This is a genomic window from Helicobacter japonicus, from assembly GCF_000762845.2.
Classification (GTDB): domain Bacteria; phylum Campylobacterota; class Campylobacteria; order Campylobacterales; family Helicobacteraceae; genus Helicobacter_C; species Helicobacter_C japonicus.
The window spans coordinates 1-57,671 of record NZ_JRMQ02000009.1 but is presented as its reverse complement, the minus strand read 5'-3'; the positions used below and the strand labels follow the sequence as shown (position 1 = coordinate 57,671).

The window sequence follows — 57,671 nt, the reverse complement described above, 5'->3', positions numbered from 1 at the left end:
ACATTGCCACATTTGGCTTAGCTTTTGTTTCTTTATAATATCGAGGTAATTCAGAATAACGCATAGGCATATAGAATCCTAAGCCTTGGTCAATTATCTTCCGCCCTATACCACTTGCGTGCCAAGTGTGCCAAGAAGCGTGCTTACCTTGCGTATCGACTTTAAATACTTCAGGGATTTGCACCAAAATACCCCCACGAAGCTTTATATCATTTAATTCTTGTATGCGCTTACTTAGGGCTATATCAAGTGCCACAGGTGCAGTAACAGCCCAACCATAATCTACCCAATCACCAGATTTAATCACCTTGACCGCATTGTCCGCACTTATCAATTTTTGCTTATAAAGTTGATATATATCCATTTATAACCCTTTCGTGTAAATTTTCTCAAACCCTAGCAATGCTTAAGCATTAAAACACACTGCTTATTTTAAGAATGAAATATTCTACATTGAATATCATTTTTTGTTTTGCACAAGTTTTGATATTTTGTTTCAATTTTTACACATAAATACATATTTATGCACAAAAAATATACATTCTTAAGTATTTTATTTCTGAAATTCATTAACATAAGTTTTACAGGGAATCTAAAAGTCAAAAATATTTTAGGCAAGGAAGCATTATGGCACTTAGTATTCTTGATAGATTATTAATTATTTATGAACGCTCAAATCTAAGTGTATCGAGGTTTGCGCAGATTATTGGCAAGGATAGACGCACACTTACCTCGTGGATTGATAAAAGTGTAATGAAAGAACCCTCACAAGATGTGCTTGAGCGCATTACACAATCTTTTCGTTATTCAGAACGTATTTGGGATAAAGAATGCGATGATGAAGAGTTTTTTACTCTACTTACACAGATTCCAAAAAGTGAAATAAGAATCATTGACAAAGGCTATGAAGGAGGATTAGAGTATATTTTAAGTAAAGAATCCAAACGGAGATTTGTTATTCATCCTCGTTTTCCTTCACCTGCGTATCGTGATAAAATTGTTACTTTTCCCTACAAATTTGGACATTCTCCACACGCAACACATTTGCGTAAAATGCGCTACGAATTAATGCTTGAACACGGATTTGAAAGCATAGAATGGTATAGCATAGAATCTTTATTGCGTTTTGCTTTCTCGCCTATAGGAAATATTTACAGCATTAAAGAGCGACTAGCCGTGCTTGACCTTATGATTGAGAGTTTTGAAGATAATTATAATAAAAGCCTCTATCTTTTTGATTCATATAGCACAAAAGTTTTTGGTGTAGATACAACTTATCTTTCTCTTATTCCGCAAGAAGAACTTATGTTTTTTAAACTTCCTATAGATTCAATGATTGTAGAAATTACAAACAAAACTCTAGTGCATAGAATCCACAAGCATTTCACTTCACCCTCACACGCACCAAAACATATCCCTAAAGATTACGCACCACAGATTCTAAAAATGTGTGCAAAATGCCTTGCCTCACAAAATGATATTTCTCACTTTTGCACACATATAGCACAAGATACACCATATGCTTCACTTTTTATGAGTAGTATTGCTACAGATTTACATCATTTGTTTCAAATATAATTTTTACTTAAAGCAATATCATACACTAAACTTTGATTTAAGCCATTGATCTAATCGTGCAATATAACTCCAAAAGAGTGGAATAAAAAATATCGCAATGAATGTAGCTGCCATCATACCACCAATAACACCTGTGCCAATAGCGTGCCTACTTGCACTTCCTGCTCCTGTGCTTAAAGCTAAGGGTAAAACACCTATGCTAAAGGCAAGAGAGGTCATAATAATTGGTCGGAATCTAAGTTTCGCTGCACCTATGGCAGATTCCATAATGCTTTTTCCCTCTTTTTCGTGTAAATGTTGAGCAAACTCCACAATCAAAATAGCATTTTTTGCCGATAGTGCAATAAGCATCACTAATCCTACTTGAAAATATATATCATTGCTTAGCCCACGCAATGCTGTTGCTGCAGTTGCACCAAAAACTGCAAAGGGCACAGCACTTAATACAGAAAGTGGCATAAGCCATCGCTCATATTGCGCACAAAGTATCAAAAATACAAAGATAAGCCCAAATATAAATGCAATCTTGCCTGTGCCACTTGCATTTTTTTCTTGATAACTTGTGCCTGAATAAGCAATAGTATAACCTTCAGGCAAGATTTCTTGAGCTAGTTCTTCGATAACTTTGAGGGCTACACCACTTGAATAACCTTTACTTTCATCAGGATTACCGATAATTTTTGCACTTGTGAAGAGATTAAACCTATCGACAATATCTGCACCTATAACGCGTTCAAAATGCACAAGCGCACTAATAGGGATTAAATCGCCATTGCCAGATTTAACAAAAATCCGACTTAAATCTTCTGGAGATTCTCTAAACTCACTTTGAGCCTGAATATTTACCTGATAGGTTTTGCCATAGAGATTAAAATCATTAACATAATACTGCCCAAGTGTGCTTTGTAAGGTCGTAAAAACATCATCAATATTGACATTCATAGCCTTTGCACGCTCTCTATCAAGACTTAAATGATATTGTGGGATATTTGCACTAAAAAGACTTCTTACACCTGTGAGCTCTTCTCTTTTATTTGCTTCTGCTGCAAAAAGATTTGCATATTTTTCTAATTCCTTAACACCTCTACCACCCCTATCTTGGATATAAAATTCAAAACCCCCAACTGTGGATAACCCCATAATTGCTGGTGGTGTTGTTGTTAAAACAAAAGCATCAAGATTTGCATTGAAAATACCCATCATTTTTTGCGCTATTTCAAATGCACTCTCCTTACGCTCATTCCAATTTTTGAGCGTAGTAAAAATTACCGCACCAGAAGAGCGTGCCGCACTTGCAAGCATATCAAATCCTGCGATAAGAAAATTCAACTCCACACCCTCTTCTTTTTCTAAAAACGCTAAAGCCTTTTTACCTTCCTCTATTGTGCGAGACAAAGAAGCTGCTGGTGGTAGCTGAATAAAGCTTATCACCACTCCCTTGTCTTCACTAGGCACAAGTCCTGTAGGCAATTTGACAAGCAATCCCCAAGTTACTACTAAAATACCCACAAAACACGCCAAAAGGGCTAAACTTCTCTTCAAAGCCTTGCCAATTTGTTCGCCAAATTTATGAGTAAGCCAATCAAAGAAATCATTGAATCTTTTAACAAGATAAAATGGCTTAGGTTCTTTTGCCTTAAGAATTGACACACAGAGCGCAGGAGTAAGAGTAAGCGCAACAAAACCAGAAATCACCACAGAAATGACAATGGTAATAGCAAACTGCTGATAAATTGCTCCACTAAATCCACCAATAAATGCCACAGGAATAAACACCGAACAAAGCACAAGCACGATAGCTACTACTGGTCCTTGAATCTCACCCATAGCTTTAAACGTGGCTTCTTTAACAGAATATTTTTCACCATTTTCTTTTGTTTGGGTATGCAAGATTCTCTCTACATTTTCTATCACAATAATCGCATCATCAACAACAATCCCAATAGCCAAAATAAGCCCAAAAAGCGTAAGGAGATTAATTGAGAACCCAAGTATATACATACCTGCAAATGTGCCGATAATCGACACAGGAATAGCAATTACAGGGATAATTGTAGCGCGAAGATTCTGTAAGAAAAAATACATAATAATCACAACAAGCACAATCGCTTCAATAAAAGTTTTCTTCACTTCCCCAATCGAGATTCTCACAAATTTTGTATTGTCATTTGCAATTCTGTATTGAATCCCACTAGGAAAATTTTTAGATAATTCCTTGATTTTTGCCTCCACCCTATCGGCAACATCGAGTGCATTAGCACCCGGTTGCAAAGCAATACCAAAAGCTTGAGCATTTTTCCCATCAAATAATGGACTGACACTATAATCTTTTGCGCCAAGCTCAATGTGTGCGACATCTCTAAGTCTTAAAGCCGAACCATCAGCATTTGAGCGCACAATAATATTACCAAATTCTTCTGCACTCACAAATCGTCCCTGTGTCGTTACAGAATAAGTAAAGGCTATCTCACTTCGCACAGGCTCTTTACCAAAGGAACCTATCGCAAATTGTGCATTTTGCTCCGAAATAACCTTTGCTACTTCAGAGGGCGTAAGATTATTTTGTGAAAGTTTATCAATATCAAGCCAGATTCTCATTGAATAATCTCGTGAGCCAAATACATTAATATCACCCACACCCGGAACGCGTTTAAGCTCATTGACAATATTTAAGATAGCATAATTTGCCACATAAGTAATATCGTGTGCGGGATTATCCGAATATATTGCATACACTTGCAAAAGAGTAGAAGAACGTTTTCTTACATTTACTCCTACTCTTTGAACTTCCATAGGTAGCTGTCTTAGCGCACTCTGAACACGATTATTGACATTGACTAATGCCATATCTGCATTTGCATCATTTGCAAAAAATACGCTCAAATTTAATGAACCACTTGAAGTTGAAGAAGATTTCATATAAAGCATTCCCTCAACACCATTAATACTATCTTCTAAAATACTTGCTACTGTATCTGCCACGACTTCAGCACTAGCTCCACTATAAGTTGTCTGCACCATAATTTCATTTGGCACAACTTGTGGATACTCCTCCACAGGCAAAATAAAAATACAAATACAACCAACGAGCGTAATGATGATTGAAATAACCATTGCAAAAATAGGACGATTAATACAGAATCTTGACATATAACTCTCCTTAATTTTGCTCTTGCTTTTATTTTGATTGTATTTGCGTGTTTTGTTTAGAATCTGCCTTTTGTGCTTCTTCTTTAGAGTTGGGAGTAATAGGGCTAAGTGGCAGCCCCTCTCTAACTTTTGAGAGTTGATTAAGCACGAGTTCATCGCCATTTGATAATCCACTCACGATAAGCACTTGATTATTGCGCAGATTCTGTCCGAGTGTTACACGCACAATTTTTGCCTTGCCATCTTTAACAATATATACATAGCTTCCTTGTGAATCTTGCAAAAGCGCACTTTGCGGTATAGCGATTGCATTTTGAGCTTCAAAACCCTTTAATCGCACACGCACAAACTCATTGGGTAAAAGCTTATATTCCTCATTATCCACAATGGAACGCGCCTTGATAGTGGCAGTTTGAGGGTCAAGCACACTATCAACAAAATCAAGTTTGCCAAGCTTCTCATACGCCTTTCCATTGCCTAAAATATACTCCACTTGAATACGACTATTTTCTAAATCACGCATAAAATAATAATCCGTATTTGGGATAGAAAATTCTGCATAAATAGGGCTTAGTTGCGTAATAGTTGTAAGCACTTCTTGTCCATTTGCACCCACAAGATTCCCTACATCATAACTTCGCATACCAATTCTACCGCTAATAGTCGCCACTACATCAGTATAACCCAAATCAATTTGGACATCATCAAGCACAGCTTGAGTACTTGCGACATTTGCTTGAGCAGAGAGAAAATTTGAACGCGAAGTATCATATTGGTCAATTGTATAAACACCTTGCTTATAGAGTTTTTCTACACGTTGCCAATCACGATTTGCTTTAATAAAATTTGCTTCTGCTGATTGTCGTTGCGCTTTAGCTTGTTTAACTTTTGCAACATAACGAGCAGGGTCAATCTTAAAAAGGAGTTGTCCCTCTTGAACAATATCACCTTCTTTAAAATTTTTTGAAAGCAACACACCTTGCACTCGTGCATATACGCCTACACTCTGAATACTTTTTAAGCGCGCGGCATATTCAAAACTTAAGCTTACATTTTGATGCGCAATTTTTAAAGTTTCTACCTTAAGACTTGATTTTTCTTTGCCCTGTGTTTCAGAATCTGAACAAGCTACAAAGCTTAACATAAGGCTAAAAACTACGCTTCCAAAAATGACATTTTTACAAAAATGCATTAAAATTCCTTTCTTTTGTAAATATTGGATAGTTGTATCGTTTTTTTTTTGCAATATGCAATAATAAACCTTGTTTGTGAAATTAAAATGAAATATAAAAGTAAAATCTCCTATCAGCATTTTAAACAAACCTAATATGAGGAGATTCAAAAATATATGTAATAATTTACACTCTAAATATTTTAAGAATATTCCTTAATATTCTTGTCATTAAAAATTACGCAAAATCTTTTAAAAGCAATTCTTGTGTATTCATTACACCTACACCCTTATCTAACACTGCTTGTGCAATATCTTGTGCCTCTTTGAGAGAGTGCATCTTAGCAGTGCCACATTGATAAATATTAAGCTCGGGAATCGCTTTCTCATCACGGATTCTTAACACATCGCGCATACTCGCTTCCCACGCCTCTTTTACATCATATTCATTTGGCGCACCTATCACACTCATATAGAATCCTGTGCGACAACCCATTGGCGAAATATCAATAATCTCCACACGCGTATTATTTAAATGCTCTCGCATAAAGCCTGCAATCAAGTGTTCCATTGTATGAATACCTTTCTCGCTTAGAATCTCACAATTTGGGCGAGAAAAACGCAAATCAAACACACTAATCACATCACCTTTTGGTGTTTGCATAGTCTTTGCAAGACGCACTGCAGGGGCTGGCATTTTTGTATGATCAACCTTAAAGCTATCAAGTAATGGCATAAAAACTCCTTAATATAATTTTTGTGAATCTTTGCTTTTTAAACTATTCACTTTTTCGCATAGCATTATACAAGTTTAAACCTAGTTTTTGTCAAATGTAAATACAAAACATACTCTAAGTTTCTACACTTCACTCCATAAATGGCACGAGAATCAAAGCATATCGCAGCATTTTACCAAGTGCAATACCTACAATACTAAGCATTTGATTGTAACGAACAATACCAAGTGCTAAAGCAAAAATATCGCCCACAAATGGAGCAAAAACAAAAAATGCATAGATAAAACCAAATCGCTTGATTTTTGGTGCAAGGGCATTGATTTTATTTTTTGTTTTTCTTAAAAATCGCTCTATAAACGCGTATCCACCATAATAGGCAAGATAATAAGTGCTTAGGCTTCCTAAGATATTTCCTGCACTCGCAACAATCCACACAGCCAAAGGCTCAAACCCAAAGCCTACAAATCCTATCACAAAAGCCTCAGAACCAAGTGGATAAAGTGTGCTTGCTATAAAGCAAATCACAAAAAGTCCGAGTAACCCATATTCATAATATTCAAGCATTGCTATATTTTATGTATATCCCTAGATTCCCATAAGCCCTACACATTTACACAATGGCTCTCCAAAGTTTGAAGGCTTTATATCAAACTTCTATGAATAAATCCACAAAACCTTACACAATAAAATCTGCATAGAATTTTACAAGTTTTCAAGGGCTTAAGCACTATGCTCTTTATACTCCTCACTCTGCTCTTGTAGATTGCTTTTTTCTTTCCACACATCGACAAGTTTTTCAAATTCCCTAAAAAGAGTATCAGTTGTTTCTTCCATTGTTTTAAATGATTCAATGACTTTTGGATGACACATATTCTCATTACAAGAAAGCGCATCGTTTAGACCATTTTTGGCAGATTCTACAATACTTTTATGAGCATTAACAATCTTTTCTAATGTCTTTGTCCCAGCATAATGCACATTGCCACGTTTCTGTAGCCAATTATCAAAAACCGATTCAACCTTGTCTGTAAGATTTTCATTGTGTGCTTCTTTGAGGACATCATCATACACATCATTCTTAAAAATAAGATAATCTGTCTTTATAATATCACCATTTAAGCGCACATTGACAGCAGTCATATAGTCTTTTATTTCAGAAGAAGAAGTATTAATTTCTTTAAAAACTGATTCGAAACTATCCATTATAGTGCCAAAATTATTCATCTGTTCAAGCATTTTTGAGAGTTTTCATAAATTTCGCTCGTAGCCTGTTGGAAGAGATTAATTTGTGTCCAAATATCTTTTGTAGAATGCTGTGTTTTTTCAGCAAGCTTCCTTACCTCATCTGCAACAACAGCAAATCCTCTTCCGTGTTCTCCAGCTCTTGCTGCTTCAATAGCTGCATTTAATGCTAAAAGATTTGTTTGGTCAGCAATATCATTAATCATATTGATAATTGAATTAATCTCTCCAGAACGTTCGCTCAATCCACTCACCGACTCATTATTAACCGCAACAATCTCTCGTGCTTGCTCAAGTATATGCATAGAATCGAGAATCTTGGCACAATTCTCTTGAGAATAGGTTGCCATTAATGACACTTTTTGCAAAACATCATTGAGCGTTACTAAAATTTTATGAAAATCATTTTGTATAATTTTTTGTTGTTGAGGATTCTTGTTGATATTTTTTAGGGCAAAATTAAGCTCCCTCTTTGCACTCATTTTTGCCACCTCTTTAATAGCATTTACATTATTATTAACATATGTGCCCACTACTTGTAAATTTGGCAATATCCCATCGGTCAAAAATGGTCTAAACTCCCTAGTTTCCGAAGATTTACGAATCACAATATTATTTTCTCGAATGAAAGTTTCCAAATTGTTGAGCAATTCATTCAAACCTCGCGCAATATAACAAACTTCAGTATTACCAATATTTGTTATTCTTGGCTCAAAATTACCCTTTAGCACTTCATCGATTAAATATCTAACTTTCTTCACTGCTTGCTTGTCTTGCTTCATTTTTGCTGTGAGATAAAGAATATATCCAATTAAAAGAATACATAAAACGCCTAAAATCGCAATAATCATTTCCCACCTCCTTTATTGCTCTACTTGTGTATGCAAAATGAAATTCTCATAGCTTTCGCCTAATTCTTGAAAATATTTGTGAAAAAATGCCAAACCAGATTCTATACCGCCATTTTTTTCCGCTTCTCTAATTTTAGCATAAAGTTCAGTGGCAATTTTTACTCCTTTAGCATTTGGTTTTCTTCGCACAGAATAGTATCCGATAATATTATCATTCATATCAAAAGATGGTGTAACATTGGCAAACACCCAATAATAACTCCCATCTTTAGAGAGGTTTTTAACATAAACATTGACTTCTTCTTTGCTTTGGATTTTTTTCCACAAATATGCAAAAATACTTCGTGGCATATCAGTGTGCCGCACAATATTATGAGGTTTGCCCAAAAGCTCTTGCTCGGTGAAACCAGAAATATCAATAAATGCTTGATTACAATAAGTTATTTTGCCTTTTGGGTCAGTTTTTGATACTAAAAAACCGCTAACAATTTTCTCCTCACTCATTGAAAACTCCTCCTTTTTAAAACCTCTCTTTCAAATTAATAATTAATATTTAAAGATATTTAATATTAATTGAAAAAAGCTAAACCTTTATTAAATATTCAACAAATATTGAATAAATCAGCTTGAATGCTCTATAATTTTATACTCAAACAATCTCAAATAGTAAGTTTTAGCCTACCAACGCCACATCAAGACTTTGTAACATTATGAAGCAATGCGTGAGATTTATTACTTACTTTTATCAATAAAGTTTTGGATATTTTGTGCAGTAAGTGCAATTAACCTCTCTCTTGCTTTATCATACGCCCACGCAACGTGAGGAGTGAGAAGCAATTTATGTGCAATGGATTTATCCAAAAATGGGTGATTTGCTTTCATAGGCTCATTTTCTAATACATCTGCCCCAAAATATAAATCCTTAGTTTTTAAAATTTCAGCAATATCTTCTTCATTAACAATCCCACCACGCCCTACATTAATAAGTAATGCTCCATCTTTCATAAGCCCCAAATTCGTGCGATTTAAAAGATTTTTTGTTTGTGGATTAAGTGGCGCGTGAATAGAGACAATATCACTACTTGAAAGCAGAGATTCTAAATCCTTACGCGTATAACCACTTTGTGTATTTTTCCCACTTGTTGAATAATAGCTTACCTCTGCACCAAAACTTTGAGCAAGTCCTGCTACCCTCTGTCCTATACTCCCAAAACCAATAATGCCCCATTGTAGATTCTTAATTTCTCTCAATCCACCATTAATATGCACAAAAATCTTGCTTTTACACCAATCACCACTTTTACAATATTCATCATAATAACTAAGTCTTGATAAAAGGTGTAATACAATACTTAATGTATGCTGTGCGACAGAATCTGTAGAATATCCTGCGACATTTTTTACCTCAATGCCTCTTTTTGCCGCATAATCCAAATCAACATTATTCATACCTGTAGCGGTAATACAAATAAGTTTTACATTAGGTAATTGTGCCAAAATAGCCTCATCAAGCACAACCTTATTTGTAAGAATAATCTCCGCATCAGCACAACGAGACACTACCTCACTTGGCGCACTAAATCCATAACTCACTACATTGCCCAACGCATTAATTGCACTTAAATCACACTCACCCAAAGTATCCGCATCAAGGATAACTATATCCATCTTGAATCCTTTCATATGAAATTTAAGATATAATAGCATTTCAAATTTTTAATAGAGGTTATTTTATGCAAAAAAATACGAGGGTTGTGAAAATATTGCTAGATTCTCTCCCATTTATTAGAATCTTTCGTGGCAAAATCATTGTGATTAAATATGGTGGTGCAGCCCAAAGTAGCTTAGAACTAAAAGAAAAATTCGCCCTTGATATTGTTATAATGTATATGTTGGGGCTAAAACCTGTTATTATTCACGGCGGAGGCAAACGCATCAATGAAGTGCTTGATAATATGGGAATAGAAAGCTCATTTAAAGATGGTTATCGTATTACTTGTGCAGATTCTATGCGTGTCGTGGAAATGGTGCTAAGTGGTGAAATCAATAAGGAATTGACTGCATTTTTAAACTTTCACGGCGCAAAAGCTGTGGGTATGAGTGGTAAAGATGCTCACTTACTTCAAGCAAAAGCAAAGGATAATGGTGCGCTTGGCTACACTGGAGAAATCACACAAGTTAATCCTGAATTTTTGCTTCAAGTGATTGATAATGGCTTTGTGCCAGTTATCGCACCCATTGCAACTGGGGAAAGCGCAGGACATTTAGGTTATAATATCAATGCTGATATTGCTGCGTGTCATATTGCAAAAGCACTCAAAGCGCAAAAGATTATTTTCTTAAGTGATATTGTTGGGGTGCTTGATTCTAATAAAGAGCTTATTTCTTCACTCACACCAAAAAGTATTCAAACCCTTGAAAAAGAAGGGGTAATTAGCGGTGGTATGATACCTAAACTTGAGGCGTGTGTAGATTGTGTGCAAAATGGTGTAGAAAAAGCCCACATTATTGATGGGCGAGTAGAGCATTCACTCCTTTTAGAGCTTTTTACAACACAAGGCATTGGCACAGAAATTTGCAATGAGTAGATGAAATAAAGCATACATTAATTAAAATTAAAGGAAAAATATGACTTTGCAGTCTTATCAATACGGCTTTTTAGAACGACTATGGTTAAAACTTGAAGCACGTTCGGCTGATAAAAATACCGAAAATATTATTACAATTTTACCTGTAGTTTTATTTATGCAAAAAGAGCAACTTGATACTCTCCTTGAAAAACTACCAACAATTCTTACACATTATCTTAAACCTCACCTAATCCAACGCGTCTTTAGTCATATTGTTATTAAGCTTAAAAGTTATGCTAAAAATGAACAACTTTTTATGCAAGAAAGAGGCGATGCTTTAGAGCTTATTGCTACAAATATTCAACTCTATGCACTCGTGCTTGATTTATTTGAAGATAAAGAAGACCACGAACTTGCAATAATTGAGCAAATTGTGCGTAAAAAATTTGATAAAGATTATCAACTCAATAAAGAGAATCTCCGCCTACTTACCTACCAAGAAAAATATTGTGTGGATAAAACTTTAAATAAAACCCGCGCAAAGCCCAATAGCACAAAGTTATAATATTTCAATATAGGGAGCTTAAAACAATGGATAAAGCCCAGATACTTGAGCGACTAACGCAACATCTTCAAAAGATAGAATCCACCTATACTACCCCTCGATGCAGTGTAGATAATGAATGGTTAAGTCAAATTTGTATGCTTATAGGCATACCCAAAGAAGGTGTAGAATTATGCGCACGTATTCTCTCACTCAAACCACCTACACATCTTGTTTGGCTACATATGGCAGAATGCACAGGTTGCAGTAGTAGTTTTTTACGCCTTGATAAACCCGGTGTGGAATCGCTCATTCTTGAATACATTTCTTTGGATTATCACGAAACTATTATGGGTGCAGTAGGATTTGAAGCAAAGACATCACTCCATAATACACTTGATAAAGAATTTATCCTTGTTATTGAGGGTGGTGTATCTCTTGATGAAAATGCGTATTTTTTAACTTCAGGAGCTGATAGCATAAATGGAGAAGAAGAAACAAAAGAAGTAGCCAAACACGCACAGGCAATTTTTGCTGTTGGCACTTGTAGTAGCTTTGGCGGAGTGCAAGCAGCTTTGCCTAATCCTACGCATTCTGTAGGTATAGATACTTTCCTTAAACAAAGGGTTGTTAATATCCCGGGTTGTCCGCCAAGCGAAGCAAATATTATAGGTTCTTTAATGTATTATATTCTTTTACAAGAATTACCCGAGATTGATAATCTCAATCGCCCCATTTGGAGCTACGGAAAAAATCTTCACGATTTATGTGAGAGAAAGGCAAAATTTGAATCTGGTGATTTTGTGCAAAGCTTTGATGACCCACATTTACAAGATGGATATTGTCTTTATAAGATTGGCTGCAAAGGTCCTTATGTCTCAAATAATTGCCCTAAAACTAAATTTAATGCTAAAACAAGTTGGCCTGTGCGTGCAGGACACGGCTGTATAGGCTGCAGTGAGCCAGATTTTTGGGATAGTTTTGGCTGCATTGAAGAGCCTCTTAATAATGAAAATGCTTATATCAAAGGAGTGCAATCTCTCTCACCGCTTCCCTTTGTGCATAACCTTGATGACAAGATACAAGCAGATACATTATGCCTTGTGTTGCAAAGTGATATGCCAACAATGATTTATATAGAATCTACTTCTTCGCAATCACCACAGAATCTCCTTACTTGCAATTTTCAAGCACATCTTCCTACACTTTTATCACTTCTTAGCGGTAAAAATAAGCTTGGGGCAAGACTTGTAGAAAACTATACCAAATGGCGTGCAAATGAGAATCTCACAGACCTTACAATACAACAAGAAAATCAAAGTGTAATATCAAATAATATAAGTGATATTCTGCCTCTTATCGCACAAATGTTTGGCAAAAATATGAGTGCCTTAGATGTATTACGACACGCGCAAGATTATCTTTTTCCGCATATTAGCCGACTTGATATGAAGATTAATGGCACACAAACTTGCCAAATTGATATTGAAAAATCATTACGTTTGCCATTGTGTTATTTACTTGGTGGTTTGCATTTACAAGGTGTAGCCTATGGTGCGACAAGCTCAATGTGCGAGATACTCTCATCTGCTCTAAGCACACTTGCCAAAACACACGAAATAGGACGCATAGCACTAAAAGGAGATATAGCAACGCACACGCTTATACAAGATAAATTCAATACCTATCTCCCCAAATGGCTTGAAGTTGTTTAAGTTTAGCTTAAGCGAGAGAAATGTTCAATCGCTTGAGCGAGCTCGCCTAAAGTTTTGTTAATATCATTTGTTTCATCTTGTATGCTATCACGCACACAATGATTAATATGTCCTTCAAGCACAATTTGCCCTATTTTGTGCAAAGCACTTTTAGCAGCATTAATCTGAATAAGCACATCTGTGCAATTCGCATTTTCACTTATCATTTTATCAATACCATTGAGTTGTCCTATAATGCGCTGTAGTCTTTTATGAATGTTGTGTGCGGATTCTTCATACATATTTTCTCCTTTTTGGGCTAGATTCTACGATAGCTTAGTGCCTCAAGAATATGCGGTTTCTGAATATGTGTCTCATTTGCCAAATCTGCAATTGTGCGCGCTACCTTTTTGACTTTGTTCTGTGCGCGATAAGAGAGTGAAAAACGCTCACTTGCTTGTTGTAATAATGCTTCACATTCATCATTGAGCATACAAAACAAAGCAATTTCCCGCTCATCAAGCTTACCATTAAAGATTGTTTGTCCTCGTGATTTCTGTAAGGCAAAAGCATCAAAAACCATTTTTTGCATATGAGCAGAATCTAGATTTATAGGCGATAAAAGAGCATCTTCTTCATATTCACTCATCTGCACAAAAAGGTCGATTCTATCAAGGAGTGGTTCAGAAATCCGTGTGCGATATGCATTAATCTCGCGTTCTTGGCAACGACACTCTTTGCTTTTACTAAGTAGATTCCCACAAGGGCAAGGATTGAGGGCAGCAACAAATAAAAAACTTGTATCATATTCAAGTTTAGAATGCACACGTGATACAACAAGCTTATTGTTCTCCAATGGCTCACGCAAAGATTCTAAAATATCTTTCTTAAAGTGTGGGAGTTCATCAAAAAATAAAATGCCATTATGCGCTAAGGCAATTTCACCGGGCTTTGCTTCAAATTGTGTAGCGGAGCCCAAAATGCTTGACTTACTCGCACTTTGGTGAGGATTCCGAAATGGTCGAAGTGGTGTATAAGCCACACTTTGTTTATTCAGTGATTGATGCTTGACATTTTCTATCATTTCCTGCAAAGAGCTTGGAGGTAAAATATACAAAAGTCGCTTTGCAATCATACTTTTGCCACAACCAGGTGAGCCTTCCATCATAAAATTATGGAATCCTGCAGCAGCTATAAGTGCAGCGCGTTTAGCAATATGCTGTCCTTTGACTTCTGCAAAATCTTGCATAAAATTATCATCATAAAAATATTGCTCTCCAGCAATTTCTATACTTTTAAAACCAAGTGTTTGTGAGTTAGATTCTAAATCTTGAGAAATTGTAGAAATATGAGAATCTAATAATGGATTATTTAAAATATCAATAGCTTCTTTTAAATGTGATACAAAATAAAAACACACATTAGGAATAAGACTTAATAAATCTTTTGCACCTAAAGGAACAAAAACCTTTGCTTGAGGATATAAAAGCGCGATATCAAGCAAAAGCGGATAAATAGAATCAAGATATTTAATACTCCCATCAAGCCCAAGTTCTCCAAAGGCAAACCATTGTCCATCATCTTGCGTATTTTTTTGTAAAGCAAGAGCGATAGGCAAATCAAAATGTCCGCCACTTTTAGGCAAATCCGAAGGAGAGAGATTGATATTGACCTTAAGCGGTGGAAGAGTAATATCACTATTTGCAAGAGCTGATAAAACGCGTTGCTTAGATTCTAAAATAGAGCTATGGGCTAAACCCGTAATATTAAATTGTGGCATACCTTTTGTAAAAGCTGCTTCCACCTCAATAATCTTTGCACTTGTGCCAAAGCTTGTAGCAGTAAAAATTGTATGCGTCATATAAAAACTTTAATCTTTTGTATTTCTAAGCTTTTTGAGTTCTTTTTCAAATTTTTTACGCCTTAAAATAGGAAGCTTATCGACAAAAAGCACACCATTTAGATGATCTATCTCGTGTTGAATTGCCACTGCTAAAAAACCTTCTGCTTGTAGAATCTTATCATTCCCATAACGATCTTTGTAAGCAATAGAAACTTTATTAAACCTTTTTATGCTTTCATAAAAATTTGGCACAGAAAGGCAACCTTCCTCCCAATCAATACTTTCTTCTTGTGTCAAAAATGTAGGATTAATGATTTCAAGCAAATCTTCTTTATGTTGGATATTGTCCTCTGGGCGTGGGATATTAATGATGAGAATCCTTTTTGATTCTCCCACTTGAATAGCTGCTAAACCTACTCCTCCACGTTCCATCATCGTCTCATACATAGAATCAAGCAAATTGTGTAAATTATCATCAAAATGCTCTACTGGAGTGGATTTTTGTCTAAGCTTGGGATTAGGATAAGTCAAAATCGGCAAGATCATCAAAACCATCTCCGGGTAATTCAAAACTATCTTCTTCACTATCATCACTTGAATGTGTGTTACCTGCTTGCCCTTGAGCAAATTTAAGCGGTACTCCTTCCTTTTGAGCAAGTTCTAGCTGCTCTTTTGCTTCTTTTAAAGTCATCTCTGGTGTCTTATTCACATCAAGAACAACACCACCCATAACAATACACAAATGCAACTCTACATCATCAATAAAAAGATTGGTTACTTTGCATTTTTGTATTACCTCTTGGCATAGGGTAATTGCCGCATCAGGTTGCACATTTTTAAGCAACATACCAAAATATCCACTACCAAGATATGAAACAATATCCTTTGTGCCAATATTTTTTGAAACAATTCGAGCAATACTTTTAAAAATTGTTATAAGCTTACTTTGCTCATTAATCTGTGATGCAAGCTCTTTAGATGGGGCAAAAACAACTACTGCGCAATGCCTAGGAAAATCTTTACCATTTTCACACTCAAGATCAAGGGCGTGAGTCAAAAATGAATGCGTATAAATACCAAGCTTTGAATCATATATTGCCCCAGACTTAATGGTGGAAGATTGAGCATACATATTACGATAAGCCCGTGATATGAGGTCAGCTTGCACAACAAAATCCTTATGGAATCCTTTCATTTCATTCACAAGCACTTTAATTGCATTTTGTGCTCCTAGTGGATTCGTAATACTCGCAATCTCAAGCAAACGCTTATCAGTATTGCGCTCCATTGCAGACATACGTTTGCAAAGCGTCAATAAATGCTCAAGAATAGTTTTTAGTGTTGCAAAATTATCGTTAAAAACTTTTTCAAGCGCAATAAGTCGTGAATCGTGATTAGCACTCTCGACAATTGCCTTAATTTTTTCACGCACTCTCTCATCTTCCTCTTGAGAAAGTGTTTTTTCAAAATATGCTTCAAAGTTTTCAGGCAAAGGCAAAATAGCATCTTTTTCAAGAGCCTGAAGTGTTTGCTTAGAGATAGAGTTGAGTTTTTGGGCTGCTTCCGATGCTCCTAGAGTAGGAGTTACTTTTTGGGTTTTTTTATTCCTTTTCCCTTCTTCTAAGCCCGCTTCATCAAGATTTCCAAAAAAATCGTTATTTCCAATATCATCTAAGTTTAAATCATCTAAGTCCATACTACACCTCTAATAGCAGTTATGCTACTTCTCACTTTTAATGAGAATCTTATCAATTAATCCATACACCTTGGCTTCCTCTCCACTCATAAAAAAATCTCTCTCAGTATCAAAACTTATCTTTTTCACGCTCTGCCCAGTGTTTTTTGCCATAATTTCATTAAGTGTTTTTTTCAAACGCAAAATTTCCTTTGCTTGAATCTCAATATCTGTAGCTTGTCCTTGTGCTCCACCAAGTGGCTGATGAATCATAATACGCGAATTAGGAAGAGAGAATCGCTTTCCCTTTGTGCCAGAACTTAATAAAAACGCTCCTGCGGAAGCAGCCTGCCCAATACAAATAGTGCTAATATCGGGGCTGATGTAATTCATCGTATCATAAATACTAAAAGCACTTGTAATCACACCACCGGGAGAATTAATATAAAAATTAATGTCTTTTTCAGGATCTTCTGCCTCTAAAAAAAGAAGTTGTGCTACGATTGAAGAAGCTATATGGTCGTTAATTTCGCCACTTAGTAAGATAATACGATCTTTTAAAAGTCTTGAATAAATGTCATAACTTCTCTCACCACGACCTGTGCGTTCAATCACATAAGGGATATAGCTACTCATTTACACCTTCCTCTTTTGTTATCTTAGGCTTTGAATCCTTCTCCTGCTTAGGCTTTTTAGAAGATTCAAACTTTTTGTCAAGCAAATAATGCAAAACTCTATCTTCAATCATTGTCATTTTAATGGCAGGAAGAAGATTATTGTTTTGATAATAATCCAAAGTCGAACGCGGATCTTGTCCCATCATCATTGCCTCATAATAAATTGTTTGCATCACCTCATTATCATTAATCACAATATTATATTTCTTTGCCAAAGCGTCCATAATAAAAGTAATTTGCACACTTTTTTGTGCTTCATCACGTTGCAACTCGCGTTGTTTTTTTGCTTCATCTTGATTCCCTTTAAGCTTTTCAAATTCTTCAGGTGCAACCTTAGAAAGTGCATTTCTAAACAAAATATCCATTTCTTGTTCAACAATCAATTCAGGCAAATCAAAGCGCACATTTTTAAGAAGTGTCTCTACAAGCTTATTTTTAAGCTCATCACGATAAAGATTATTTTTTTGCTCCATCTCAAGCTGTTCTTTTACCATATCTTTAAGTGTAGAGAGAGTAGCTTCTTCTCCTGCTACGCTTTTTGCAAAGTTATCATCAATTTTTGGTGTATCTTTTTGCAAAATCTTATGCAAACTCACATCAAAATATGCTTCTTTACCTGCCAAATGTGAAGCTTGATAATTTTCAGGGAAAGTTACCTTGATTCTTCTTTTTTCTCCCTTTTTCATACCAACAAGTGCATCTTCAAAGCCCGGAATAAATTGATTTGAGCCAATAAGAAGATTAAAGTTTTCCCCCTTACCCCCCTCAAATGCCTTATCATCGACAAATCCCTCAAAATCAATATTTGCAGTATCATCTTTTTGCAATGCCCTATCTTCTGCTATTTCACTTAATGGCGCGCGATTTGCAGCAATCTCTTGTATGCGCTCATCAATCTGTGCTTTTGTAACCGCTTTAAGCTTCACTTCTGGCACATATTCTTCAATTTTTTCAATATCAAATGAAGGCGTGATACCTATCTTGATTTCAAGCTCAATCTTATCATCTTGCTTGTCAAATTTTGCAATCACAGGATTGCCAATAAGCTCATTTGGCGCAACTCCAAGCTCTTTAAGCGCAGATTCTAATAAATCTTGTATCGCTTCTTGCTGTGCATCTTGCTCAACCTGCTCTTTGTAACGTGTCTTAATCACTTGAGCTGGAACTTTACCCTTTCTAAAACCATCAATCTTTACACTCTTGGCAATCTTTTTGATTACTTTATCAAATTTCTCTTCAAGTGTTTGTAATGCGATGTTGCCATTAATGGTGGCATTAGCATTGTTTATGCGTTTTGTTGTGAAATTCATAGGCTTCCTTAATGATAAAAAAAGTATAATTTGGTATTCTAACAAAAAAATCTTAAAAGTAGGTTTTGTATATGCCATTGTCTCAAATAAAACAAAAACTTCAAAACAATATTAATCTCTCACCAAATTATGGACATCTTGTCAAAGTAATGCAAAATATACTAGTGGCTAATGGTGTAAAACCATCAGTAGGCGATATAGTAAAGATTATACCCTCTCACGATGCCACTTTTCGCGCTTTTCAGGAGGATTTATCCACGATACACAATGATAATCATTTGGCAAAACATTGCTCACATAACTTAGGTATGGTCATAGGAATTGAGGGCGATCATTTTTTTATTAGTCCTTTTTCATTTGTCGAGGGACATAAATCTGGCGATAAGGTAGAAATTCTAAACCACGGATTGCAAATCCCTGTTGGAGAAAAAATACTCGGGCGCGTTATTAACCCGCTAGGTGAGCCTATTGATAATAAAGGTGCGATTGAAACAGATACAAGCACTTCGCTTATGCGCGCACCTATAAGCGCACTTAAACGAGGATTAATCAATGAAGTCTTTGAAGTAGGCGTAAAATCCATTGATGGAATCCTCACTTGTGGTAAAGGGCAAAAAATGGGTATTTTTGCTGGTTCTGGTGTAGGAAAATCTACTCTTATGGGAATGATCGTGCGTGGCTCAAATGCACCAATCAAAGTCATTGCTCTCATTGGTGAGCGTGGAAGAGAAGTCCCAGAATTTATACATAAGAATCTTAATAATGACTTGACAAACACTATTCTTGTAGTAGCCACAAGCGATGATTCGCCGCTTATGCGCAAATATGGTGCATTTAGTGCAATGGCTATTGCGGAATATTTCAAATCTCTTGGCAATGATGTGCTTTTTATTATGGATTCTGTTACGCGTTTTGCTATGGCACAGCGAGAAATAGGCTTAGCCTTAGGAGAACCGCCAACGAGTAAAGGATATCCACCTTCTACACTCACGCTCCTTCCACAACTTATGGAACGTGCAGGAAAAGAAGATGGTGTAGGTTCAATTACTGCATTTTTTACCGTGCTCGTAGAGGGTGATGATTTAAGCGACCCTATTGCTGACCAAAGTCGCTCTATTCTTGATGGACATATCGTGCTTAATCGTGATTTGACTGATATGGGGATATATCCACCAATCAATATTCTTAACTCTGCTTCACGACTTATTAATGACATCATAACTCCTGAACATTTACAGGCTGTGCGTAAATTTAGACGATTGTATTCACTCATTAAAGAAAATGAAGTTATTATCCGCATAGGTGCGTATCAAAAAGGGACAGATTCAGAACTTGATGAAGCAATGAACAAACGTCCTCTTATGGAGGCATTTCTCAAGCAAGAAATAGATGAAAAATGGGATTTTCAATCCTCACTGCAAGAACTTTTACGCATTATGACAGAATAGAGCAAGAATAACTTGAAAAAACATTACATAATGTAATATTTATACATTTTACAAATTGATATTTTTCTTTGTCGCACACCATCAATTAATTATAAAATGATAAAATCTAGCGTTTTTTTAAAAAGGTAAAAACAAAATTTACTTTTTATTAAACTTAAAGCATAAAAACAATGGAATTTAGAACAACAAGGAAGGAGCCAAACTATGAAAAAAGTCTATTTAGACAATAATGCGACAACGATGCTTGACCCGAGTATATTGCCGCTTATGGAGCCTTATTTTTGCGAGAAATTTGGGAATCCAAATAGTCTTCATAAATATGGCACAGAAACTCACCCTGCAATAGCACAAGCTATTGAGTATCTCTATAAGGGCATTAATGCGAACGATGATGATGATATTATCATCACTGGTTGCGCAACAGAATCTAATAATTGGGTAATAAAGGGTGTATATTTTGATGAGATACTTAAAAAAGGCAAAAAACATATCGTTACCACAGAAGTAGAACACCCAGCTGTGCGTGCTACCTGTGGTTTTTTAGAATCTCTTGGAGTGGAGGTTACTTATCTTCCTATCAATCAACAAGGCACAATCACTGCTAAACAAGTGCGTGAAGCCCTAAGAGATGATACAGCACTTGTAAGCGTAATGTGGGCAAATAATGAGACAGGACTTATTTTTCCTATTGAAGAAATAGGCACACTTTGCAAAGAACGTAATGTGCTTTTCCATACAGATGCAGTGCAGGCTATTGGCAAGATTCCTGTTGATGTGCAAAAAGCACAAGTGGATTTTTTAAGCTTTAGTGCGCACAAATTCCACGGACCAAAAGGCATTGGTGGATTGTATATTCGCAAAGGTGTAGAACTTACCCCCCTTTTTCACGGAGGAGAACATATGCGTGGCAGACGCAGCGGCACACTCAATGTCCCATATATTGTAGGTATGGGTGAGGCTATGAAACTCGCATACCAATATCTTGATTATGAATTGACAGAAGTAAGACGCTTACGCGATAAACTTGAGGATTCACTACTACAAATCCCTGATGTGTTTGTAGTTGGCACAAGAGAAAATCGTGTGCCAAATACTACACTCATTAGTGTGCGAGGTATTGAGGGAGAGGCTATGCTATGGGATTTAAATAAAGCTGGGATTGCTGCCTCCACAGGAAGTGCTTGTGCAAGCGAAGATTTAGAAGCAAATCCTGTTATGGTAGCTATTGGTGCAGACAAAGAACTCGCCCACACAGCGATTAGAATCTCACTTAGCAGATTCAATACAAGCGAAGAAATTGATTATACAATTAATGTATTTAAACAAGCTGTTGAAAGATTACGAGCAATTTCTAGCTCATACAACGCATAAAACAAACAATATAAAGGAAAAAAAATGGCAAAAAATGATTTAATCGGTGGCGCACTTTGGGACGCCTATTCAAATAAAGTAAGTGAAAGAATGGATAATCCTACACATTTAGGAGTTCTTACACAAAAAGATGCTGATGAAAAAGGAGCAAAGCTTATTGTAGCAGATTATGGTGCAGAATCTTGCGGTGATGCAGTGAGATTGTATTGGCTCGTGGATAAAGATGATAGAATTATTGATGCGAAATTTAAAAGCTTTGGCTGTGGGACAGCGATTGCAAGTAGCGATATGATGGTAGAACTCTGTCTTGGAAAAAAGGTGCAAGAAGCTGTAAAAATTACAAACCTTGATGTGGAACACGCTTTGCGTGATGATCCTGATACTCCCGCAGTGCCCGGACAAAAAATGCACTGCTCTGTAATGGCGTATGATGTGATTAAAAAAGCAGCAGGTATTTATCTAGGTAAGAATGCGGAAGATTTTGAAGATGAAATTATTGTGTGTGAATGTGCGCGTGTAAGCCTTTCTACCATTAAAGAAGTAATTAGATTAAATGATTTAAAAAGTGTTGAAGAAATCACAAACTACACAAAAGCAGGAGCATTTTGTAAAAGCTGCGTTAAACCTGGAGGACACGAAAAAAGAGAATATTATCTCGAAGATATTTTGCGCGATGTGCGTGCTGAAATGGATAAAGAATCTGTCCAAAAAGTCGCTGATAAAGGCGAGGACATAAACTTTAAAGAAATGACAATGGTGCAAAAAGTAAAAGCCATTGACAAAGCCATTGATGAAAATATCCGCCCTATGCTTATGATGGACGGGGGTGATATGGAGATTTTAGATATTAAGGATACAAGTGATGGATTTATTGATGTATATATCCGCTATCTTGGTGCTTGTAGCGGCTGTGCAAGTGGGGCTACTGGCACACTCTATGCGATAGAATCTATCCTCCAAGAACGACTAGATTCTCATATTAGAGTGCTCCCTATTTAATGATATACACGAAATAACGCATTCAATGTCGGGAGATTTTATCCCGACAATTTGTAAGGAAAACATTAATGCCATTACTTAAATCTAGTCAAAAAAAGGCTATTTTAGAATCTGCTAAAAATATTATCATCATCGGCTTAAGCCCAGATACACAAAAACCAAGCTATAAGGTAGCACAATATCTGCTTGAAAATGGATACAATATTATCCCTATTTATCCAAGAGGTGGGGAGATTCTAGGCAAAAAGGTATTTACCTCATTAAAAGAAGCACTTAATCATTTAGCACAAAATGGTGAGATATGCGATATTGTTAATATATTTAGAAAAAGTGAGGCATTGCCTGAAGTAATGAATGAGATTTGCGAAATCAAGTGCAATAATACTTATGGCGCGACTTTTGCCCCTAATCTTTGTGTATGGGTGCAGCTAGGGCTTAGAAATGAAAAATCTCAAGAGATAGCACAAGAATGTGGTATTTTATACGAAGAGGATAGCTGTATTAAAATTGAACATAATAAACTTTTTCATACCTAAAGCTATAAATATGAGATTCAGTAAGGGTAATTATTGAATCTAAAAATCTTTAATGCTACAATGTGAATGTTACCTAACAAATGTGAGGACAAAAATGGAAAACCAAGCATCACAAGAGAATGAAACAAAGACAACAAGTCAAACATCAACGCACGACACAAAAATAGATGAATTAAAAACAAAATTCCTTGCCGATAAAGCACGTTTTATCACTGCTATTGTGTTAGTTGCGGTGCTTATTATTGTGCTAAGCATTAATTCCCCATTGCTTACTTGCATCATACTAGCAATTTTATGTCTTATTGGTATGCAAGAAGCTCTCAAACTCTACAATTTAGAATCTGGCATTCACTACTATATTGCTACAACACTAGCGTGGGTAAGTGCTTTTTTTAATGATAGAGTTATAGAATCTGCTCTTTTTATCCTTATCATTTATGCCTCTTATCTTGCATATAGTAAAAAAATCGCTCCAAAAGCCCTTATTCCTTTTATTTATCCGCTTTTGCCATTTTTAAGCATTTATGCCCTATACAAAGACGCTGGAGGAGCAGGAGTGTGGGTAATTGTATGGCTTATTGTTATCGTTGCTTTTACAGATACAGGTGCATATTTTGGGGGCAAAGCTTTTGGCAAAACACCTTTTTGCTCTACAAGCCCTAAAAAAACGATTGAAGGGGTGATATGTGGAGTAATTTGTGGAGTAATTTGTGGTTCATTCGTGGGTATTGGTGCTTGTGGGAGCTTTTTATATTCCCTTGTTATCACTTTAATTGTATCTATTATTTCTGTATTTGGCGACCTCTTTGAAAGCTATCTTAAACGCGAAGCAAACGTCAAAGATAGTGGTTCTTTATTACCTGGACACGGTGGGGTGCTTGATAGACTTGATGCGGTGCTTTTTGGCGCGGTAGCTATGCACTTTTTACTCTTTTTTCTCCCAGGCTATAGCGACCTTAGCATTATGCTTTAAAGAATAAGTGCGATGATTCTCCTTGGTAGCACAGGAAGTATTGGCACAAACGCTCTTGAAGTTGCCAAATCCTTTAACATACCCATAGAATCTCTGTGTGCAGGGAGAAACATCACTCTTTTAAATCAGCAAATTGCACAATACAAGCCTAAAAATGTATGTATCGCAGACAAAAATGACGCACATAAACTTATAAGTGGTCATTATACGCTCTTTTGTGGGAGTGATGGCATACTCGAGATGATAGAATCTTCGTATTCTTCGCTCGTGCTAAATGCTCTTGTGGGATTTGCTGGACTAAAGCCTAGTTTTAAAGCACTGCAATGCAACAAAAAACTCGCCCTTGCCAATAAGGAATCCTTAGTCAATGCAGGTTGGCTTCTACAAAATGCAGACATTACACCCATTGATAGCGAACATTTTGGTTTGTGGTATTTACAAAATAATCGCCCCATAGCTAAACTTTATATTACTGCAAGCGGTGGGGCTTTTAGAGATTATCCACTCGATAAAATCTCTCTTGCTACTCCACAAGAAGCACTCAAACACCCAAATTGGCAAATGGGGCATAAAATCACCATAGATTCTGCAAGTATGGCAAATAAGCTTTTTGAAATTCTTGAAGCGCGTTGGCTCTTTGATACACAAAATATAGATGCACTTATTGAGGCAAGCTCAAGCATACACGCACTTGTTGCTTTTAAAGATGGAAGCATTACAGCACATTTAAGCAATCCTGATATGAAGCTGCCTATCGCCTATGCACTTAACCCTACCCTTGCTATGAATGAAAACATTATTGAACCTTTCTCGCCCCAATCACTCTCACTCTGCCTAAAACCCATTGACACGCTCCGCTACCCTCTTTGGAATCTTAAAAATATCCTCTTAGACACACCACAAAAAGGTGTCGTGCTAAATAGCAGTAATGAAGTAGCTATCGAATCATTTTTAGCACAAAAAATACCTTTTGGAGAGATAAGCGCACTTATTCTTGCAATGATGACACATTTTGATAGTTTTGCTTTTCACTCGCTTTGTGATTTAGAATCTATTTGCGCCCTTGATGAAGAAGTGCGCAACAAAAGCACACAATGGCTTCAAGACAAAGGCTACAGATTTGAGTAGATTTTACACTTTTTAATTTTTATCATTCACATATAAATGTTAAAAGTTGCATATGCAACTTTTTGTAGCATTTTTTCTCATTTCTTTTTGAAATCAAGCCATTTGTTTTTTTTTTTTTGAATCTTACATTATAATCACCCTATCCCCATAACGACTGAATGTTAAAATTTAAGGGAAAAAGGATAACTTATGAAAAAAATTTTAATCTCAAGTGTATTGAGCGCAAGTCTTTTGTGTGTAGCAAATGCACAAAGTAGCGGTTTGTTTGTTGGTGTAAATGCAGGAGTGCCTATTACTACGCCCTCATATAGCAATTTTGGACAAGCTGTGCAAACAAGTTGGTTTCCCACAAGCGGTTTTGGTTGGGGCGTAGGGCTAGATGTTGGTTATAAACAAGCCCTTTCTCAATCAAGTGGATTAAAATACTATCTAAGCTATTTTTATAGCCAAAGCAAAGGCTCTAAAGATAATGGAATAATGGGTAATATGGAAGCTGATATTAATCAACACTTAATTACTGCAAATGTAGATTATTACTTTAGTTTCACTCCTGCTTTTGGTGCATATATCGGCATTGGTGTAGGCTATCAACAATTTGACCCAACTTGGAAAATGAATCCTGTAAATATCGCAGTTGGAGCTAAAGGCGGACTTGCTGTGCCTGTAAATCTAGGATTTACCTATAATTTCAATGACAAAAATCAACTCCTTCTTGGAGCAAAGATTCCGGTATTGGCTTATGATTATGAGAACAAAGACCCAATATATGGTGGAACAGCCACACTTCGCACTTACATCGTGCAAATTGGATACAACCTTACTTTCTAGATTCTATTAAGTTCTCTTTACTTTAAAAGAATCTCCTGCTAGAGAATCTTGTATTCTCTAGCTCACTTCTTATTTCTTTTAGCCGTGTTATTAATTGAGTATGGTAGAATACTTACAAATTTGCGTAATAATCTACTTACAAGGAATACTATGAATGTCCGCACTTTCATCTCCACAAGAGATTCTAATCCCGCTCTTGCAAAAAATTTCAAAGACGCTATTCTCAATCCCTCCGCTCCACAGGGGGGACTCTACACTTTTGATACTCTGCCAAAACTTAGCACACAAGATATTGTCTCTTTAAGTAATTTAAGCTATGAAGAGCTTTGTATCAAGCTTTTTAAGATTCTTGATTTAGGGCTTGATGAGGTGCTTTTAAAAGATGTATTGCAATGCTATAAAAGCTTTGATGACCCCACAAATCCCGCCCCGATTATTGGTTTTGATGAAAATCTCTTTATGCTTAATCTCTACTCTGGTCCTACTCGCGCATTTAAAGATATGGCATTGCAACCTTTTGGGGCATTGCTTTCACACTTTGCCGCACAAAAAAAACAAACTTATATGATTCTTGCTGCTACAAGTGGTGATACAGGACCTGCAACCTTACAAAGCTTTGCCAATAAGCCTTTTATCAAAGTGGTTTGCCTCTACCCAAGTGGTGGCACAAGTGATGTGCAAAGATTACAAATGACAACACAAGAAGCGAGTAATTGCAAAGTAATAGGTATTTATGGGGATTTTGATGACGCACAAAATGCGCTCAAATCCCTACTAAATAACACACATTTTATAGAATCTCTCCATAAGCAGAACATTGCTCTTTCTGCAGCAAATTCTGTCAATATAGGGCGCATTGTTTTTCAAATCATTTATCACTTTTGGGCGTATATAAGTCTTTTTAAGAACAACAAACTCACACTTGGTGAAAAAATCTCCATTGTCGTGCCAAGCGGTAATTTTGGCAATATTTTGGGAGCATTTTTTGCAAAAAAAATGGGGTTACCCATAGATAAACTTGTTGTTGCATCAAATGTCAATAATATTTTAAGTGATTTTATCAATACAGGTGTGTATGACATTTCCAAGCGTAATCTCCTTAAATCCAAATCTCCCGCTATGGATATTTTAAAAAGCTCGAATGTCGAGCGTGTGCTGTATGCACTCTTTGGGGCAAAACGCACAAAAGAATGTATGCAATCACTCAATACAACAGGAGCTTACACGCTTAATAAAGATGAATTAGCCCTTTTACGAGAGGATTTTTTAGCCTTATTTTGTGATGATACACAATGTCTTCAAAGTATTGCACAAGGATTTAAATGTGGCTTTGTGCTTGACCCACATAGCGCGATAGCATATTATGGAGCAAAAAAACTACAAGAAGAAGGTGCTCTTGCTAAAACTATTTTCCTTTCCACAGCAGAATGGAGTAAATTTGCCCCGAGTGTATGGGAGGCTCTAGTCAAAGCTCAAATGGTGCAAGGAATATGCAAAAACGATAAAGAAGCATTAGAGGGTATTTGTGCGCATACACAAGCGAGTATCCCCCCACAAATTAGCACACTTTTTGATAAAAAAGAAGTGCAAAATGATGTGATTTTACCCACAGAGATAGAATCTTGCATTATGCAGTGGCTTAGAAATAAAAACTGAAATTTAAAACAAATATGATAGAATCAACAATTTAAGCTAAGCTATATTATTTAAGGAGCAAAGATGGATTTTGTAAGTGTCATTATGGGAAGCAAAAGCGATTGGAGCGTAATGAGTGAGTGCATAGAGGTTTTTAAAAAATTTGATGTAGCCTATGAAGTCATCATTAGTTCAGCTCATCGCTCACCAGAGCGCACAAAATCTTATATCAAAGACGCACAATCTCGTGGAGCGCAAGTTTTTATTGGGGCAGCGGGTATGGCAGCACATTTAGCAGGAGCGATTGCCTCACAGACTTGCAAACCCGTTATAGGTGTGCCTTTAAGTGGTGGTGCGCTTGATGGGCTTGATGCACTTCTTTCCACCGTGCAAATGCCAAGCTCAATGCCTGTGGCAACAGTGAGTATTGGCAAAGCTGGAGCAATTAATGCTGCGTATTTAGCTATGCAAATCTTAAGCCTTAAAAATGATGAACTCGCAGGAAAACTCATAGAAGATCGTGTAATGAAAGCTAAAAAAGTAGAGTTAGATTCTGCAGAAATTGAGGTGAGGAGGGACTGATGGAGAATACAACAACTTGGGTTGAGCTAGAAGAGTTTATAAAACTCTCTGGTTTAAATGAATCTAAAATCACAGAGCTTATTGAAGAAGGAAGCATAAAAAGCAAAAAAGAGGGAGAAAAAACATTTGTTGATGCGACTTCTGGTGTGGGGGCATTAGTCAAAAAAGTAGAATCTAATCTCGTTTCAGCAGATATGAGTGGCAAAGAAGTCGATCCTGTTTTTGTTGAAAAAACTATCTCCACAATTCTAGGACTACACGATAAGGTAGTTGCAGCAAAAGATGAAACCATAAGTGCTTTTAAAAATGAAAATAGCTTCCTTAAAGACGCGCTTATTTCTATGCAAGAAGTCTATGATGATGATAAAAAAACAATGGAAACCCTCCGCTCAGAGCTAGAACGTTCACGTGAAGAAATTGAATTTATGAAACGCAAATATCGCCTTATGTGGGGCAAAGTTGCTAATATGACAGAGACAAAATGATAGCTCAAAGTGCGTGTTTTGACTGCTTACAAAGGCAAATACATTCCCTCTGTTCTCTTTTGCAGATTCACGATAATACCCATATTACTCAAAAAATATGCACAATTTTAGAATCTGCTAAATCACAATCTCTTATGCCTCCGCAAATTGCTATTGATGTGTATGAATCTTTTAGACAAAGCACAAATTTAGACGATCCTTTTTATGAGATTAAACAAGAAAGCATTACACAAGCCCACACAATTGTGCAAAATCTTTTACGCACTTGCCCTCCACCATTTTCACAAGATTCACAAAATATAGAATCTATGCACGATATAAATGCAGATTCTACATCTGCCTATCTTGATTGGGCAGTGCGTATGGCAATTTTAGGCAATGTTATTGATTATGGCTCACAGCATAGCTTTGATTTTAAAAGTGCAAATTTTGATTTTAAAAATCTAGTTTTTGCGCATTATGATATACAAGCCTTTCAAGAGAAGCTTACTCATTCTCGCACTTTGCTCTATCTTGCTGATAATGCAGGAGAGAATATATTTGATGAAATCTTACTTCGCGCACTTAAAACTCTATATCCGCATTTGCATATATATTATGCTGTGCGCGGCGAACCTATTATCAATGATTTAACACTCAAAGACCTTTTCCACCCCCTTGCACAAAACATACAAAAATACTGCACTTTGCTTGATAGCGGTGTAAGAAGTCCGGGGTTTGTGTATGAGGATTCAAATGCGCAAACGCAAACTATTTATAATAATGCCGATGTGATTTTAGCAAAGGGAATGGGCAATTTTGAATGTCTCCATACGCAAAATGATGAGCGACTCTTTTTGCTTTTTAAAGTTAAATGCGATGTAGTTGCGGCTTGTTGTGGCGCACCAAAAGGCGAAATGATGTTTATCCATTGCAAAAAAGGAGTTGTATGTTAAGTTTTTCGGATATTTTATTGCGATTGCAGGAGTTTTGGAAAAATCAAGGTTGCCTCATTGTGCAACCCTATGACATTCCTGCTGGAGCTGGGACATTCCACCCTGCTACTTTACTTAGAAATCTAGATTCTAAGCCGTGGAGTGTAGCCTATGTCGCTCCATCACGCCGCCCAACAGATGGACGCTATGGAGAGAATCCAAATCGCTTAGGAAGTTATTATCAATTTCAAGTCCTCATCAAACCAAGTCCTGATAATATACAAGAACTTTATTTACGCAGTCTTGAGGCTTTAGGTTTGGATTTAAAATCTCACGATGTGCGATTTGTAGAAGATAATTGGGAATCTCCCACTTTAGGTGCGTGGGGCTTAGGCTGGGAAGTATGGCTTAATGGTATGGAAGTAACGCAATTTACCTATTTTCAACAAGTAGGCGGTATCCCTTGCCACCCTGTGGCAGTAGAAATCACCTATGGTGTGGAGAGACTAGCAATGTATATTCAAGGAGTAGAAAACATCTTTGATATAAGGTGGAATGACTTTGCAGATTCCGCACCTATGTCATATGCTGATGTGCATTTGCAAGGTGAATATGAATTTTCTAAATATCATTTTGAAATAGCCGATACACAAATGCTTTTTTCACTCTTTAGCCAATACACCAAAGAAGCGCAAAATTGCCTACAAGCACGTATTCCACTTGTAGCCTATGATTATACAATGCTTGTAAGCCATTGTTTTAATGTCCTTGATGCGCGTAAAGCCATTTCTGTTGCTCAAAGACAAGACTATATCTTAAAAATACGCGAACTTGCCAAATCTTGTGCTTTACTTTATAAAGAAATGGAAGAAGAAAGAAATTACAGAATACAAAAGGCAAAAGGATAATAATGCGCTTTTTTCTCGCTTATATCATCTTTTTAAATCTCTATTGCACTCTATATGCTGAAAATCTCGTGCGTGATTTTGCACTCTATAAGCTTAACGAGGGCAATAAAAAAGCTCCTACTTTGCTTTTAGTAGGTGGGATTCACGGCAATGAACCTGGTGCATACTATGCAAGCGACTTTTTTTTACGCCATTATAAAATAACAAAAGGAAGTGTATGGGTTGTGCCAGTAGCGAATCCTCACGGAATGTTTGCAAATATGCGTGGTGTGTATGGTGATATGAATCGCAAATTTGCTTCACTCCCACAAAATGACCCTGATTACCAAAGCATACAAAAAATCAAAGAACTTCTTGCTGACCCACAAATTGATATTTCACTACACCTCCACGATGGGAGCGGATATTGGCGTCCTACATATATAAGCGACTTACTCAATCCTCGCCGATGGGGAAATTGCTCTGTGATTGACCAAAAAGAGCTTCAAGGTGCGCAATATGGCAGTTTAGAATCTTATGTATCCCAAATGGTAGCAGATATTAATACAAGACTTATTCAGCCTATACATCGTTACCACGCAAACAACACCCATACCAAAGCTAAAAATGACACAGAGCAACTCAAAGCCCTTACTTTTTATTCTCTCTCACTTGGCAAACCTGCCCTTACAAATGAGGCAAGTAAAGAGATTGATATTCCTACACGTGTATATTATCATCTCATTGCTATTGAATCTTTGCTCGGACAGCTTGGTATAGAATTTGAGAGAGATTTTCAACTTGAAGTAGATTCTGTAAAAGAACTTATTGCACCCTCATCTTTTGATATAAATATTACCAATCTTATTACTCTTCCTCTTAACTCCTTGCGTTCTCATATCACATATTTTCCTTTGCCAAAAAATACATCGCTTAAAACTATTCCTATACAAAGCCAAAGCCATCTCTTTGGCTTACTCTCACTCAACCAAACACAAACTCAAGTCGCGCTCAAATATGGCTCAAATACACTTAGCACACTCACTCCAGAATATCGCACTTTTGATACAAGTCTCAAAAATGTCAATATTCTCATTAATGGCACAAAACACACTTTTCCCATAGGCTCACTTATTTACATAAGAGAAGATGAAAGCATAGAATTTGAAGCAAGTGATGATTATCGTGTGAATGTCATTGGCTTTGTTTTACCTCATCAAATAGGTTTGCCTGATGAAAGTGGGGTAAAAATCTACAAAAAAGACCTTTTACCTCGATATAGCCTTGATAATGCAGCAAAAACATTTCGTGCGGAATTTTATCGTGGGGACGCCTTTAGCGGTATGATTACCTTTTCTTTTGCTTCACCAAAACCAAAGCAAGATTCACAATTTTTTGCAGTCAAATATATTCCAGCCACCACAGAGCAACAAAGCAAATTGCCTCAAATTGCCTCAAAAGATACACCATCAAAAATAACTAACACGCCAAAAGATTCACAAAACACAACACCTAAAAATATACCTCAAACATACTTTATCACAAGCTCTAAAGGTGTAAATATACGCGCACAGGGAGATATTAACGCACAAATTCTTACAAAGCTCTCACAAGGTAAGGCTGTGAATCTTATAGAAAGCAAGGGAAAATGGAGTAAGATTCTCTACCCACCAAACAATAAAGAAGGCTATGTTATCACAAGCGCATTAGGGCAAAATCCACCAAACACAGAAACCTCATCTCAAGTAAATACTCTTGTAGAAAATTCTCACACACAAAATAAGCAAGATTCTAAACCTTTAGAATCTTCACCACAGAGCCAAAAAATCACCCAAGAGACAGGAGAAGCTGTGATACGAGAAACCAAAACAGCGCAAAAAACAAATACGCCAAATGCAGAGGTTAAAGTGCAAGTTGCTCTTGTGCGTTTAAGCCCATCACTTAACGCGCCTGTTGTTGCTAAAGCACCTTTAGGACGCAAAATGCAAATTCTCTCTTTTGAGGGAGACAATAAAGAATGGGCGAAAATTTATTATATTTTTGAGGGAAAAAATGGAATGCGTGAAATTAATGGCTATGTGGCGAAACATCTCCTTACTCCACTTGAAAGATAGCCTATGAGTTTTACAATCACAAAAGATACCTTTCTTATCTCCGATAGTCATTTTGGACATAAAGCTGTGCTCAAAAAAGAACCTTCTCGTCTGCAATGCGCAGAGGCTCATAAATATAATGATTTTTATGCCCTGCATAGAGATTTATGGAATCAAGCAGTAGGCAAAAAAGATAAGGTTTTACATTTGGGGGATTTATATTTTGAAGATGGATTTCCTTACCTAAAAGAACTCAAAGGCACAAAAATGCTTGTAATAGGCAATAATGATATTAAAAAGTATGAAAAACTTAAAAATCTTAAAAGCTGGAGTGTGCAAAAAGGCTTAAAGCTACATATCCCCGAACAAGAGCAGATTCTTAAAAGACTTTATACAGAATTTGGAAAAAGTATGGTAAAAGATGATATTTATCTTAATGCAATCGTGCAAGACATTGCGGGTGAGCGCATTATGTTTTCACATTTTCCTGTGTTTAACCGCAAAGTCAATGATAGATTCAATGAAACGCGCGATATACTCGATAGGCTTTTTAAACTCGCTGATTGCTCATTGAATATTCACGGACATATCCATTCGCGCCAGACTGGACATTCTTTTTGTTTCAATGTAAGCTGTGAGCAGTTAGGATTCGCACCCAAACGATTAAGCGATATTCTAAAACTTTGGCGATACAAGACACATATTTAAAATGATTTATTTTTACGCACTTATTGCAAATGCCACTCATAAAAAACGAATTCCCAAATCTTTTCTTACCGCACTCAAGCAACTTGAAGACTTAAATGTGCTGCAGAGAGAGGGTGAATCTTATGCACTTAAATCTCACTTTATCATAGGGAGTGTAGATATTTCACGCAGTGGAAAAATATTCATAAAAAGCTTTAACACAAAAGATGAAAATGATTTTCTCCTTGAAAATGGACGATATGCACTCAAAAAAGGCGATATTATTCTTGCCAAAAAATTACACAAAAAAATAAAATTTATTGCCGCACTCTACACACCAAAATCTTATATTTTAGCTACACTTGTGATGAAAAAGGGCACAATTAAAGCCCTTGAAATACAGACAAAAGATAATAAAGAGCATTATATCGACCTCAAAGTCTCGCAAAAATCACTCAAAGCTTTGCCCCCACATTGTGTGGTAAAAATAGAACGCTCCTCTGCCAATATCGTTGAAGTGCTTGGTGTGCTTGAAGATTCACAAATCGATGAAAAAATAGTCCTAAGCTCTTATAATCGCGTCAATGAATTTAGCTCTAATATCAAGGAGTTTGCCCAATCTTTTGGCGATGAAGTCTATAAAGAGATGTATCCAAATCGTATAGATTTAAGCCATTTGCCCTTTTGCGTGATAGACCCAAAAGATGCACGCGACCACGATGATGCGATTTATTTTGACAGCAAAACAAAAACGCTTTATGTGGCTATTGCCGATGTAGGTGAATATGTAAGCAATGAAAGCGCACTTGATAAAGAAGCAAGGCAAAGGGGATTTAGCATATATTTTCCGCATAAGGTTGTGCCTATGCTGCCTTTTGAGCTAAGCAGCGGAATCTGCTCGTTAAAAGAAAATAAAGTGCGTTTAGCTATGGTGTGGAAAATAACGCTTGATAAAAACGCACAAGTGCAAAAAAGTGAGCTTTTAGAAGCCTTTATACAATCTCACGCAAATGTCAGCTATGAAGTTATAGAATCTTTTTTACAAGGACACAAAAGCATTTTGCCAAAAGAAATACAAAAATGGCTTAAGGCATATTTGCCTTATGTCAAAAAGCACAGAGCTACTCGCTTGCAGTATGGCTATGAATTTCAAAGTAATGAAATCAAATTAGAACTTGATGAATATCAAAATATAAGCTCGTGGCATAAGCATAAGCATACTTTAGCCCATAGCATTATTGAAGAATCTATGCTCCTTGCGAATGTCCAAAGTGCGCTTATGCTTATCAATAATGCACAACAAGGCATTTTTAGAATCCACCCTCCCCCTAAAGAAGAGCGCATACAATTATTACTCTGGGAGTTCAACAATATGGGCTTTGATTTGCCCCCTAAGCTTGGTTTGCATAGCCTTATTTGTGCAATACAAAGCCAAGCCAAAGAAAGCGATATGGCAGAAGTGCTTGATGATATGATTATCAAATCTTTTGCTAAAGCAACTTATAGCACAGCAAATATCGGGCATTTTGGCTTAGGATTTGAAAGCTACACGCATTTTACTTCACCTATAAGGCGATATAGTGATTTAATCGTGCATAGAATCTTAAAATCAATCCTCCATAAAGACAAATCCTTGCCTTATCAGCTTGAGGGATTAAAGGCTCTCACTCAAGAAATAAATATGAAAGAAAAGCAAGTCCGACACATTGAGCAAGATTTCTATCAGCGCAAAATGCTTACCTTTGCACAAAAGCTCTTAGAATCTACCAAACCTCTTATCTGCTCTGCACTTGTAATAAATGAAGATTCGTATGCTATTGCGCTTGATACTCTCCCGCACATAAAAATTGCTCTCTCACATTCATTTGAGCGATATAAGCTCGTGAAAGTGCAGATAGAAAAGGTAGATTTGCTTTGTGGCTATGTGCAAGGAAAAGTAATAGAATCTATGCAATTGAAATCTTAAAATAAACCAAAAATTAAATTGTTACTTTATGGAACAATATCATTCCAAATATTTTAAGATAAATTAACTTTTTAAAAAATTTTTTTTAGAATCTTGGAGGTGTTTAACACCATAAATTTTACTTCAAAGGAGGAGTTATGAGAAAATATTTTATTTCTCTAATTTTAGTTTTGAGTTTGGGGACAACTTCCCTTGTTGCAGCACAAGCACAAGAAGTGCAGAAGTTAAGCAAAGCTGATGCTGAATTACTTTTTGGCAAACAAGATGTCAATGTCGCTTTGCTTAGTGATGAAGAAATGAAGGAAACTCAAGGAGAGTTTTGGGCTATAGTAACTGCTGTAAGCTCTAGCATTACTGCTGCTAATTCAATTTACAATTTTGGTAAGGGCAAAGGCTGGTGGAGATAAATCTACTTTCTTAGGGCATCTTGCCCTAAGAACCCAAACAATGGAGGTGGAACAATGTTAAAAAAAATCCTTTTCTTTAGCGCATTTTGTATCTTTAACATTTCTCTATATGCTATGCAGTGTGAGAAATCCTGCGCTTACGGACAGATTGGTATAGGTGGGCAGTATTATAATTTTGGAGGCAAAGATATAAGTAGCTACGGAGGGTATCTTTCTTTAGAGAGTAGAAGTGTGTTGTGGCAGAGATTTCAAACTGCATTAGGTGGGCGTATAGGTGGAGGCTCTACATCAGCACAAAATACAGGTGATTTGAGTATTACAGACAAAAATAATCTCTTTACTTTAGATTATTATGTGAAAATCGGGCTCAATATCGCAGGAAAAAATGCACCGCTTTTTGTAAATCTTGTAGTAGAAGATAATAAACACGATGGGCGAATAGGCAAGGGTAGCGGTTTAGAAAGACAAATCACTACTCTAGGTGGGGATATTGAAGGCTATATCCCATTAGGAAATATGTCATATTTAGATTATGGAGCTGGATATGCTTGGGCTGGTATAGGTAAATATACCTTGACGAATGATGTTGTGCTAAACATAAAAGATTATAGCTACACAATAAATGCTTATATAGGATACTCTAAACATATCACGCAAAACACAATGTGGTATGTGAAGCTTATAGGTAAATACTTTGATTTAAAAGATGCAACCAATGATAGCTCCACTCTCGTTTATCCTAGTTCAAAAGATTTTGTTGGTATGATAGAGATAGGTTTTAAAGGTTTTGGTAGCTAACCATAAAGCTTATAGTGATAGAATCCTTGAATTTAGTCCGAATTTAAGGATTCTCTATGTATAAATCTCAACTTGACACACTCTTAAAACAATCTGCTCCACGCGTGAGTTTTTTGTATGGTGATAGCTTTTTAGTGGGCTATTATAGTAGAAAAATCGCTCATTGCTTAAAAAGCGAGGAAAAGACAACTTTTTATTTTGATGAATATAATGCAAATAACATCAATGCTTTACTTTCACAAGGCTCACTTTTTGGCTCTAGCTCACTTGTAGTGCTAAAAATCAATCACAAACTAAGCAAGGCTGATGTAGAGCTTTTTCTTACTTCACTTTCGCATAATACACATAATGCACTTATTATAGAATACTATCAATCACCGAGCAAATCACAAGCTGATTATGCGCGAGATTGCAAAGTGTGTGCGGGGTATTTCAAACACCCAAAGATTCCCAAAGATAGCCTTGTAGAAGTGCGATTTTTTGAGCCAACTATGGGCGAGTGTATGGAATTTATGCGGCAGAGGGCAAGAGAACTTCATCTCAAAGCTGACGATAAGATTCTAAGTCAAATCCTTATGCTACAAAATAATGATATTGCCCTTGCTTTGAATGAATTAGAAAAATTTGTTGTTTTTGCAGGAAAACCTATTGAGCCAAGCGATGTGAATCTCCTCTGTGATGGCATAGCAAGTTTTAGTGTTGAAGAGTTATGCTGCACATTAATGGAAAAAAAGCCCATTGTAGAAATGCTCCAAAGCATTTATGAGGAAGGCATTAATGAAATAGCGATGATTAGCGAGATTCAAAGATTTTTTTATCAACTCTTTTTGTTTTTTACTTTTATAAAAATAAAGGGGCGACCCGATGCAAAAGAGATTCTAGGGTTTAGCCCACCAGCACATATTACTGAACGTTTATCAAGGTATTGCATTCGCTTTAAAGAAGCACAATATATCGCCATTTTTGAGCTACTCTCTACTTGGCGATATGAGGTAAGTAAAGGCAAGTCAAAGCAATCTATGGGAACTTTAATCAAAATTCAAGAAATGATACGATAGAATCCTGCCTTTATACCTTGCTCTTTCATTGTCAAACTAGCCATTGCTTCAATCTTTTGGCTAGTCTATGACGCGAGAAAGGGCGGTTACACCAAAAGGAGAAATAATGAAACTTTACGAAACGATGTTTATTCTCAAGCCTACGCTTGTAGAAGAGGAAATTAAGACACGTCTTGAGTTTTTCAAGGAAGTGATTACAAAAAATGGCGGTGAGATTGAAACTTGCCTTGATATGGGTATGCGAAACCTTGCGTATGAGATTAAAAAAAATAAACGAGGATATTACTTTGTTATTTATTTCAAAGCCAAACCTAGTTTAATCTTAGAGCTTGAACGTAATTACCGCATTAATGAAGAGATTTTGCGTTTTATCGTTATAAAATATGAAAACAAAAAAGAGCAAAAAGCTTGGCAAAGCCTTGTGAATAAAGCGAACAACAAGCCAGAACCAAAACCAACAAAAGCTAAAAAAGAAGAGGTCGCTACACAACCTAAAGAGCAAGATTCCACAGAATCTAAATAGGCAAAAGTAGATGTATAATAAGGTTATTATAATAGGAAATCTTACGAGAGATGTCGAACTCCGATATTTGCCAAGTGGAAGTGCTTTGGCTACTATTGGATTAGCAAGTAATCGCAGATTCAAAAAGCAAGATGGCACTATGGGTGAGGAAGTATGCTTTGTAGATGTCAAGCTTTTTGGGCGTAGCGCAGAGGTAGCAAATCAATATCTTCATAAAGGAAGTAAGGTTCTTATTGAAGGGCGTTTGACTTTAGAATCGTGGAGCGACCAAAGTGGTGCAAAACGAAGTAAGCATACCATTACAGCCGAAAGTATGCAAATGCTTGATTCTAAATCATCGGGAGAAAGTATGCAAAATAATGCAGAGCAGTATGGTAATAACGCACAATATAATCAACCTCAAACACAAAATAGTGGCGGAAATTATGGCGGTGGGAATACGGGAGCAGGAAACTACACCCAAAATATCCCTGAAATTAATATTGATGACGAAGAGATACCTTTTTAATCTCTAACTTAAGGAGCACAAATGGAAAAGAAAAAATACTCAAAACGATACTGCCGATACACTGAAGCAAAGCTTGAGTTTATTGACTATAAAGATGTTGAAATGCTTAAACATTCATTATCAGAGCGATATAAGATTATGCCTAGACGATTGACAGGTAATACAAAAAAATGGCAAGAGCACGTAGAGGTAGCTATTAAACGCGCTAGACATATGGCACTTATTCCTTATATTATTGATAGAAAAAAGGTAATTGAAAATCCTTTTAAAATCTAAAACTTATGTTTTTCTCGCTGCAAGAAGAGGTGAATTTCTTGCGGTGAGAATTTCCCCTTTCCCACTAATAAAAACCAAGTAGATAAGCTTAATTTGCTATAATTAAATAGAAATTAAATTTCATAGAGGATAGCTAATGCGGCGGAATTTATTATTTTTGATTCTATTTTTTTTCGGAAGCCTTGGCATATTTTGGTGGGCTTTTGAACCAGAGCGTATAAGTCAAGAAGTGCTTGATCTCTTTCCACATAATGATGACAAAGAAGTTATTGAAGCATATAGGCATTTTGCAAGCTCTAAATATGTGCCTGTGGCAATTAAAGGTTTTGATAAAAATGCACAAACACATTTGCAACATATCACTTCTCAACTTCAATCTTTACCTTATGTTGCTTCTATCATTCAGGAGAATATCCCACTAGAAAACCAACTTTATACTTTCTTAACACACAATCTTTCTTATCTGCTTATTCCCTCTTCTAACACACAAAATATGGCACAAATTTCTCTCAATGCACAAGAAATTTTTACACCCTTACTTCATAAACTTACCCTCAATGATACTTCTTCTCCACCCTCATCTACTCCCTTGATAATGAAAAATTATGGCTTAATGGCACTCGTAGAGCTTTCAAACCTTAATGATGAAGAACTTAAATCTACATTGCAAAGCTTCCAAGCCATAGCACAAAATAACCCTGATATGCGCTATTTTTCACCTGATTTTATGCGTGTAGAAAATTTAGAGCTTATTTTAAATGAAGTAAATTTTCTCTTAGGCTTTGCCTCACTTGTTTTTGTGATTCTTTATTTTGTGATTATCCGCATACCCTTTTTAACACTCTCCACCATTTGCACACTGATTTTCTCTAATGTCATTGCTATTTTACTTGTCCTTAGCATATATCCAAAGGTTACAATTATGGCTTTAAGCTTTGGTATGGGTATTTCAAATATTGCCATTGATTATATGATGCACCACCATTTCTTTGGGCTATACACACACTCTAAGGCATACCAAAATGCTCATATTCCGCGCCCTCCATTCAATCGCCCTGTTTTCTACGGCTACCTCACAACAATGATAGGCTTTGGCGTGTGTTTGTTTATTCCTTTTCCTCTCTTAGCCCAACTTTCCTTATATGCAATGATTTCTCTAAGCATATCCTACCTAAGTTTTGCATTTATATACCCACGCATAGGATTCAAACCACCGCGACTTTTTAACTCACTTTCTTCATTAAAAAAACCACTTATACCAAATATGGTATTTCTAGGCATAACAATTTTAGGATTTATTTACGCAGGAGGGCAACTTAAACTCGATTTTGACCTTTCAAAACTTGATTATCAAAATAAAGCAATGCTTGAAGAAAAAGCATTCTTCATACAAGAAAAGCAAGAAGATAGCCACAGCACACAACAAAAAAGTGATGTGCTTTTAAGTGCGCAAGAAAGTGAAGGACTTATGCTCTTTACGCGTGGGCTTATAGAATCTAGTGGTGTAATAAGCTTCCGCCAAAGCGAGGGGGAATCTCACTTAAAACAATATTATTATCTTGCCTCTCTATCAAAACCTCAAATTGTCAAAGCCCAAGAACTTTTAGAATCCTTACATTCAGCCCATAATGATTCTAATGTGCAAAATCTATGGAGTAAGGAGGAGCAAGAAAAAATTATACAATCTTATGTGCGCCTTGATACGCGCCCAGTGCAAAGCATTATGGACAACTTAGCAGATTCTATTTATCAGCCTATGCTTATCGTGCTTGGCATTGCGCTATGTCTTATGCTTGTAACACTTGCTTTTAGCACAAATGGAGCATTTATCAATGCGGCTAGTTTTGTTCTATTCCCTTTAAGTATGGCTTTGTGCGTGGTAGCAAGTCATAGCACATTCAATATGATGCACCTTTTTGCCTTGCTTATCTTAGTCGTAGTAAGTGTAGATTATGGTATTTATGCGGTAAAAGAAGGGGATAACCCCCGCTCTACACACGCAATTATCTTTTCTGCACTTACTACAGGTGCAAGCTTTGGAATCTTAATGATTTCAAATACAAAGGCTCTTAATTCCTTTGGAGAAGTAATTTTCACAGGAATGAGCTGTATGCTCTTGCTGCTTATATACGGACGATTTAAGTTAAAAAACAATAAGGAATGATATAATTTCCTTATCTAAACTGCATAAAAGGATAAAAATGAAACAAAAAATGCCTATATGGAGAAAAATTTTAAGAGAAATATTGCGTCCATTTTATCAGCTTTATATAAAAATCCACCTCCATATTGACAATTCTATAAAAGGCAATAAACTTATGAGCGAAGCCGAGATTGCACAAGATAAAGCCAAATATACGGAACTTAACAAAGACAATCGCTTTGTCATTAATCGTGAATGGGATTATATCATTCGTTATGACAAATATGCCTCTAATGGCGATATGGGAGATGGTCAATACTTTATACAAGATATTTGGGGAGCGCGCAGGGTGCTAGAGCATAAACCTAGTGTGCATTATGATGTAGGCTCTAGTGTGCGGGGATTTATCGCACACCTCCTTGCACAAAAGCAAAAGATTGTCTTGCTCGATATTCGCCCTATGAATAATCAATTTAATACAAGCTTTTTAAGTAATGGGGGGGGGGGCATAACATACTTTCAAGAAAATGCTACCCTTTTAGAACATATCGCCGATAATTCCATAGAATCACTCTCTGCCTTATGCAGTGTGGAACATTTTGGACTTGGGCGATATGGAGACCCGATAGAACCAAATGCATGGGAAAAAGCTCTTAAATCTTTTCAAAGGGTAATTAAACCCGGTGGAAAACTCTTTTTTAGTGTGCCTGTGGCAGATGAAGATAGACTTTGCTTTAATGCCCATCGTATCTACAAACCTCAAACTATCATTGATGTGTTAGATTCTATGCAGATTATTGAAATGGGCTATATTCAAGGATTTGATGTAATAGAATGTATGAAATGGGAAAATGATAGCTTACGCATAAATCAAGAGAATCTAGATTCTATACCTAAAGCCCATAAACATTCGCCTACGGGCTTATTCGCGTTTGTTAAAAAATAATGCCTATCTATCTTTGAGTTTAAGCTCACCGATAAGCTTTGCATAGCGATTATACTGCGTCTTTTTAAGATAAGAAAGGAGCGATTTTCTCTGCCCTACAAGCTTTAAAAGCCCCAAACGACTTGAATGATCTTTTGGGTTAGCTTTCAAATGCTCTGTTAAATCTGCTATTCTTTGTGAAAGCAATGCGATTTGCACCTCACTTGAACCTGTATCCTTGCTATCTCGTGCGAATTTAGCGATAATCTCTTTTTTCTTTGCCATATCTAAAGCCATTTTGACCTCCTTGATTGGTATAAATTAAAGTTTGGATTCTATCTTAAAAATCTAAAAAATACATAAAAAAGATGGTTTATTCCTCAATATAATTTTTAAGCTTCCTGCCCACTTTTGGGTGTTTAAGCTTTTTGATTGCACTAGATTCTATTTGTCGCACCCTCTCTCGTGTTACATTGAGCTCCTTACCAATCTCTTCTAACGTTCTATCAGATTCATCATCAAGCAACCCAAAACGCATACGAATCACTGCCTCTTCTCTATCATTAAGCTGCTCTAACACCTCATCAATTTGCACTTTCAAATCCTCTTTGAGAATATAATCCATAGGACCAACCGAGTTTTTATCCTCTACAAAATCCCCAAACTTGCCATCATCATCGCTTCCAATAGGTGCATCAAGGCTTACGGGTTCTTTGGTGATTTTAATGACATTTTTTACTTTATCAATAGGTAATCCTACCTCTTTGGCAATAAAATCAATATCCGGCTCTTTGCCTGTTTCCTGCACGTGTTTGCGCATAATCTTGTGGATTCTATTAATTGTCTCTATCATATGGATAGGAATGCGAATCGTGCGTGCTTGGTCAGCAATCGCACGCGAAATCGCTTGTCTAATCCACCAAGTTGCATAAGTTGAAAACTTGAATCCTTTGCGATATTCAAACTTATCGACAGCTTTCATTAATCCTATATTCCCTTCTTGAATTAAATCAAGAAAAGGCAAACCACGATTTGTATAACGTTTAGCTATACTCACAACAAGACGAAGGTTTGATTTTGCCATTTTTGCCTTTGCTTTATCCGAGATAGACTTACCACGTTTAATTTGCTCTAAGATTTCTTTAAGTTTTTCAGGCTCTAAATTGAAGCCTCCCTCGCTCGCCTCTTTAGTCTGAAAAAGCTTTTTGAGTTCTACATACACGCTTACCATCGTTGTTTCTGGCACCATTGCAGCAATATCATCACGACTCATATTCGTGATATTAGCAAGTATTTTTTGATGATTTTCCACAAGCATATCATTAAACAAAGGTAATTTATACTCCAAACGTTTTAACTCACGTTCAAAACCATCGCCACTCTTTAGGCTATTTTCCATTGCTTTTACAAGCTCACTAATAAGTTTGCTCGTAGGTCCCAAATCTAAAAGCTTTGTTTTTAAAATATGCTTTTTGTATGATAAAAGCAAAATATGAGCTAATTCATCTTCACCCTCTATAAGCTCACTCTCTAATACCTTGAGCCATTCTTTTTTTGCTTTATCAAGTGCCTTAAAACTTTCCACAACATTTTCTACACGTTTTTGGTCTTTTTTAGAATTTGCCTTGCGAATATTTTCTTCATCTTCGCTCATATCAAATTCTTCCTCATCTTGCTCTTCTTCCTCATCATCAAAACTCTTAAAAAGTTCTTTTACGCGTCTTTCACGATTGATAAGAGCATCTTTATAATCATAAATAAAATCAATCAAATATGGCACAGAACAAATTGCATCTAAAATAGTATTTTCACCTAATTCAATTTTCTTACTTAAACTAATCTCCTCTTCCTTTGTCAAAAGCGGAATCTGCCCCATTTCACGTAAATACATACGCACAGGACTATCACTCCTACTCCACTCAAGCAACTCTTTATCTTTCATAAAATCAAACTCATCTTCAAGCTCTTCATCAAGCATTTTTTTCTTATCTGCTTGACGTTTTATTTGTTCTTGAGTATTGAGCATTTTTGCAACTTCTGATGAGCTTAAAAGCTGTTTTTTATATTTTTTACTTAAATCTTTGATTTTTTTCACTTGTGCAGCAGTGGGTGCTTTAAGAATAATTTGAGCAATCTTTTCGTAAGTAATATAATCACTATCTTCTTCTTTGAAAAGATTCTCTAGTTCGGCATTCACTTCTTTTGATTTTTTACTAACTTTATTCGCCTTATCAGCTTTCTCTTGCATAATGAATCCTTGTAGAAAGAGTATATAGAATGTGTAAAATCGGCGATTTTAACGAAAAATACATAATTTTTAGTTAATTTGCTTCCCAAATCTTGAGAAGCAAAAAAGGAGGGTTATTTAGCACTCATCTCTTCTCTTCGTTGGAGATAATCCCAACGTTCTTCTACATCTTTTTGGAATTGTGCGATAATATGCTCATTTTCAGGCTTAAAAAGATGTTTGAATCTGCCTTGTGCGCCCAAATAATCACGCACAGGAATAACATTGCGCGGACGATAAGTAATATGGAGTTCTGTGCCATTAATAATTTCAAATAATGGGAAAACTAAAGAATCCACTGCTAAATCACTCACTTCAACGGTCTTATTAGATTCAAATCGCCACTCTGTGGTGCAAGCACTCATTGCATTAATAAAAGTTGGTCCCTCTGTATCAATAGCACGTTTGATTTTTTTATTCATATCTTTCCATTTATTTGGCGCAACTTGTGCAACATATGGTGCGTGATGAGCTGCCATAATAAAAAGTATGTCTTTTTTGCGCTCTTTTTTGCCATAACTTGCACTTCCAGCAGGAGTAGTCGAAGTGCTAGAACCAAAAGGCGTAGAGCTACTTCGTTGCCCACCAGTATTTGCATACACTTCATTATCAAGACAAATATAAGTAATATCGTGTCCTCGCTCAAAACAACCACTTATCCACTGAAATCCAATATCATAAGTTGCACCATCACCACCAAATGCAACAAATTTAGGTTTTTCACCTGTATATCTACCTTTACGCGCAAGAGCCTTATACATAGCCTCTGCACCAGCTACTGCAGTAGAACCATTTTCAAAACCAATATGAATCCAAGGCACATCCCAGCTTGTATGTGGATACACAGCACTTGAAACTTCAAGACAACCTGTAGAATTACCTAAAACAATGGGTCCATCAACTGCACTTAACACCTCACGCACAATCATACCGTGAGCGCAACCTGGGCAAAGTAAGTGCGCACCTTCAAATTTCTTTGATGATTTTTGAAACTCTTTGAGATTTTTAACTTCTTTTACCATACCTATTCTCCTTAAAAAAAGCTCATCTTAGGTCCGCGAAGTCCTAACATTTGTTGAACCGGATGTGTAAGCTTACCAGCTTTTGCATTTGCATCAAGCTCACTAAAAATACCTTCTAAATGTGCTTGTGTCAAATCACGTCCGCCAAGCCCATAAATGTAGTTTGACATTATAGGGTGTGCATTTGCAGCAAGGGCTGCGGCTGAAAACTCATTGAAAAGCATACCCATAGCACCCGCTGGAAGACTCCTATCAAGACACGCCACAGCTTTTAGATTCTTAAGTGCTTCTCCTACTTGTCTAAAAGGAAATGGACGCAAAGAACGGATAGAAAGCACTCCTGCTTTAATACCCTTTTCTTGACGCACTTTTTTAGCCGCTACACGAGCAGATTCAACACTTGTTCCAAGTGCCACAACTGCTACTTCTGTATCTTCACACATATAAGTTTCAACAAGATTATACTTGCGCTTAGAGAGTTTTTCAAAAGCCTTGAAAACTTCTTCTATCACCTCATAAGAATCCATAATACCCTTATGTAATTGTGCCTTATGCTCAAAATGCCAATCTTCCTCTGTTTGCGCTCCATAAGTTATAGGATTAGAAAAATCAAGCATAGGATTATGTGGGATATACTCCCCGATAAATTTATATGCTGCTTCATCAGTAAATGGACGCACTGATTGAGCTGTATGAGAGCAGATGAAGCCATCTTGATTCACAATTACTGGCACTCTCACGCGTTTGTCTTCAGCAATTTTAAACGCCATAAGATTAAAATCATATGCTTCTTGAGGATTATAGGTGCAGAGATTTATCCAGCCTGTATCACGGCTAAGATACATATCAGAATGGTCGCCATTCACATTAAGTGGTGCTGCAAGTGCGCGATTAACAAGATTCAAAACAATAGGCAAACGCATACCAGAAGCCTGATAAAGCACCTCTACCATAAGAGCAAAACCTTGAGAACTTGTCGCTGTTGCCACTCTTCCTCCTGCTGCGGCTGCACCCACACACGCGCTCATCGCAGCGTGTTCAGATTCTACCATTACAAACTCACCATCAACATAACCATTACTCACAAAACTCCCATAGTTTTGCACAATAGGCGTTGAAGGAGTGATAGGATAAGCAGCCACGACATCAATTTGTGCTTGGCGAAGTGCTTGAGATGCTGCCATATTGCCATCCCACACTTCAATATCTCTTAATTCCATTACTTTAGCCATTCTTTCCTCCTCTATGCGTTACTTTGCGATTTTTTGGATTCTTTAGCAGGCCATTCTTTAAGTGCTTCCTCATTATCTTTATGGTCGCTAAACATAAGTAATGATTTAGGATTTGTAGGGCATACATCTACACACACACCACAACCCTTACAATGCACATAATCCACTCCCGCAAGTTTTTCATCTTGCGTAAGAATTGCTGCATCAGGGCAAAATACCCAGCAATTAAAGCAATTAATACAAATTTCACTATTATGCACAGGTTTTTCCACACGCCAATGCGCCACACTATCCGTAAAAGAACTATCTCCACTATATGTTCTTTGGTATTTATAAAGCTCTTTTCTGCCATCTACACCTTTTTTGAAAGGAAAAAGCACAGAGCCGATTTCAAATTTGTCCCAATCTTTTAATTTATCCATAAAATCTCTCCTTTGCCTTTAGCTATTTAACTTCTTCATAAGCTCGTCTAATGGCTACTTTATTTGCCTCAATCACTTGTTGAGGGAGTTTTTTACCAAGCACTTTAGAGAAAGATTCTAAAAAGAAGTCAATCTCAAGCATACCTGAAACTTTCATTAATGCCCCAAGCATAGGTGCATTAGGGATAGATTTGCCAAGTGCATCAATAGAAATTTGAATACAATCAAGCGTATAAATCTCTTTATTCGCTAATTCGGGTTTTTTCGCGATAAGTTCTTCTTTACTCAAGCGCGTTGTAATGATGTATTTGGTAGAAGGTTTATCATAAAGGCAAATATTTGTAATAAACACAAGTCCCGGATCAATCACCAAAATATAATCTGGATTCATAAATTTTTCGTGATTAAGAATAGGCTCAGAATCTATCCTATTATAAGCTGTCATTGAAGCACCACGTTTTGCTGAACCATAAAATGCAAAAGCTTGCACTTCTTTACCTGTCCCTGCAATTACATCAGCAAGACCTTTTGCTCCTGTTACAGCACCTTGTCCAGCACGAGAATGCCATCGTATCTCAAGCATTGTATCTCCTTTCCTTTAACTAAATTCAGGTGTAATTTTAACGAAACTTTGCTTAAATTAGTATCATTTTGAAACAATATTGATAAGGACACTTAACAAAGATTTGCAAATCTTGCCTTAATTCCTCGTCATTGAGATGATTCATATAATATTATTCTCCAAAGAATAAATCAAAATATCAAATATTTCTACTTCCCCATTATCATATTCTATAGAAATCTTACGTTCTTCATTAGTTCTTGGGTCATTTTTTAAAATCTTAAGTGCTTGTTCTTTTTGATTTAATTCTATAAGAAGTAAAATTTGCATTAGGGTTCTATCTTTCCAAAACACATCTTTATTATTTTCATATTTATAAACAAAATCATAAAGTCCTTGTATCGTGCTAGATGTGTCAATTTTAAAGGCTTCCAAAAGAGATTCTATGCTCTCCTTGTAAGCACTCAAAAAATTATGATAAGAATCACTAGGCATATCATCTAAAGCAAATTCTTGCAATTCTTGCATATTAGAAAATTCCATACTTTTAAAGGAAAATGGAAAAGATCTAACACCATATTCATTTAAGATTTTAAAGTCCAAATCAGGCTCATCAAGCTCTAGGCTAGCACATAGAATCTCATCGCTTTTTATGGATTTCACCCTAAAAGAAACATCAAGACTTATGCAATCTTCCTCTTGTTCTAAATAATGTTCAAAAGTAAAAAGTAAATTATCAAAAACACCAAAAGTTATAAATTCCTCTGTTTTTAAGCCATATTGTGCTGAAAATTTGTCTAGCTTTTTGCAAAAATTTATAACAATTTCATCTAAGAATTCTTGTTGAGACATTTAAAGTGTTTTACTCCCATTATTAAATCTAAAATTATTGATAAAGACTACCTTCTCTATTATAAGATTTGAACATAAATATAAAGGGTGGCTTATATCTTTTATTTTTGTATGATTTTTTATATATTTAGAATCTAACTTCTAATGCCCTAACATTTCTTTCTTTGATGTGCTGCTAAAGCTAATCTTTCCTTGCTTTATCATTCTTGCACGATTGATAAGGGCGTAAAGGGCTAGATACTCATCATTATATATTTTCCCCTCAAATTCCTCATCACCATTAAACTCAATATTCCTCCACTCTATCAGCTCTGCCTTAGAATTTGTGATAAAAGAAATGTATTTATCTCTTTGTTTATCGTGCTTAATTCCAGCACTCAAAGGCTTCAAAGCCTCATCATACCAAATGACTTCTAAATTCTCATCTTTGATGACTTGTAAAGCAAGTTCTTTTGTTAAATATCCTTTGATGTCTCCATACATATGTTTTTTCTGCCAATAATTCATTTGTAGCATTTTATCTATTGCTTCTCTTTCATAATCAAAGGCATATTCATCTTCAACGCCCCCTCGCTCTCCAATGTAAATAGTTTCATATTTATTATTGTTAGGATTAAACCAAATGATGAAATAATACTCCCCACCCGCTTCACCATACTTATTCCATTCTGCTTCTATTAACCCCTCTTCCTTAATAATCAATTCTGCTTGTTCTCTTGTCATTTGCGCTTCCTTTTAAAATGTATTTTGCTTTATATAGCAAACAAGATTCTATATCAAATCATAGGGAAAGTATTTATAGTCTTTAAATTCGTCTTTATTATAGTTTAAAATTTTCAAAACCGCTGCACCCTCAAAATTCCAATATCCATTATAAAGCAATCTATCATCGGGTATTTTATGATCAGCCCACCAAGCACACCTTCTACTTTTGTTATACCACCCTTTAAGATATTTTTTAAAATATTCGCTCTCTTTAGTTTGTGCAAAAAGTTTTAAATCCTCAAATTTAGCTTCTTCTGATGTCAATCTCTCAAAGCAGTCCTTTTCTTTTCCTTTGCTTGCTAGATAGTGCAGTAGCCAATCATCATAAAATAAATCATCTGCCTCCCTATTAGTTTCATTAAGTTTATTGAACACCCAAGAAGTGTTCATATCGCATATTACCATTAAAGCAAGATTCTCTGCATTATCATTATAACACTCTATACGAAAATCATTTTTCCATTGATTGAGATATCGTATAAAATATTGTTTAATCAACTCTATATCCTCATCTCCTCTAGAATACATCGCTTTTGCTATATTATAATAACGACTATCGTGATTTTCATTTGGATATTTCTTACAAAAGAGTTCATAAACTCTTTTTTCATCTTCAATGTATTGAGTAAAATACTCCTCATTTTTATAAATATCCCTTACCATTTTTTATCTCCTTTAATCGTTTTTTTATCTTGGCATCTTTATCTAGCTCTTTAATGGTTATATTACCTCCTTCATCCATATGAAATAAATCTTTTCTGACTTTATACCTTTCATCACTGCTATTAAGAAATTGTTTTATCTCTTCTGCTTGTTCCTTACCCACAGCCTTATTAAGTCTATTCTTAACCCATTTATCACTCATTGTTTGTTCCTATTTTGGTAAAAAATCGCCTGTAAAATATGGTGTCTGTCAAAACTATAAAAAAACAAATGCCTAATAATAGACCGCCTATTATTAGGCTTTGCCAATAATCAATATAGAAAATCATCTCAAAGTAACCATCTATAAAATAAGTATTCCAATGTCCTCTCCTAGTATAACCAATCATTCCGCCATTAAGAAAGCCATAGGTAACAGACAATATCAAGGCATAGTTACCGACCATTATAATGCTGTATTTTATCGGCTGCCCTATCATTTTCTTCATACCTCCAAGAGTCTCTACACCTTTTTGTGAATAAGGGCGCAACATACCATTTGCGCAATATACAAAAAATCTCTAAGAATTACTGCAAACACTCCCACTCCCACCACAAACATATACGAAGCATAAAACTTACAAAGTTCAGGAGCGTAAGTTTTACTCTCCATTAGTTTAATGGCAGGGATAAAGTCCATAAAGTCTGTGAAGTGTTTTAAATAAGGATACTTGGTTAAAATATCTAAAGGAAGTAAAAAGATAGTGAGGGAGCAGAGAAAATAAAATAAAATAGCAAAGATAAGTCTCTTTTTACTAAAGTGTCTGTTTTTAAGCTTAAATCTCAAATAAGCCCTAAATCTATTATAAGTTAAGGACTTATGGGATTTCATTGCTAAAAGATTGTTTAGAAAAAAATAAAAATGGAGTTGGTTGGCGGTGTGTCTTTCTATCATTTAAAATCTTTCAAAGAATCGATAAAATCCCTCAAATGTCCTGTTTGGTCTGCTACCCAATCATCTATGGTATAGTCCTCATCGCACTCACTATCATCTCCGCTATAATAATCCCCGCCCTCAAAATCAGCAGGGTTATCATAAAGCTCCATTTCCTCTTGCTCTAGCCATTCTTCTAATGCCTCGATGAAATCAGAAAGTATTGCACCATTAAAATGCGCTTTTTCATAAGCCATAACCGCCTTAAAATGTGGCGGAAAAATGACATTGAATTTTTCATCGCTTTTTAGTGTGCCATTATCCCAGTTTTCATTCTCAAGGCATAAAACTTCTTTGATGAATGCTTTTTGCTCATCGGTGTTTAAACTCGCTAATCCTGCTTCTAGCTCCTCACTACTCCCACTTTTATACTTTTGCAAAAGTGCTTGTAAAGATTCTTTAGAATCTGCATTTTCATTTTTCATTGTGTTTCCTTTTGAAATTCTTTGATATGAAACTTCACATCACTAAAATTAAGAGTTACCTTAGCCATTACTTATCCTTTTGCCTTCTTTAGTGCATCATTCATTCTTCTAGCAATTTCTCTTACTGTTCTACTTTGCTCTTCCTCACTATCTTCTCGATTAACCCACAAATCTATTTTAAATTTCTTTTTAATTTGATTTTTAGTCATTGCTCCTGCGTCTTTGAGAAGCTTTTTATTTTTAGCTCCTTGTGCGTCATCTAAGGGGGTTGCTGGAGTAGCATAATTCACATTTGCCCCAAGCTCTATTAGAATCTGAGTAGCTTTGTAGTTTGAAGATTCTTTTACTGAATGAAGCAAAGGTGTCTCTCCCAATTTGTCTAACGCATCTACATTTGCTCCCGCTTTGGTAATGGCTATCTTAAGAGCCTTATAATTATTACGTCTAGCCCACCAATGCATAGGAGTCCAGCCATCACCATCATCTCCTCTTTTCTCACAAGTTAAGCCCTTATCTAAAAGATATTTGATAACCATTTCATCTTCACCACCTTTTTCAATGTATGATGTCAAGGCATTCCTTCCATATCCATTATGGTGGTAATCAATCCTTAAGCCCCATTCTTGTAAAAACTCTATCATTGCAGGGTCTTTATACTTCTCATACGCCACTGCTGCTTCGGCAAGGACATATTCTACTTGAAATAAAAAAAGCTTGTATGTGCCGTCTTTAATATTTTCCTCATAAAAACTCTCTTGCAGGGGATACTCTTGTAAAAACCCTTTTACTTTTTCTGTATCATTTGTTTCAATGAGTGCATACAACTCATCCACAAGAGCATTTCTTTGCTTTCTATTCATAGCCTTAATTTCTTGTTTTGTTTTCATTGTGTCTCCTTTTTTGTAAGTTTAATCTTTAAGCCCTAATTCTCTCAAGGCTCACTCCCAGCTTAACTCTAGCTCTAAACCTAACTCTTTAGCTAGAATCTCAAAGTAAGTTAAGGGCTTATGATTTCTTAGCCAAGTATGCAGTGCCTCCTCATCATCTAAATCACCCTTAAAGCCCAATTCATCAGCTTCTTTGTAGGCTTCATACCACCAATCTGCAAAGGTGTCTTCTAGCAAGCTTTTTGCGTCCTCTAGCACCTCTTGGCAGGGCTTTAAATCCCTCATCGCAAAGAGAATCTTAAAGGCATCTGTGCATTCTTCTTTTAAAGATTCTTCACTCAAATCCTCATCATCAAGTGCTATGCAATCTAAAATTTTGCCAACCGCCATAGCATAATGACTTGCACCCTCTTCACACAAATATTGCTCCCTTGCAAGTTCGCTCTCCGCTTGTTTTGCACTTACTACACCATTTGCGTCTGCTCCATTAGCGATTGCCTCTTGAAATAAATCAAAATCTGAAAGCATAATTGCCTTAAAAAGCATATCATAAGCACCCTCTCTGTCTGTGCTATCTACCTCTTTATTACCCATTTGTCTTTTTGCTTTGCCTCTTTTGTGTAGTATTTGAGAATCTACCCTATTTTTTAGAGAATCTTCATATTTTAAAATATCCTCATAAAAGAGTGTTTGCTCTCCAGATTGTAGAGATTTTTTAAGTTTTTCTATGATTGCATTATAGGCTTCATTATAGTTTTGCTGATTTTGCACCCTCTCATAAGAAAGTAATTGCCAATCATAATTGGTAGCTTCCCCACCTATGAAAAGTTCCTCATATTGAGGCAAAATCCACTCATCAAGTTCGGATTCTCGCACGAGATTTTGCAAAGCCCTTATTTGCACCGTGCCATCTGTATAATAGGCAGACCTAAGAATCGCACAAAGTTCTTGTAGGATTTTGGTTGTAGGAAGTGAAAGCACAAAGGCTTCTTTTTGCTCATCACTTATGGAATATTTTTCATCATAAAGTTTAGAATCTTTGTTTTTTCGTAATGCTTGATAGAGATTGTATCTTTGTAGCTGTGATGAAAAATACCATTGTGCGGCATTTTGCGCTTGTTCCACAAGCTCATTTTCTACCTCTGCTCCAGCTCTTATAAGATTCAAAAACAAAGCGCGATTCGCTCCTTTAAGTAATCGTTTAGATTCCCCACTCAAAAATTCTAAACTCTTTGGTAAGCTTAACGGGAGAAAACTCTCTACAAAAATAACACTTTCTTTATCCTCTAGTATATTGCGCAAGTTTTGCGTATATTCTACCTCTAATTCCTCCTCAAAATGCTCAATGGCAATGACAAAATTCTTAAGTAATGCGTTTAGCTCTTTTTGGTAATTTTGAAAATCTTTTGGTGTGAGTTTTGCATACTCCTCATTTGAGAGTTCGAAAACTGCAATAAACGCATTTTGTTTCTCTTTTTGCAGATACATTTCCTTATACTCGCTGCTTACTTCATCGTATTCTTCAATATCTTGCTCCATTGCGTTACTTGCATCTCTTACCGATTGTATAATGGCTTTTGTCATATCAAAGGATTTTGTATGAAAAGAATCTGCCTTGAAGTCCCAATTCTGCTCTTTATTGTCGTCTTTTTCATTACCTTGCATAGATTCTGCTTGTTCTTTTGGTTCTAATAAATTTACACCATAAAGCGATTCCGCATAGATTTCCTCCTCTTCTCCTAGTGTATCAAGCAGGGCTAGATAAGGGTCAGTAAAAAAATTATTATCAACATCTACTCCATTAGAATCGTATTCATCGCTAAAAAACAGCACTTGTAGCTTTTTGCCATTATCTTTGACTAGCGCACTAAAGGGTGCATTAAAGCTAGTCGTATTGACAAAAGCCAACATATCATCATCAAAATACTCACTTAAAGCCCTTAATGCCTTTTGTGCTTGTTCCTTATTGTATTCATATTCGCTACTATCAATGCCACTTGATACGCCTCGCTCTATATAGCCAAAGATATTTTGCTCCCTTTTATCTTTAAGCCTTTCTCTTATATCAAGTGAGCTAATACTACCCATATGAAAGTATATATTCCCACTATATCGCGTGATAAAGTTATCATACAAAAGCATACAACTCTTACCACTTAAGCTTTTTGCCTGTGGATAAGGGTTAGCATTTTCAAAGAGATTCCAGATTTCAAGACTTAAATCATATATATCATTTATCGTTTCATTAGCAAGAATGACATCAATAAGCTCTCCGCTTTCTTTTTCTAGCACAATCAACCCATAATCAGCCTTTGCTTGTGTGATAAATGCAAAGCTTCTTTTAAAATTCTCATTTATATTTTCATCATAAAAACTGATATTAAACGCGTCCAAAACAGCTTTAATGTCTTTTTTCTTAATTTTACAATCCAAGCCAAAGAAAAGAGCGATATTTGGGATTCTCCCGCTCTTTTTGCTTTGCATAAAAAGAAAATCAAGCAAAGTTCTTTTGTTGTGGATTATTGTGTGGTGAATAGAGTCTGGGTCGCTCACTACTTGCTTTAAGTTTAATGTATCCTTCACTAAGCTTTCTTGCTCTTGTTCCTCTGGAAATGTTATCTCAATAGACTCATCACTCTCATCTTGTGCTTTTATTCTTATGGCTTTTTCTTTTGCTCTTTTCATTGTATGCGCCTCTTTGTTAGATTCTTTATTCTTTTGATTTACTTTGGCTTTTATCATCATAGGAAAGACAAATTTTGCACAAATCAGCCCTAAAATAAAAATGATAAGCGCAACACTTGTATGGCTTAACTCAAATATATTGACAATCAAAAAGAAACTTGCACAAGCAAGCACAAGAAGCACGGCTATCAAAACAATAGATTCTAATCGCAAACTTTCTCCTTTTACACCTTTTGAAACTCTTTGATATGAAAGCGCACTTCTGCAAAATTTGTGTTTTCATTTAGCATTGTATAAAATTCGTTAGGGATTTACAAGGTTCAATGCAACTTTTAGAATCTTTTGTCTGCGGATTCAACGCCTAGACTTGATTGCAAAAAAACAATATAATGTAGCACGCAAGAATGATTCAAGGGAGAAAAAATGGAACAACTTAAAGACATCAAAGCAGTTTGTGATTTTATAAAAGAAGGACCCAGCTCAGAGAAGTTTTGCTCTTATGTAGAGCATTTGCAACAAGCGTTGGAGGGCTTAAAGCAAATCCTTGAAAGCAAGAAAAATAAGAAAATCAGCGATAAAGATTTAGCTAGAGTGCTTAAATGTATAAACAATACAGAATACTCTGTGGAGATAGAAGAAAGAACCACCGGAACAGAGAGTGCGCTTGCCTGTGCGCCTTTAGAGCTTGTAGAATTTATTATCCAAAACGCGCAGGATAAAGAATTTTTGCTTTCGCAAAAGGGTGGCAAAAAAAGCCGTGATTTTTTAGCAAGTGTCTTAGATGGTGGCAGGGTAGATATTGCAGAACTTCTTATCAAAAATGGCGTGGAATTTAAGAAAGATTATTTGAAGGAGCTAAGATATGCTTGGGAGGATATACTTGAGATTGAGGCGCAAACGAAAAAATTTGAGTGTTTAGGGATAAAAAAGGGAGAGACTTTAAAAAAGATATGGGATTTGCTAAGCCCTTTTAGTATTGGTGAAATTTACACCGAGGCGTTTTCTTATTACCATTCTGTGCATAATTACAGAGACACTTTTGAAGGAGCGCAGCAAGTTTTTATCTACGCGCTTAAAAACAAGCTTTTTAGCGAGGAAGTGCTAGATAATAGCTTCTTTGCTTTGCCAAAAGCGGGGCTAAGTTTGTTTTTAAACGCAAAAGACCTTAAAGGGCTTAGCAACGATGATGTATATACCAAGCCAAAGGGAGAAATCTTGCCTTTTGTCTTTGCGATGTTTGAGGATAAAACCTTAGAAGTGCTAGAATACGCACTCTTTCTTGGGCTTCACAAGGGTAGAAAAAACGCGCAGGGCAAGGACTTTGAGAGCTTTTTGCAAGACAAGATTGAAGAGTATAAAATCCTCACCACAAAGGGACACAAGTATGGCACGATATTTGAAGAGGACAAGTGGGATTTGGCTTATTTTCTTTCTTTGCAAAAATTTATGCAAGGTTTAGAAAGCCTTGAAAAAGGTGAAGCGGTTGTGGTAGATGATGAGACTTCCAAGATGTTTGCGAGGATTGAGGAAATCCCGCGAAATCTCTTAGTATAAGATTGTAAGGCTTTAATCAAAGGGCATTCTCCATTTTCGCCTTTAATGTTTAGCTCATAGCAAGATATTTACGCAAGATAATCTTTAAAATATCCTTTAGCTTTGCCAAGTCGTTTTAGTCTATTGAAACTAGATTTTCTCCCTTCTCCTTTTACTCAAAGTTATTTAACTTAATATCGAAGTAAAATATATAAGTGATATAAGCTAAAATTGATACAATATGCTTTTGGAACTTAATTTCTATAAACTTTATTTTTAAGGAATAGTATGCAATCTCACATCATTTCAAATAAAAAACGCATTTTTTCAGGCATTCAACCCACAGGCAATATTCATTTAGGCAATTATTTAGGTGCGGTGCGGCATTGGGTAGATTCACAAGAGCAATATGAAAATATCTTTTGCGTAGTCAATTCTCACGCCATTACGATACGACAAGACCCACAAGAATTACAAAACAAAACCTATGAACTTGCGGCTATTCTCCTTGCTTGTGGGATTGATACGAAAAAATCACATCTTTTTATCCAAAGCCAAATTGATGAACACGCCGCACTAGCGTGGATACTTGATTGCAATATTCCTATGGGCGATATGAGCCGTATGACGCAGTTTAAAGACAAATCAAGTAAGAATCCAAAAAATATCAATGTTGGGCTTTTTAACTACCCTGCTTTAATGGCGGCAGATATTTTGCTCTACCAAGCTGATTTCGTGCCTGTGGGTGAAGACCAAAAGCAGCATTTAGAGCTTACGCGCGATGTTGCAGAGCGATTTAATCGCGATTTTGGAGAGTGCTTTAAGATTCCAAAGCCGCTTATTCCAAAGGTGGGTGCGCGTGTAATGGGACTAGATAATCCAGAATCTAAAATGAGCAAGTCTGCTAAGGGCGAAAATCACGCGATTTTCTTGCTTGATAGCCCTGAAATTATCACGCGCAAATGTAAAAAGGCAGTAACAGATTCTCAAAGCAATATTGTCTTTGATGAATCTCGCGCAGGGCTGTATAATTTGCTTTGCATTTATGAGATTTTCACACAAAAAAGCCGCGAAAGCATTGAGGCAGAATTTGAAGGTAAAGGCTATGGGCATTTAAAAATGGCTCTTGCAGAAGTCATTATAGAATCTTT

The 57,671-nt window shown here is 36.2% G+C and carries 57 protein-coding genes and 1 pseudogene (1 of these 58 running past the window's edge); 29 read left to right on the top strand and 29 right to left on the bottom strand.

Translation table 11 applies throughout. From position 1 onward, the window contains the following. Positions 1–364, bottom strand: partial view of a butyryl-CoA:acetate CoA-transferase gene (locus LS65_RS06955; RefSeq protein WP_034362462.1) — the start only. The gene continues 983 nt to the left of window position 1, outside the view; only the first 364 of its 1,347 coding nucleotides appear in the window; its start codon is at positions 362–364; its stop codon lies off the left edge, out of view. Between the two features lie 263 nt (positions 365–627). On the opposite strand from LS65_RS06955, the gene LS65_RS06950 reads away from it, so the two are divergent. Beyond that, positions 628–1,578: a hypothetical protein gene (locus LS65_RS06950; protein WP_034362465.1), complete on the top strand. Its 951-nt coding sequence runs from the start codon at positions 628–630 to the stop codon at positions 1,576–1,578. A gap of 18 nt (positions 1,579–1,596) precedes the next feature. Here LS65_RS06950 and LS65_RS06945 read toward each other — a convergent pair whose 3' ends face one another. The 8 genes and pseudogenes from LS65_RS06945 to LS65_RS06910 all read right to left on the bottom strand — a co-directional run bounded on the left by LS65_RS06945 (position 1,597) and on the right by LS65_RS06910 (position 10,397). Beyond that, a complete protein-coding gene (locus tag LS65_RS06945; protein ID WP_034362466.1) occupies positions 1,597–4,728 on the bottom strand; it encodes an efflux RND transporter permease subunit in 3,132 nt (1,043 codons plus the stop codon). 28 nt (positions 4,729–4,756) lie between these two features. Then, positions 4,757–5,920, bottom strand: a complete 1,164-nt coding sequence (locus LS65_RS06940; RefSeq protein WP_052061110.1) for an efflux RND transporter periplasmic adaptor subunit — start codon at positions 5,918–5,920, stop codon at positions 4,757–4,759. Between the two features lie 217 nt (positions 5,921–6,137). Further along, positions 6,138–6,635, bottom strand: coding sequence for an S-ribosylhomocysteine lyase (gene luxS, locus LS65_RS06935; protein WP_034362467.1), 498 nt, complete (start codon positions 6,633–6,635; stop codon positions 6,138–6,140). A 130-nt stretch (positions 6,636–6,765) separates the two neighbouring features. Further along, positions 6,766–7,200, bottom strand: coding sequence for a YqaA family protein (locus LS65_RS06930; RefSeq protein ID WP_034362469.1), 435 nt, complete (start codon positions 7,198–7,200; stop codon positions 6,766–6,768). A 156-nt stretch (positions 7,201–7,356) separates the two neighbouring features. Then, positions 7,357–7,839 (bottom strand): hypothetical protein, encoded by a 483-nt coding sequence (locus tag LS65_RS06925; RefSeq protein WP_084707938.1) that lies wholly within the window; start codon positions 7,837–7,839, stop codon positions 7,357–7,359. 100 nt (positions 7,840–7,939) lie between these two features. Then, positions 7,940–8,102 (bottom strand): annotated as a pseudogene (locus LS65_RS10470) (methyl-accepting chemotaxis protein); the annotation flags it as partial. Positions 8,103–8,741: 639 nt separating this feature from the next. Next, positions 8,742–9,233: a PAS domain-containing protein gene (locus LS65_RS06915; RefSeq protein WP_034361119.1), complete on the bottom strand. Its 492-nt coding sequence runs from the start codon at positions 9,231–9,233 to the stop codon at positions 8,742–8,744. A gap of 228 nt (positions 9,234–9,461) precedes the next feature. Continuing rightward, positions 9,462–10,397 (bottom strand): D-2-hydroxyacid dehydrogenase, encoded by a 936-nt coding sequence (locus tag LS65_RS06910; RefSeq protein WP_034361117.1) that lies wholly within the window; start codon positions 10,395–10,397, stop codon positions 9,462–9,464. Positions 10,398–10,462: 65 nt separating this feature from the next. Here LS65_RS06910 and argB point away from each other — a divergent pair, with 65 nt between their 5' ends. The 3 genes from argB to LS65_RS06895 are packed head-to-tail and all read left to right on the top strand — an operon-like array spanning position 10,463 to position 13,558. After that, the gene (argB, locus tag LS65_RS06905) at positions 10,463–11,317 is read left to right on the top strand and encodes an acetylglutamate kinase (protein ID WP_034361115.1); all 855 of its coding nucleotides are present in this window, start codon (positions 10,463–10,465) and stop codon (positions 11,315–11,317) included. Positions 11,318–11,357: 40 nt separating this feature from the next. Continuing rightward, complete coding sequence (locus tag LS65_RS06900; protein ID WP_052061016.1) at positions 11,358–11,864, top strand: hypothetical protein; 507 nt, start codon at positions 11,358–11,360, stop codon at positions 11,862–11,864. A 26-nt stretch (positions 11,865–11,890) separates the two neighbouring features. Beyond that, the gene (locus LS65_RS06895) at positions 11,891–13,558 is read left to right on the top strand and encodes a hydrogenase small subunit (RefSeq protein WP_034361113.1); all 1,668 of its coding nucleotides are present in this window, start codon (positions 11,891–11,893) and stop codon (positions 13,556–13,558) included. 2 nt (positions 13,559–13,560) lie between these two features. On the opposite strand, the gene LS65_RS06890 is transcribed toward LS65_RS06895, so the two are convergent. Genes LS65_RS06890 through tig form a run of 6 tightly spaced genes read right to left on the bottom strand, consistent with a single transcriptional unit; the run spans position 13,561 to position 19,042 of the window. Further along, on the bottom strand, positions 13,561–13,839 hold the full coding sequence (locus LS65_RS06890; RefSeq protein WP_034361110.1) for a metal-sensing transcriptional repressor: 279 nt from the start codon (positions 13,837–13,839) through the stop codon (positions 13,561–13,563). A gap of 17 nt (positions 13,840–13,856) precedes the next feature. After that, the gene (locus LS65_RS06885; RefSeq protein ID WP_034361107.1) at positions 13,857–15,398 is read right to left on the bottom strand and encodes a YifB family Mg chelatase-like AAA ATPase; all 1,542 of its coding nucleotides are present in this window, start codon (positions 15,396–15,398) and stop codon (positions 13,857–13,859) included. Positions 15,399–15,407: 9 nt separating this feature from the next. Further along, positions 15,408–15,926 carry a peptide deformylase gene (def, locus tag LS65_RS06880; protein ID WP_034361104.1) on the bottom strand — a complete coding sequence of 173 codons (519 nt, stop codon included), beginning with the start codon at positions 15,924–15,926 and terminating at the stop codon, positions 15,408–15,410. Next, positions 15,898–17,076, bottom strand: a complete 1,179-nt coding sequence (locus LS65_RS06875) for a diguanylate cyclase domain-containing protein (protein ID WP_034361101.1) — start codon at positions 17,074–17,076, stop codon at positions 15,898–15,900. Before LS65_RS06875 ends, def begins: the two co-directional genes overlap by 29 nt. Before the next feature lie 24 nt (positions 17,077–17,100). Beyond that, positions 17,101–17,691, bottom strand: coding sequence for an ATP-dependent Clp endopeptidase proteolytic subunit ClpP (gene clpP / locus LS65_RS06870; RefSeq protein ID WP_034361099.1), 591 nt, complete (start codon positions 17,689–17,691; stop codon positions 17,101–17,103). Beyond that, on the bottom strand, positions 17,684–19,042 hold the full coding sequence (gene tig / locus LS65_RS06865) for a trigger factor (protein ID WP_034361097.1): 1,359 nt from the start codon (positions 19,040–19,042) through the stop codon (positions 17,684–17,686). Before tig ends, clpP begins: the two co-directional genes overlap by 8 nt. 71 nt (positions 19,043–19,113) lie before the next feature. On the opposite strand from tig, the gene fliI reads away from it, so the two are divergent. The 23 genes from fliI (at position 19,114) to LS65_RS06750 (ending at position 42,233) form a co-directional block, all read left to right on the top strand. Next, a complete protein-coding gene (gene fliI / locus LS65_RS06860; protein WP_034361095.1) occupies positions 19,114–20,490 on the top strand; it encodes a flagellar protein export ATPase FliI in 1,377 nt (458 codons plus the stop codon). Between the two features lie 204 nt (positions 20,491–20,694). Beyond that, the gene (locus LS65_RS06855; protein WP_034361094.1) at positions 20,695–21,861 is read left to right on the top strand and encodes a NifS family cysteine desulfurase; all 1,167 of its coding nucleotides are present in this window, start codon (positions 20,695–20,697) and stop codon (positions 21,859–21,861) included. 24 nt (positions 21,862–21,885) lie between these two features. Beyond that, complete coding sequence (locus LS65_RS06850; RefSeq protein WP_034361092.1) at positions 21,886–22,860, top strand: iron-sulfur cluster assembly scaffold protein NifU; 975 nt, start codon at positions 21,886–21,888, stop codon at positions 22,858–22,860. Between the two features lie 68 nt (positions 22,861–22,928). Beyond that, positions 22,929–23,396, top strand: coding sequence for a CoA-binding protein (locus LS65_RS06845; protein ID WP_034361091.1), 468 nt, complete (start codon positions 22,929–22,931; stop codon positions 23,394–23,396). Positions 23,397–23,490: 94 nt separating this feature from the next. Then, entirely contained in the window at positions 23,491–24,369 is an 879-nt protein-coding gene (locus tag LS65_RS06840; protein ID WP_052061015.1) for a phosphatidate cytidylyltransferase, read from the top strand. Between the two features lie 12 nt (positions 24,370–24,381). Continuing rightward, entirely contained in the window at positions 24,382–25,497 is a 1,116-nt protein-coding gene (dxr, locus tag LS65_RS06835) for a 1-deoxy-D-xylulose-5-phosphate reductoisomerase (protein WP_034361090.1), read from the top strand. A 189-nt stretch (positions 25,498–25,686) separates the two neighbouring features. Further along, positions 25,687–26,325: an outer membrane beta-barrel protein gene (locus tag LS65_RS06830; protein WP_034361089.1), complete on the top strand. Its 639-nt coding sequence runs from the start codon at positions 25,687–25,689 to the stop codon at positions 26,323–26,325. Positions 26,326–26,475: 150 nt separating this feature from the next. Continuing rightward, positions 26,476–27,981 (top strand): threonine synthase, encoded by a 1,506-nt coding sequence (thrC, locus tag LS65_RS06825; protein ID WP_034361087.1) that lies wholly within the window; start codon positions 26,476–26,478, stop codon positions 27,979–27,981. A gap of 63 nt (positions 27,982–28,044) precedes the next feature. Further along, the gene (gene purE, locus LS65_RS06820; protein ID WP_034361085.1) at positions 28,045–28,542 is read left to right on the top strand and encodes a 5-(carboxyamino)imidazole ribonucleotide mutase; all 498 of its coding nucleotides are present in this window, start codon (positions 28,045–28,047) and stop codon (positions 28,540–28,542) included. Beyond that, on the top strand, positions 28,542–29,027 hold the full coding sequence (locus LS65_RS06815; protein WP_034361082.1) for a DUF3972 domain-containing protein: 486 nt from the start codon (positions 28,542–28,544) through the stop codon (positions 29,025–29,027). Before purE ends, LS65_RS06815 begins: the two co-directional genes overlap by 1 nt. Continuing rightward, entirely contained in the window at positions 29,024–29,962 is a 939-nt protein-coding gene (locus tag LS65_RS06810) for a damage-control phosphatase ARMT1 family protein (RefSeq protein ID WP_034361080.1), read from the top strand. The genes LS65_RS06815 and LS65_RS06810 overlap by 4 nt, the downstream gene beginning before the upstream one ends. Further along, positions 29,956–30,849 (top strand): glycine--tRNA ligase subunit alpha, encoded by an 894-nt coding sequence (glyQ, locus tag LS65_RS06805; RefSeq protein WP_034361078.1) that lies wholly within the window; start codon positions 29,956–29,958, stop codon positions 30,847–30,849. The genes LS65_RS06810 and glyQ overlap by 7 nt, the downstream gene beginning before the upstream one ends. Positions 30,850–30,851: 2 nt before the next feature. Beyond that, positions 30,852–32,942 carry a M99 family carboxypeptidase catalytic domain-containing protein gene (locus tag LS65_RS06800; RefSeq protein WP_034361076.1) on the top strand — a complete coding sequence of 697 codons (2,091 nt, stop codon included), beginning with the start codon at positions 30,852–30,854 and terminating at the stop codon, positions 32,940–32,942. A 3-nt stretch (positions 32,943–32,945) separates the two neighbouring features. Beyond that, a complete protein-coding gene (locus tag LS65_RS06795; protein WP_034361074.1) occupies positions 32,946–33,629 on the top strand; it encodes a metallophosphoesterase in 684 nt (227 codons plus the stop codon). A 1-nt stretch (position 33,630) separates the two neighbouring features. Beyond that, positions 33,631–35,574, top strand: a complete 1,944-nt coding sequence (locus tag LS65_RS06790) for an RNB domain-containing ribonuclease (RefSeq protein WP_034361072.1) — start codon at positions 33,631–33,633, stop codon at positions 35,572–35,574. Between the two features lie 137 nt (positions 35,575–35,711). Then, positions 35,712–35,981 carry a hypothetical protein gene (locus LS65_RS06785; RefSeq protein WP_052061014.1) on the top strand — a complete coding sequence of 90 codons (270 nt, stop codon included), beginning with the start codon at positions 35,712–35,714 and terminating at the stop codon, positions 35,979–35,981. A 54-nt stretch (positions 35,982–36,035) separates the two neighbouring features. Then, positions 36,036–36,779, top strand: coding sequence for a hypothetical protein (locus LS65_RS06780; protein WP_034361070.1), 744 nt, complete (start codon positions 36,036–36,038; stop codon positions 36,777–36,779). A gap of 56 nt (positions 36,780–36,835) precedes the next feature. After that, positions 36,836–37,837, top strand: coding sequence for a DNA polymerase III subunit delta (gene holA, locus LS65_RS06775; protein WP_034361068.1), 1,002 nt, complete (start codon positions 36,836–36,838; stop codon positions 37,835–37,837). Between the two features lie 106 nt (positions 37,838–37,943). Next, entirely contained in the window at positions 37,944–38,360 is a 417-nt protein-coding gene (rpsF, locus tag LS65_RS06770; RefSeq protein ID WP_034361066.1) for a 30S ribosomal protein S6, read from the top strand. 10 nt (positions 38,361–38,370) lie between these two features. Further along, positions 38,371–38,868, top strand: a complete 498-nt coding sequence (locus tag LS65_RS06765) for a single-stranded DNA-binding protein (protein ID WP_034361064.1) — start codon at positions 38,371–38,373, stop codon at positions 38,866–38,868. A gap of 21 nt (positions 38,869–38,889) precedes the next feature. Continuing rightward, positions 38,890–39,144, top strand: a complete 255-nt coding sequence (rpsR, locus tag LS65_RS06760) for a 30S ribosomal protein S18 (RefSeq protein ID WP_034361062.1) — start codon at positions 38,890–38,892, stop codon at positions 39,142–39,144. Positions 39,145–39,280: 136 nt separating this feature from the next. Next, positions 39,281–41,308, top strand: coding sequence for an MMPL family transporter (locus LS65_RS06755; protein ID WP_094777056.1), 2,028 nt, complete (start codon positions 39,281–39,283; stop codon positions 41,306–41,308). A 37-nt stretch (positions 41,309–41,345) separates the two neighbouring features. After that, positions 41,346–42,233 carry a DUF268 domain-containing protein gene (locus LS65_RS06750; protein ID WP_236096670.1) on the top strand — a complete coding sequence of 296 codons (888 nt, stop codon included), beginning with the start codon at positions 41,346–41,348 and terminating at the stop codon, positions 42,231–42,233. A 3-nt stretch (positions 42,234–42,236) separates the two neighbouring features. Here LS65_RS06750 and rpsO read toward each other — a convergent pair whose 3' ends face one another. The 14 genes from rpsO to LS65_RS06680 form a co-directional block, all read right to left on the bottom strand. Then, positions 42,237–42,509: a 30S ribosomal protein S15 gene (gene rpsO / locus LS65_RS06745; RefSeq protein ID WP_011115383.1), complete on the bottom strand. Its 273-nt coding sequence runs from the start codon at positions 42,507–42,509 to the stop codon at positions 42,237–42,239. A gap of 76 nt (positions 42,510–42,585) precedes the next feature. Beyond that, on the bottom strand, positions 42,586–44,460 hold the full coding sequence (rpoD, locus tag LS65_RS06740) for an RNA polymerase sigma factor RpoD (protein ID WP_034361060.1): 1,875 nt from the start codon (positions 44,458–44,460) through the stop codon (positions 42,586–42,588). 113 nt (positions 44,461–44,573) lie between these two features. Then, entirely contained in the window at positions 44,574–45,521 is a 948-nt protein-coding gene (locus LS65_RS06735) for a thiamine pyrophosphate-dependent enzyme (RefSeq protein WP_034361058.1), read from the bottom strand. Between the two features lie 11 nt (positions 45,522–45,532). Continuing rightward, on the bottom strand, positions 45,533–46,753 hold the full coding sequence (locus LS65_RS06730) for a 2-oxoacid:ferredoxin oxidoreductase subunit alpha (RefSeq protein ID WP_034361056.1): 1,221 nt from the start codon (positions 46,751–46,753) through the stop codon (positions 45,533–45,535). 11 nt (positions 46,754–46,764) lie between these two features. After that, the gene (locus LS65_RS06725; protein ID WP_034361053.1) at positions 46,765–47,175 is read right to left on the bottom strand and encodes a 4Fe-4S dicluster domain-containing protein; all 411 of its coding nucleotides are present in this window, start codon (positions 47,173–47,175) and stop codon (positions 46,765–46,767) included. A 22-nt stretch (positions 47,176–47,197) separates the two neighbouring features. Further along, on the bottom strand, positions 47,198–47,758 hold the full coding sequence (locus LS65_RS06720) for a pyruvate flavodoxin oxidoreductase subunit gamma (RefSeq protein ID WP_034361052.1): 561 nt from the start codon (positions 47,756–47,758) through the stop codon (positions 47,198–47,200). Positions 47,759–47,899: 141 nt separating this feature from the next. Beyond that, positions 47,900–48,589, bottom strand: a complete 690-nt coding sequence (locus LS65_RS06715) for a hypothetical protein (protein ID WP_034361050.1) — start codon at positions 48,587–48,589, stop codon at positions 47,900–47,902. A 141-nt stretch (positions 48,590–48,730) separates the two neighbouring features. Continuing rightward, entirely contained in the window at positions 48,731–49,312 is a 582-nt protein-coding gene (locus LS65_RS06710; RefSeq protein WP_138129806.1) for a hypothetical protein, read from the bottom strand. A 48-nt stretch (positions 49,313–49,360) separates the two neighbouring features. Further along, positions 49,361–50,017 (bottom strand): PoNe immunity protein domain-containing protein, encoded by a 657-nt coding sequence (locus LS65_RS06705; protein WP_034360662.1) that lies wholly within the window; start codon positions 50,015–50,017, stop codon positions 49,361–49,363. After that, complete coding sequence (locus tag LS65_RS06700; RefSeq protein ID WP_034360660.1) at positions 49,998–50,219, bottom strand: hypothetical protein; 222 nt, start codon at positions 50,217–50,219, stop codon at positions 49,998–50,000. Before LS65_RS06700 ends, LS65_RS06705 begins: the two co-directional genes overlap by 20 nt. Next, positions 50,212–50,550 carry a hypothetical protein gene (locus LS65_RS06695; RefSeq protein WP_138129805.1) on the bottom strand — a complete coding sequence of 113 codons (339 nt, stop codon included), beginning with the start codon at positions 50,548–50,550 and terminating at the stop codon, positions 50,212–50,214. The genes LS65_RS06700 and LS65_RS06695 overlap by 8 nt, the downstream gene beginning before the upstream one ends. A gap of 397 nt (positions 50,551–50,947) precedes the next feature. Next, on the bottom strand, positions 50,948–51,415 hold the full coding sequence (locus LS65_RS06690; RefSeq protein ID WP_034360654.1) for a hypothetical protein: 468 nt from the start codon (positions 51,413–51,415) through the stop codon (positions 50,948–50,950). 71 nt (positions 51,416–51,486) lie between these two features. Next, positions 51,487–52,302 carry an ankyrin repeat domain-containing protein gene (locus tag LS65_RS06685; protein WP_034360652.1) on the bottom strand — a complete coding sequence of 272 codons (816 nt, stop codon included), beginning with the start codon at positions 52,300–52,302 and terminating at the stop codon, positions 51,487–51,489. Between the two features lie 51 nt (positions 52,303–52,353). After that, positions 52,354–55,200 carry a hypothetical protein gene (locus LS65_RS06680; protein WP_034360649.1) on the bottom strand — a complete coding sequence of 949 codons (2,847 nt, stop codon included), beginning with the start codon at positions 55,198–55,200 and terminating at the stop codon, positions 52,354–52,356. A 210-nt stretch (positions 55,201–55,410) separates the two neighbouring features. On the opposite strand from LS65_RS06680, the gene LS65_RS06675 reads away from it, so the two are divergent. Both LS65_RS06675 and trpS read left to right on the top strand, forming a co-directional pair. Continuing rightward, a complete protein-coding gene (locus LS65_RS06675; protein WP_052060981.1) occupies positions 55,411–56,541 on the top strand; it encodes a hypothetical protein in 1,131 nt (376 codons plus the stop codon). A 267-nt stretch (positions 56,542–56,808) separates the two neighbouring features. Beyond that, the coding region (gene trpS / locus LS65_RS06670; RefSeq protein ID WP_138129804.1) for a tryptophan--tRNA ligase at positions 56,809–57,671 on the top strand (863 nt) is incomplete at its 3' end.

Excerpts from the sequence above, each read along its gene's own strand:
- LS65_RS06950 (WP_034362465.1), top strand. The coding sequence starts at position 628 with ATGGCACTTAGTATTCTTGATAGATTATTAATTATTTATGAACGCTCA.
- LS65_RS06945 (WP_034362466.1), bottom strand. The coding sequence starts at position 4,728 with ATGTCAAGATTCTGTATTAATCGTCCTATTTTTGCAATGGTTATTTCA.
- LS65_RS06940 (WP_052061110.1), bottom strand. The coding sequence starts at position 5,920 with ATGCATTTTTGTAAAAATGTCATTTTTGGAAGCGTAGTTTTTAGCCTT.
- luxS (WP_034362467.1), bottom strand. The coding sequence starts at position 6,635 with ATGCCATTACTTGATAGCTTTAAGGTTGATCATACAAAAATGCCAGCC.
- LS65_RS06930 (WP_034362469.1), bottom strand. The coding sequence starts at position 7,200 with ATGCTTGAATATTATGAATATGGGTTACTCGGACTTTTTGTGATTTGC.
- LS65_RS06925 (WP_084707938.1), bottom strand. The coding sequence starts at position 7,839 with ATGGATAGTTTCGAATCAGTTTTTAAAGAAATTAATACTTCTTCTTCT.
- LS65_RS06915 (WP_034361119.1), bottom strand. The coding sequence starts at position 9,233 with ATGAGTGAGGAGAAAATTGTTAGCGGTTTTTTAGTATCAAAAACTGAC.
- LS65_RS06910 (WP_034361117.1), bottom strand. The coding sequence starts at position 10,397 with ATGGATATAGTTATCCTTGATGCGGATACTTTGGGTGAGTGTGATTTA.
- argB (WP_034361115.1), top strand. The coding sequence starts at position 10,463 with ATGCAAAAAAATACGAGGGTTGTGAAAATATTGCTAGATTCTCTCCCA.
- LS65_RS06900 (WP_052061016.1), top strand. The coding sequence starts at position 11,358 with ATGACTTTGCAGTCTTATCAATACGGCTTTTTAGAACGACTATGGTTA.
- LS65_RS06895 (WP_034361113.1), top strand. The coding sequence starts at position 11,891 with ATGGATAAAGCCCAGATACTTGAGCGACTAACGCAACATCTTCAAAAG.
- LS65_RS06890 (WP_034361110.1), bottom strand. The coding sequence starts at position 13,839 with ATGTATGAAGAATCCGCACACAACATTCATAAAAGACTACAGCGCATT.
- LS65_RS06885 (WP_034361107.1), bottom strand. The coding sequence starts at position 15,398 with ATGACGCATACAATTTTTACTGCTACAAGCTTTGGCACAAGTGCAAAG.
- def (WP_034361104.1), bottom strand. The coding sequence starts at position 15,926 with ATGATCTTGCCGATTTTGACTTATCCTAATCCCAAGCTTAGACAAAAA.
- LS65_RS06875 (WP_034361101.1), bottom strand. The coding sequence starts at position 17,076 with ATGGACTTAGATGATTTAAACTTAGATGATATTGGAAATAACGATTTT.
- clpP (WP_034361099.1), bottom strand. The coding sequence starts at position 17,691 with ATGAGTAGCTATATCCCTTATGTGATTGAACGCACAGGTCGTGGTGAG.
- tig (WP_034361097.1), bottom strand. The coding sequence starts at position 19,042 with ATGAATTTCACAACAAAACGCATAAACAATGCTAATGCCACCATTAAT.
- fliI (WP_034361095.1), top strand. The coding sequence starts at position 19,114 with ATGCCATTGTCTCAAATAAAACAAAAACTTCAAAACAATATTAATCTC.
- LS65_RS06855 (WP_034361094.1), top strand. The coding sequence starts at position 20,695 with ATGAAAAAAGTCTATTTAGACAATAATGCGACAACGATGCTTGACCCG.
- LS65_RS06850 (WP_034361092.1), top strand. The coding sequence starts at position 21,886 with ATGGCAAAAAATGATTTAATCGGTGGCGCACTTTGGGACGCCTATTCA.
- LS65_RS06845 (WP_034361091.1), top strand. The coding sequence starts at position 22,929 with ATGCCATTACTTAAATCTAGTCAAAAAAAGGCTATTTTAGAATCTGCT.
- LS65_RS06840 (WP_052061015.1), top strand. The coding sequence starts at position 23,491 with ATGGAAAACCAAGCATCACAAGAGAATGAAACAAAGACAACAAGTCAA.
- dxr (WP_034361090.1), top strand. The coding sequence starts at position 24,382 with ATGATTCTCCTTGGTAGCACAGGAAGTATTGGCACAAACGCTCTTGAA.
- LS65_RS06830 (WP_034361089.1), top strand. The coding sequence starts at position 25,687 with ATGAAAAAAATTTTAATCTCAAGTGTATTGAGCGCAAGTCTTTTGTGT.
- thrC (WP_034361087.1), top strand. The coding sequence starts at position 26,476 with ATGAATGTCCGCACTTTCATCTCCACAAGAGATTCTAATCCCGCTCTT.
- purE (WP_034361085.1), top strand. The coding sequence starts at position 28,045 with ATGGATTTTGTAAGTGTCATTATGGGAAGCAAAAGCGATTGGAGCGTA.
- LS65_RS06815 (WP_034361082.1), top strand. The coding sequence starts at position 28,542 with ATGGAGAATACAACAACTTGGGTTGAGCTAGAAGAGTTTATAAAACTC.
- LS65_RS06810 (WP_034361080.1), top strand. The coding sequence starts at position 29,024 with ATGATAGCTCAAAGTGCGTGTTTTGACTGCTTACAAAGGCAAATACAT.
- glyQ (WP_034361078.1), top strand. The coding sequence starts at position 29,956 with ATGTTAAGTTTTTCGGATATTTTATTGCGATTGCAGGAGTTTTGGAAA.
- LS65_RS06800 (WP_034361076.1), top strand. The coding sequence starts at position 30,852 with ATGCGCTTTTTTCTCGCTTATATCATCTTTTTAAATCTCTATTGCACT.
- LS65_RS06795 (WP_034361074.1), top strand. The coding sequence starts at position 32,946 with ATGAGTTTTACAATCACAAAAGATACCTTTCTTATCTCCGATAGTCAT.
- LS65_RS06790 (WP_034361072.1), top strand. The coding sequence starts at position 33,631 with ATGATTTATTTTTACGCACTTATTGCAAATGCCACTCATAAAAAACGA.
- LS65_RS06785 (WP_052061014.1), top strand. The coding sequence starts at position 35,712 with ATGAGAAAATATTTTATTTCTCTAATTTTAGTTTTGAGTTTGGGGACA.
- LS65_RS06780 (WP_034361070.1), top strand. The coding sequence starts at position 36,036 with ATGTTAAAAAAAATCCTTTTCTTTAGCGCATTTTGTATCTTTAACATT.
- holA (WP_034361068.1), top strand. The coding sequence starts at position 36,836 with ATGTATAAATCTCAACTTGACACACTCTTAAAACAATCTGCTCCACGC.
- rpsF (WP_034361066.1), top strand. The coding sequence starts at position 37,944 with ATGAAACTTTACGAAACGATGTTTATTCTCAAGCCTACGCTTGTAGAA.
- LS65_RS06765 (WP_034361064.1), top strand. The coding sequence starts at position 38,371 with ATGTATAATAAGGTTATTATAATAGGAAATCTTACGAGAGATGTCGAA.
- rpsR (WP_034361062.1), top strand. The coding sequence starts at position 38,890 with ATGGAAAAGAAAAAATACTCAAAACGATACTGCCGATACACTGAAGCA.
- LS65_RS06755 (WP_094777056.1), top strand. The coding sequence starts at position 39,281 with ATGCGGCGGAATTTATTATTTTTGATTCTATTTTTTTTCGGAAGCCTT.
- LS65_RS06750 (WP_236096670.1), top strand. The coding sequence starts at position 41,346 with ATGAAACAAAAAATGCCTATATGGAGAAAAATTTTAAGAGAAATATTG.
- rpsO (WP_011115383.1), bottom strand. The coding sequence starts at position 42,509 with ATGGCTTTAGATATGGCAAAGAAAAAAGAGATTATCGCTAAATTCGCA.
- rpoD (WP_034361060.1), bottom strand. The coding sequence starts at position 44,460 with ATGCAAGAGAAAGCTGATAAGGCGAATAAAGTTAGTAAAAAATCAAAA.
- LS65_RS06735 (WP_034361058.1), bottom strand. The coding sequence starts at position 45,521 with ATGGTAAAAGAAGTTAAAAATCTCAAAGAGTTTCAAAAATCATCAAAG.
- LS65_RS06730 (WP_034361056.1), bottom strand. The coding sequence starts at position 46,753 with ATGGCTAAAGTAATGGAATTAAGAGATATTGAAGTGTGGGATGGCAAT.
- LS65_RS06725 (WP_034361053.1), bottom strand. The coding sequence starts at position 47,175 with ATGGATAAATTAAAAGATTGGGACAAATTTGAAATCGGCTCTGTGCTT.
- LS65_RS06720 (WP_034361052.1), bottom strand. The coding sequence starts at position 47,758 with ATGCTTGAGATACGATGGCATTCTCGTGCTGGACAAGGTGCTGTAACA.
- LS65_RS06715 (WP_034361050.1), bottom strand. The coding sequence starts at position 48,589 with ATGTCTCAACAAGAATTCTTAGATGAAATTGTTATAAATTTTTGCAAA.
- LS65_RS06710 (WP_138129806.1), bottom strand. The coding sequence starts at position 49,312 with ATGACAAGAGAACAAGCAGAATTGATTATTAAGGAAGAGGGGTTAATA.
- LS65_RS06705 (WP_034360662.1), bottom strand. The coding sequence starts at position 50,017 with ATGGTAAGGGATATTTATAAAAATGAGGAGTATTTTACTCAATACATT.
- LS65_RS06700 (WP_034360660.1), bottom strand. The coding sequence starts at position 50,219 with ATGAGTGATAAATGGGTTAAGAATAGACTTAATAAGGCTGTGGGTAAG.
- LS65_RS06695 (WP_138129805.1), bottom strand. The coding sequence starts at position 50,550 with ATGTTGCGCCCTTATTCACAAAAAGGTGTAGAGACTCTTGGAGGTATG.
- LS65_RS06690 (WP_034360654.1), bottom strand. The coding sequence starts at position 51,415 with ATGAAAAATGAAAATGCAGATTCTAAAGAATCTTTACAAGCACTTTTG.
- LS65_RS06685 (WP_034360652.1), bottom strand. The coding sequence starts at position 52,302 with ATGAAAACAAAACAAGAAATTAAGGCTATGAATAGAAAGCAAAGAAAT.
- LS65_RS06675 (WP_052060981.1), top strand. The coding sequence starts at position 55,411 with ATGGAACAACTTAAAGACATCAAAGCAGTTTGTGATTTTATAAAAGAA.